The organism is Bartonella sp. AP72JLCBS, assembly GCF_042195705.1.
Classification (GTDB): Bacteria; Pseudomonadota; Alphaproteobacteria; order Rhizobiales; family Rhizobiaceae; genus Bartonella.
Genome location: NZ_JBHIOU010000003.1, coordinates 173,015 through 219,101, shown reverse-complemented (window position 1 = coordinate 219,101; position 46,087 = coordinate 173,015). Strand labels below are relative to the sequence as shown.

The window sequence follows — 46,087 nt, the reverse complement described above, 5'->3', positions numbered from 1 at the left end:
ATGTTCGGTGTCTGTCTGAAGGGATTGATGTCCCTGCTCTTGATGCCATCATGTTTTTACACCCGCGTAATAGCCAACAGGTGCAGGCGGCATCATAGGAGACGTAATAGGAGGTATTGCTGGTGCAGTTGGAGGTCTTTTTTCTGGACCGGGAGGTGTCGGTTCTGGCTTTGTCAATGGAGCAATAGGAGGTGGACTAGCAGGAGCTGGTGACGCTGTGGTAGATAAATACAATGCATGCTATACGGCACCAAGTTGTGAAACAAGCGATTATGTTGAAGCAGCTGCCATACACGGAGGCATAGGACTAGCATCTGGTGCATTATTTGGTCCGGAAGGGGCAGCAATAGGCGGATTAGGAGGAGCGGCTGACGGTTTTATAGATAAGTACAATGAATGCCATCCGAATCCAAGTTGTGAAGTAAGCGATTATGTCGAAACAGCGGCCATAAAGGGAGGCGCAGGAGCATTAATTGGTTTATTAGGTGGTCCGGAAACAGCAGTAGCAGGCGGATTAGGAGGAGCTATTAGTGGTTTTATAGATAAGTACAATCAATGTCATCCGTAAAGTGGAGGGACACTGTTTCTAATTTATTTAGAAAATAGCTAGTAAGATATTTCTGAGATCAGTGATATTGTAAACATACTTTAAAGCTACGGCTAAACTGATTTCAGGGATATTTTTGTGTGTGATAATAGATATTTTATTTTGGATTTTTTGTTATGAATACTTTTACTGGCTCCTTAGTAACAGCAATTGGATTTGGATTTTGCATGTTTTTTTACAATAGATTTAAAGGTAAGAACTGGAGTATAAAAAGGACAATATTATCAACAATTATGTTTTTTATATTATATTATGCTGGAAATTTATTAGTTAAATATATGGGAATTTTATAAAGATTGCTTATATATAAAATTATAATTATTTGAATTATAATCTATTGCTCTCTCTTAAATCATTCATAAAGTAGATGAAATTTCAGTCTGGATTTTTTGTTATGCATACTTTTACTGGCTCCTTATTGGCAACGTTTATATATGGATTTTTAATGTTTTCTTACAATAGATTTAAAGGTAAGAACTGGAGTATAAAAATGGAAATATTATCAACAATTAGGTTTTTTATACTATATTATGCTGCAAATTTATTAATTGAATATACGGGAATTTTAAAATAATATAGAATTACGTTATTATCAGCATTTTATTATTTATCATAATTTATACATTTTACAAATTATATTTGATTTTTTTGCTAAATAGCATGCATCATCAGATGATTAAAGTAGTAACTCACATCCCAAAAGTTGGCTTTTTCCAGAATAAGATGGTTGTAGCGCAGGCTCTTATGCTCAAACAGTAGGCACAGGCGGTCTCGTGGGAGCCTTATTAGGAGGGGGGGCTGGGTGCAGTAGCTGGTCTACCTAGAGTAGTAGGAGGCGGATTATTAGGAGCTGCTACAGGTTTAATAGATAAGTACAATGAATGCCATCCGTAAAGTGGAAGAACACTGTTTCTAATTTATTTAGAAAATAACAATAAAGATATTTCTGAGATCAGTGATATTATAAACATACTTTAAAGCTATGGCTAAACTGATTTCAGGAATATTTTTGTTTAAGACAATAGATATTTTATTTTGGATTTTTTTGTTATGAATAATTTTACTGGCGCCTTATTGGTAACGTTTATATATGGATTTTCAATTTTTTTTACAATAGATCTAAAGGTAAGAACTGGAGTATAAAAAGGAAAATATTATCAACAATTACGTTTTTTATATTATATTATTTTGGAATTTTATTAGTTAAATATATAGGAATTTTAAAATAATATAGAATTACGTTATTATCATTATTTTATTATTTATTATGAGTTATATATTTTTACAAATTATATTTGATTTTTTGCTAAATAGCATGCTTATCAAATGATTAAAGTAGTAACTCACATCCAAACAGTTGGCTTTTCCAGAAGAAGATGATTGTAGCGCAGGCTCTTATGCTCAACAGTAGGCACAGACGGTCTCGTGGGAGCCGTATTAGGAGGAGGGGCTGGTGCAGTAGCTGGTCTACCTAGAGCAGTAGGAGGCGGATTAGGAGGAACTGCTAACGGTTTGATAGATAAGTACAATCAATGCTATCCATAAAGTGGAAGAACACTGTTTCTAATTTATTTAGAAAATAATGATAAAGATATTTCTGAGATCAGTAATACCGTAAACACACTTTAAAGCTATGGTAATTGATTTCAGGGATATTTTTGTTTAAGACAATAGATATTTAATTTGGATTTTTTTTATGAATGAGCTTATTAGTATTATTGTAGAATTATTATTTTCTATAGGTGCTTTAGTTATATTTTTCTATACATTGTTTTCATATTATAAATCTAAAGGTTATAGTAAAAAAGAAATTTGGAAAAAAATTTTGTTAAGAATATTTTTGTTCGTTATATTATTTTTTATAACATTTTTTATTTATATACGTTATTTCTATGAACAATGATTATTCATTATTAATTTATAATTATAGATTAATTTGGAAATTTTATTTGTTATCTATATTTTTAATATATTTTATGAATTGTTTTTTGCATTTTTTTGTTTAAGTATATTTATTTAAATTGTATTATGTATATAAAGTATTTAATGAAAAAGATAATTAAATAATAATAAATTATTTTTTTATATTATTTTAATTTATTAATTTTTGTATGAATTAATATATGTTAATGTTTATTGTTTTTATATATATTTAATTTGGATTTTTTTATGAGTGATATTATTCGTATTATTGCAGAATTATTATCTTATACATGTGCTTTATTTATATTTTTCTATGCAATGTTTTTACGGTATAAATTTAAAGGTTATAGTAACAAAGAAATTGTGAAAAAAATGTTATTAAGCACATTTTTGTTCATTATATTTATTATATTACTTTCTATAACATTTTTTATTTGTATACGTTATTTATATGAAAAATGATTATTTATTATCTTTATATAATAATGTTTTTGATATTTTATTTTCAGTATTTGTTTTTATATTTTCATTTTTATTAATTTATAGATACAGTGGTGACAGTTGGAAAAATAGTATAAAGGAAGCGATTAAGACATTTGGGTGGTTCTTTTTGTTATTTTTGACGTTTTGTTTTATTTATGTTGCGTTTAAATATATTAGATATTAGCATTTATATTTAAATTATGTTTTATAAAAAATGATTTTCATTTAAATAAGTTTCTATTATTTGTAATTATAAATTTTTATGAAATTGCAATAATAATTTATTTTAAAATATAGATGAATTTAGGTGTATTTTATTGTTGATTTTTTCTGTAACTATATTACATATGCATCATATTTTATGATAAATGTATTTCATCTTTCTTGATGAGGGTGTATTTTTCTATTTTCATTGGAAAAATAAGCCTGTACGAAATGCTTAATTTCCTTATTAGAGAAAGTCTTCTTGCCTACCCTTATATAAGATTTCTGAGCATAAAAAATATGCGTAAATCAAGTATGGTATTTAAGTTTAGAATTTGAATTCAGATGTTTTATCTACGTGTAATGGCTAAAAAGAGGCTATAAGTTGCTTTTGGGTGTTTAAAGAACTTGTCAGTAATGCTTATGGCCGTCGAGAGACGATAACTGTTTTGTGCGTTTCCGCACGTCTCAAAATTTATTTTTGAAATAAGCTCATTTAGTAAATGTAACTTACTATACTTCTAACCTCTACTCATTATCTTCAGAAAGAGGAAGTGAGGCGATTTCTGTATCAAGTGCATCCATAAAATCGATAATAAAAGCAGCATTCGTTCCTAAATCTCTTGGCAAATAACGCGAAGCAGAACGCATATCAACAAAAGTTGTATCCCCTTCATCAGTTAAACGAATGACAATGTCCGAAATAAAGCCAAGGTAAAAAGTTTTTGCCATTGTTTCAATATACAATTCATTCTCTTCACCTTTAAACTTTCTTTGAGCCACAACAGGCCAATCATAGGCTGCTAAAACATTGAGAACGGATTCGCGAATACGATCAGGTGAGCCATCATAACGGCGCCCCGATATTTCTGGCCATTGTGACATCTGTAATGTTGCTTGTTCAGTCAAAACAATTTTGAGCGGTAAAGCATCGCTGGGACGTATTGTGCGAAAAAAAGCTGGCGGGCTTTGTGTGTCGGTAGAAATATCGTAAAGATCCGGTAAGGTAAACCAAAGTCCAAAAAATAACATCAATGGTGTAGCAGTTATGAGTGAATAAATGATTCCTTTTAAAGCTTTCATTCCTCCTAGGGCTCCATAGACCCATAAGCTGTAAAGTGCTTTTACAGCAAGAAAAAGAGAAATAATCACACAGCCAGTAGAGATACCTATCAAAATTATAAAATCAGTTACGTTAATGACGGAAAAACGTTGTAAAATGAATGAAAATAATAAAACAAAGAACGACAATCCACCAAATCGAGGGGACCATACTGCTGCTCTTGAAATGAACCGAACATATCTCTTCTTCATGAAGTTTTTCCCCTCAATTGTAAACTATAAGCCAAGTTTTTTCAGAGTGCATATCTTACAAAAAGCTTATGCTCATAAAACAAAAATAAAGCACTTATTTTTGAGGTCAAGGATGCATAATGTCTTATAAGTTTCCAGCGGTTATTTTAGCACTTCATTGAAGGTAATCAGTATTTCTTCTATAGTTTATCATGTTATTGATGCGAACTTTATGGGAATGTTTGTAAATAAAAAGAAGTAAACTCAAATAACAAGTTTTACAATTGTTAGCAGCATATTTTTTTAGAGCTTTACTCTTGATTTTTCTCTTCTGATTGCGGGGAGTTTTTTCTGTCAGATAATGCGTATCAAATAGGATATGATGATGTGCAATAGAGATTTCATTCTATCTCAATAAAAAATTTAGGGATCTACAATCAGATAAATCTGAATTCGAATATTTGATTAATAGAGAAAAAAGATAACCATTTTGATAGGCTTCATGTATTTTATAGAAAGGAAGGTGTTGTACAAATGAGAGTTTAGTCCGTTTTTATTCATAAAATATGCGGCAGGTTGCAGATGAAAGAAAAGCTTCACTTTCTTTTTTTGCAAGGGAAGAAGGGACAAAAATACGTAAAATAACAAACCCTTCATTCAAATTTTTAGCAACCAAAACTGAATTGGCATTTTTTTTAGGTTTTGATTTTTTGAGTTCTATGATTTGTATTGGTTTTCCAATAATAAGATCGAGTGTCGCATCAGGGGCGGTTCGGTCATTAAGGCTATAGAAAATAATTCCGTCGTGTGTGTAGGCTGCTAGTGACCAAAATTGGCGTGTTTTCAAAGCTTTTAAATGAACAGGTCCATTTTCAAGATTAAATCTGCAGACTTTAAGAAGAAAGAGTGGATCAGCAGATTGCTGAATAGGATTATTGGGCGTAAAATCAACAAATTGATAAGGGGCTCCGGATTTTTTTAGTGCTGTCCATATATTATTTTGTGCCCAATAGGGGATGAGAAAGAGAACGCAAATATGAACGATAATAGCGCCAATGATTGCAAGAAGTGCGGTATAAATAAATCTAGTCACAATTTATTTGTCCTGATGGAATTTGTTCTATTGATGGCATTGTAAGCTTTTGTAATGCCGTTGCAGAGATGATTGAGGTATCGTATAAGGTAAGAATAAGCCCGAATTCTTTTTGACTAACTGTTGCAAGCCAATTGCCGGTTTGCGCTGTGGGTGAAATATTAATGCGCAATGAGCCATCATGCTCATAAATAATAGCGTTCGTGTGGAGTTCAAAAGGTATTTCTTTGGATGAAGTATAGGGTTTTAGGGATTTGTCAGCTGTATAAAGGGTAAAAAGACGGGTTTCAGGGATGGTGCCTTTGAGTAAATAATGACAGTGGGGGTGGAGTGGACGCCCTTGGTTATCTTGCCAAATCTGGAATTGAATACCTTCAGTTCGTCCGAGTGAAACAATGCCTTGTTTAGCGGTGCGGGCGCGGGTATAAGGATCCATATTGGCTGTTCCCATTTGTGGATAAGCACTCCATTTTCCAATTCTAAAGAGTCCAAAATGAGGAAAGGAATTGAGCACATAATCGACACTCAGTGTTCCACATAAAATGGAAAAAGCGAAGATAAAAAAGAAAATGGTGATATTAAAAAACATCAGTGAATATCTTGAATTCAAAATGTTGAATCTCCAGTTGTTTTCATTTTCAAAGAAATTGCAGATGTTTTTTTCAGATCTTTGTTAATCAATCGCACGATATTTAATGTTTCAGGAGAAAGCGTAGAGGGTATTGGAGGAGGAACTTCAGAATCTGCATGGGAAGAAAGTACTGGGGGCTGATAAGGAAGGAGAGAATCTTTAACACCATAGAGCTGTTTGAGCATGATATTTTGATGTGCAGCAAGCATGATGCGATGCCATATCATGGCAGGAACGCCACCCCCAAAAGCACGATTCATCGGTGAAAAGTTATCATTTCCCATCCATACCGCTCCTGTATAATTGCCTGTAAAGCCAACAAACCAAGCATCACGATAAGATTGTGATGTTCCAGTTTTCCCAGCGACGAGAGTCATGGGTAGAGCAGCACGCTTACCAGATCCTCGTGTCGTGACACCCACCATCATTTGGTTCATATAAGCTGTTGATTGTTCACTCAGAACTCGGTGTAGTTTTTTTCCGTTATGTTCGAAATCCCATACCACATGCCCATCGATTGTTCTGATTTGCGTGAACCCATGACGATTACCAGCTATCCCGCCATTGGCAAAGACATTAAAGCCAGTTGCTTGATCCATGGGGGTCATGTTGGAAGTACCAAGAACCATTGTTTTGTGTGATAAAATATGCGCGTTAATCCCCATATTCTTGATGAGATCTATGATGGGTTGGGTATCACGGTTAAGATATTGATAGGTGAGATACACAGGGACTGTATTAATAGAAAAAGCTAAAGCTGTTGCTAAATCAATTTTTCCCAAATAACGACCAGAATTATTTTTTGGTGTCCAACCTCCCCAATTGATAGGAGCATCTAAAACGATTGTCGAGGGAGACAGTCCGTGTTCCAGTGCGGTTGCGTAAACATAAGGTTTGAATGAAGAACCAGTTTGCCGTCCGCCTTGTGTTGCTCTGTTAAATTGGCTCTTTTTATAATCTTGTCCTCCAACAATTGCGCATACGGCACCGTTATTATCGAGTATAACGGTGGCAGCTTGGGTTACGCGATATTGTTGACCATATTGATGTAAATGATATGCGATTGATTCTTCTGCTGCTTTTTGAATATTCGGATCAAGGGTCGTTTGAATAATTAAACTATGGCTTGGAAGTTGATTACGCATTTTTTTGACTTCCTCGAATGCCCAATCAAGAAAATAATCTGGCTGATTATTTTCTCTTTGGGGAAGTGCCTTAGCAGGGTGGCGATGCGCATTGATAATTTGGCTCTTCGTCATAAAGCCACTATTAACAAGATTAGAAAGGACGATATTGGCACGTGTTTGAGCTGCAAAGAGATGACTATGAGGAGCATATTTTGTTGGAGCTTTAAAGAGTCCTGCTAACATAGCAGATTCACTTAAAGAGACATGACGTATGTTTTTTCCAAAATAAAATTTTGCCGCTGCGGCAATACCAAAATTGTTTCCTCCCATATAGGCTCGGTCAAGGTAAAGTTGTAAAATCTGCTTTTTGCTAAAATTTGCTTCTAGCCAAAGAGCAAGATAAGCTTCTTTGATTTTACGTGTTATGGTTCTTTCGTTTGTTAAAAATAAATTTTTAGCCAATTGTTGTGTGAGAGTTGAACCACCTTGCACCACACCTTTAGCTTGCATATTTTGTGAAATTGCCCGTGTAAGTCCTTGAAAATCAATGCCCCAATGATCAAAAAAACGACGGTCTTCTGTAGCGAGAACCGCTTTAATGACAGTGTCAGGCATTTCTTCAACGGGGATAGAGATTGCCGGCAGTGCACCACGGTGCCCAATGGAATTTCCATAGCGATCTAGAAAAAGAATGGAAAAGTTTTTAGGAGAAGACCAATCTGTTTTGGTCAGTTCAAAAACAGAAATGCCCAAAATAGTGAAAAGAGTAAATCCCATCAACCCTAATGTCAGTATTTCATCGAGAACTTCAACGATAAAACGTTTCCATCCTTGAAGATGAAAATTTTGTGAGACGATTTTTGCCTTTTTCCAGAAAAAACTGTTAGCAGAACGAATGTGATAAAGCGCTGTGTCTAATCGTGCGTCTAATTCAATGAGAGCAGGACTATGAAATGGCTTACGGTGTTGCCCTTTCTTTTTTTTAAAAAAATCAAACATTTAAAGAGAGCCTATGGCAAAGCAATACAACCAAACAAATCTACAATAATTATATGGAGTAGAAGTATTTTTTTTCTATAGTGCTAACAGAGAAAGAATTTGTTTTAGAATTATGCATTTTTTGTAAGATAGTATATTAATATTTTATTATTTTATTATTTTATTGAATAAATTTTATTCTCATTATTAAAAATATTTTTTTGATTTTTTAAAAATTTGGAGTAATGTTAATATGTTCTTCTGTAAGATAGAGGATAAATTGTTTTCATTTGTGATTTTTTAATCGACTAAAAAAAACCATTATTTCTTTTATCCTTTATCAAGGAAGAGAAGAGATGGGTTATTGAAATATTTATGATGAAAAAAAAATTCTTGTTCGTAATAATAGCAGCTTTTTTAGAAGCAGATTCTGTTCTAGCTTCTGGGTGTGCTGAAGTAGGTAAGAAGGCTGCCGCACAAGAGAGCGGGGTTCTCGTCCGTTCAAAACCGGTTGTTCAGGATGGAAAGGACATGTGTGCAATTGTGGTTGTTGTACCAGCCCGTAATGGTGAAAAGTTACGTCGTGTTGAATTTTTTGTTCCTGCTGATTAGTTTTTGGCAGATGGTGTTGTGATGCGTATCTTAATCGTTGAAGATGATCGGAATCTTCACCATCAATTAGCAGAAGCTGTAAGACGTGCAGGATATGTTTCCGATAGTGCTTTCGATGGTGAAGAGGCTTATTTTTTAGGGAGCACAGAGTCTTACGACGCGGTGATACTTGATATAGGTTTACCGCAGATTGATGGTATTAGTGTTGTTGAAAAGTGGCGTCAAGAAGGGCTCTCCATGCCTGTTTTAATGCTAACGGCGCGAGACCGTTGGTCTGATAAGGTGCAAGGTATTGATGCTGGAGCTGACGATTATGTTGTGAAGCCATTTCATTTGGAGGAAGTGATAGCGCGCTTGCGAGCATTAATTCGTCGCACTACGGGACATGCGACAAGTGCATTATGTTGCGGAAATGTTTTGTTGGATACAAAGACGTCTCGTGTTTTTGTGGATGGTCAATTGATTAAACTAACATCTTATGAATTCAGACTGCTTTCGTATCTCATGCATCATTGTGACAGGGTCATTTCAAGAACAGAGCTTACTGAACATCTTTATGATCAGGATTTTGATAAGGATTCGAATACGGTGGAAGTCTTTGTAGGTCGGTTACGGAAAAAGCTTGGAGTGAATTTGATTGAAACTATTCGAGGAATGGGATATCGCGTGAGAACGCGAGGTGATTAATGAATGTTTTTGAAGAGAATAATTGGTATAGGAGGTTCTTTTTTGTAATTACTCGATCTCTCAGTTTACGTGTTATGATCTTATCAACATTATGGGTTGTTATTTCTCTTTTATCGATTTCTGCAGTAAGTATTTTATTTTATAAGCGTTCGACTGAACAAAGCCTAGAGCGTATCCTTTCTGCTCAACTCTACAGTCTTATTGCAACAGTGACGGTGTCATCGGAAGGTACTTTGATAGGAGGGGCTGGGATTGATGATATTCGTTATTCTGATCCAACAACAGGATGGTATTGGGAAGTTGTTGCGATATCCCATAATTTAAAAGGAAGATTGACATCTCCCTCATTGGGAACAGGCGAGATATTTACACCAAGTGATGTTGATATACCTTTTGACAATAAATTCTTTCGCTCTTATCGGATAACGGGGAACAATGGTCAAAAGCTACAAGTGATTGAGAGTGATGTTGTTCTTGATAATAAAAATCATATTGCACGTTTTCGGCTTGTTGGGAATATCGATGAAGCTCATGCCCAGGTAAAGGAATTTACGCGAACTTTGCAAATTTTTCTTTGGAGTTTCGGTATCGGGAGTGTTCTTATTAATATTGCTATTATTTTCTTTAGTTTTCAACCGTTGAAGCTTATTCGACGTGCATTGAATGATATTCGCGAAGGAAGAGTTCATTATGTGAATACGGATTTAGTAAGCGAAGTGATGCCGCTTGTACAAGAGATGAATGCTCTCATTAATAATAATCAGCGTATTATCGAGCGATTTCGCACACAGGTTGGTAATCTCGCGCATTCATTGAAGACGCCTCTATCCGTGATTATGAATGAGACAGATAAGATGCGCGGAGAAAAGGCTAGTTTGTTGAGAGAGCAAACGCAAATAATGCAAGCTCAAATCAATCATTATCTTCAGCGTGCGCGGATTGCAGCACAATGCGATAGTGTTGTCTATCATACGTCTGTTCGCAGTGTGCTTGAACGCTTGGTGCGGGTTATGAAAAAGCTTAATCCTGAAAAACAAATTCAATTTATTATGGATGTTGATGATATTGTTTTTTCTGGAGAGAAGGAAGATTTAGAAGAAATTATAGGGAATTTGATTGAAAATGCTACTCAGTGGTCTCGCGCAAAGGTTTTGATCTCTTGTTGTTTAGAAGAAAATGCTGAAGAAACAGAATATTTTAGTATCTTTGTAGAAGATGATGGTCCTGGTTTAACAGAAGACAAAATTGATGAAGCATTAAAAAGGGGGCGGCGGTTTAATGAAAGTAAACTAGGATCAGGCTTAGGGTTAGCAATTGTTTCAGATATGGTCAGTGAATATGGTGGGAATCTCTTTTTATCCCGTTCTGATTTGGGTGGGTTGTATGCAAAAGTTTTATTACCTAAGATGGGAGAATAACATATTTTCTCCTTAAGCAAGAAATGTCTATAAAGTTTGTAAAGCAGTATTTTCAGATAATACATCAAAGAGTAGGGAAACATTGTTTTTAGTTTCTTTGTTTAATTGATATATATAATAGATTTTATAATATTCTCCATGAAAAAATGAATTTTTATTGATTCACATCACTTTTCTCATGAAGAGGATAAAATGTAAGCGAGTTATTCTCTGTTCGTATTGGAAAAAAACGATATGCTCTTATTGATTTTTGCAGCATTTTTTCTGATTTTTCTGGCAAGTGTTCTTTTTCTTTCACTACGTTTTGATGATGAGATAAAAAAAGAATGGAAAGTTCAAACCGTGGATGGTTATAGAAGCCATAAGCGTATGATTGAGTTTAACAAGCTTTATATGCATTATAAAAAAAGAAATATTCTTAAGGCTTTAAGTATCTTGTTTGTTCTCCTTATGACATGGAATATTTATGGGCTGACAGGCAATCCAGAAGTGAAAAGTTATTTTTTTAGCGAATTAATGGATAAGGATCCTCAAACTCTTAGTAAGCAAGAAAAGCTTATTCGTTTACAAGTGCTTTTTTTCCGTGCACCTCATGATGGCAAGCTAGCAGATGCGTTAGCGGTAGGGTATCTCGAAGAAAGCCTTTTTCAAGAAGCAGTGAATACTTATTTAGATGCACTTCGTTTGAATGGAGAAACAGCTCCAAGGCTTGTAGGATACGGTTTAGCATTGGTTGGTTATGAAGGGGGAGTGATAACGCAAGAAGCGCAAAATGCTTTTCAAAAAGCAGCAGATTTAGCGCCAACAGATTTTTATCCACGTTTATTGTTAGCCGATGCATTGCATCAAGCAGGAAAAACTGCACAGGCAGTGCAATTTTTACAAAGCTTTCTTGATACAATGCCTGAAAATTTTTCAGGACAATCACGTGTTAAAAAAATGATGATTCAGTTACGTGATTTATCGAGTAAGCATACAAAGAAAAGAAATCTTGCACCTATGTAGAAGATGTGCAAAGCTCTTAAAAAATAAAATATTGATACTTAATTATAACGTATTTAAAATTTTTTCGCAGAGTGTCTATGAACAGTCAATCTTTAAAGAATTCTGCCTCATGGAAGGTTATTTTAGAGCAGCGAAAAAAAAAGCGCTTACTGATCATATTATTATGTTGTTTGGTTATGACAATTGCAGCAAGTCTCATAGTGTATGCAATGCGTCATGCGGTCAGTTTTTTTAGAATGCCCTCTGAAATTACAAGAGAAGATATTTTAACGGAGCGCCCTTTGCGTTTGGGTGGCTTTGTTGAAAAGGGAACTGTTCAATATGTTGGAGAGAGAGGCGTTGTTTTTTTTGTAACGGATAACAAAAAACATGAAAAAGTAGTTTTCAATGGTGCCTTACCGGATCTTTTTCGTGAAGGTCAGGGGGTGATCGTAGAAGGGCATTTCGATAAACAGGGCTTTTTTATAGGGATGCGTATTTTAGCAAAACATGATGAAACTTATATGCCTAAAGAAACAGCTGATCGTTTGAAAAAACATTACATTATGGAGAAATAATTCGATTGTGCTTGTCGAACTGGGTCATATTTTTTTAGCTGCAGCATTTTCAGTAAGCTTATTAGGGGCATTTTTACCTGCTTTAGGTTTTTGGTGGAGAGAGCGTTTGTTAATGCAAACAGTTGTTCCTCTAACATATATTACTTTTACATTACTGCTTTTATCTTTTTTAGTGATAATTTATGCTTATGTTGTATCTGATTTTTCTGTTTTGAACGTTGTTGAGAATTCTCATTCAGAAAAACCGATGCTCTATAAAATTACAGGTGTTTGGGGCAACCACGAAGGCTCTATGTTGTTATGGGTTTTAAGTCTTGCTTTTTTTAGCGCATTGATGGCTTTTTTTAGCCAACATTTGCCAGAAGATTTTAAGACGCTTGTTTTAATTTGCCAAAGTTGGATTACAACTGCTTTTCTTTTATTTATTCTTTTTGTATCCAATCCATTTTTACGCGTAAATCCACCAGCATTGCAGGGAAATGGTCTCAATCCTCTTTTACAAGATATCGCATTAGCAATTCATCCACCGCTACTTTATTTAGGTTATGTCGGTTTTTCACTTTGTTTTTCTTTTGCCATTGCGGCATTGATTATGGGACATGTTGATAGAATTTGGGCGCGTGGGATTCGTCCGTGGCTTTTACTTTCTTGGTGTTTTTTGACATTGGGTATTATGGTTGGCTCTTATTGGGCTTATTATGAGCTAGGATGGGGAGGCTATTGGTTTTGGGATCCTGTTGAAAATGTTTCGTTTATGCCGTGGCTTTCAGGAACGGCTCTTTTACATTCTGCTCTTGTTCTCGAAAAACGAGAAATATTGAAAAGTTGGACTCTGTTTTTAGCGCTGCTTACTTTTTCCCTTTCTCTGATGGGAACTTTTCTTGTGCGTTCTGGGCTTTTAGTTTCTGTTCATAGTTTTGCTGTTGATCCAGCACGCGGGCAAGCAATTCTTGCTCTTTTATTTTTTTTTACGGGAGCTGCTTTTCTTCTTTTTGCTTTGCGTACCCCTATTTTAAAAACAGAAAGATTTTTTCAACCAATTTCACGTGAAGGGTTTATTGTTTTAAATAACTTGTTACTGACAACAATAACAGCAACAGTATTGATTGGTACGCTTTATCCTTATTTTATTGAGATATTAACAGGGCAAAAAATTTCTGTAGGGGCTGCTTTTTTTAACCTTACCTGTGGACCGCTAATGGTTTTGCTGTTGTTGTTTGTTCCATTTGGGACAATGATGGCATGGAAACGCGGTGATTTTCTTGCAGTTTTTGAACGCTTGTGGTTTGTTTTTGTATTGGTTGGTATCGTCTGTTTTATAATATTCTATGCGACATCTGTGCGTGATATTTTTGCAGTTTTAGGGATTGGGCTTTCAGCGTTTGTTTTTTTAGGCAGTTTAGCGGATCTATGGGGAAAGAGTGGATATGGCAAGAGAGCTTTTTCAGTACGCGTTAAGAGATTTCTTGGATTGCCATGGTCTACTTTTGGTGCAGCAATAGCACATATGGGATTAGGCGTTACATTATTTGGTATTGTTTGCGTAGCAAGTTTTGGGCAAGAACGTATTTTAATCATGAACGTAGGGGATAGGGTGACGATAGCGGATAAAACGCTTCATTTTGATGCAGTGTATGATGGTGTTGGTTCGAATTATTCGACAATGGAGTTTTATTTTAAAATATATGAAAATAAAAACATTGTAGGTCATGTAACAGCCTCAAAGCGATTTTATTCAAGCCAAAATACATCAACAACAGAAGTTGGTCTTAAAAATCATGGCTTATCACAGCTATATATTGTACCGGGACATATTGATAATCGGGGTCTCGTTGTGCACGTATGGTGGAAGCCTTATGTAATATGTATTTGGTTAGGGGCATTCATGATGGCTATGGGGGGATGTCTTTCTCTTCTGGGGTATTGGTTTCGCATTGGCATGTACAATAAGGTAGTGCTTGCTTTAAATTTTGGGAAAAGACATTGAGATGAAAAAAATTCTTTGGATTGTATTTTTTTTAATTGCAACGTTTCCTTTTCAATTAGCAATAGCAGTAGAGCCGGATGAGATTTTAAAGGATAAGATTCTTGAAGCGCGAGCACGCCATATTTCATCGCATTTACGTTGTCCGGTTTGTCAAAATCAATCAATTGATGATTCAGATGCTGCTTTAGCACGTGATTTACGGCTTTTAATTCGGGAAAGGCTAAAAATGGGCTATAGTAATCAGCAAGTCACTGACTTTCTTGTTGAGCGATATGGTGAATTTATTCTCTTGAAACCACCATTGAATAAAATAACTTGGTTTTTATGGTTCTCGCCTTTGATCATTATTATCATTGGCATAAGTATCATATTTTTCCACTTCAAACGGGATAATCATGCGTTATGTGAATGAAAAAGAACAGTCAAAAATATCATTGCATTAAAAAAAATGTTACATAAAAGAAAAAAATCAGATCATCTGCAATGAGCAGACAATCTTATTGTAATTATATTAGGGAATACTGAAACCTTACAAAACTTTAATAATTTAGACAGAAAACGGTAAGGTCTGGTATTTTATAAGTGATCGGAATTGAAATAAAGGTATGATTGAATAGGAGCATAGAATAAATGGTTAAAAAGGCTTTCTTTAAAACATTTGTCGCAGTGAGTTTTTCTGCGATATTGGAAAGTGCACTGTTTTTTAGTGGATGTACATCAAGCTTGTGGATGACAAAGGCTCATGCAAGTTCTGTATTTACTTCGTTAATGCAACAACAGGGATTTGCCGATATTGTTGCTCAAGTGAAACCAGCCGTTGTAGCAGTACAAGTAAAGAGCAATAAAAAGAAAGAAGATAGGTTCTTTAGCAACTTTTTTAGTGGTCCAGGGCTTGATCAATTACCAGATCAGCATCCTTTAAAAAGATTTTTTAAAGAGTTTTATGATTTTGATAAACCTAAAAATAAATTTCCGCACCAATCGCAGAGACTCCGTCCTGTTGCTTTTGGATCGGGTTTTTTTATTTCATCTGATGGTTACATTGTGACCAATGATCATGTGATTTCTGATGGAACAAGTTATACTGTTGTTCTTGATGATGGTACAGAATTGAACGCAAAGCTCATTGGGAAAGACCCAAAAACCGACCTTGCCGTATTAAAAGTGAATGATAAAAGAAAATTTTCTTATGTTGATTTTGGTGATGATTCAAAGCTTCGTGTTGGGGATTGGGTTGTTGCCATTGGGAATCCATTTGGTCTTGGTGGAACTGTGACAGCAGGTATTGTTTCTGCACGTGGACGTGATATTGGCACTGGTGTGTACGATGATTTTATTCAGATTGATGCTGCTGTTAATAGAGGAAACTCTGGTGGTCCAACGTTTGATCTTAATGGAAAGGTTGTTGGGGTTAATACAGCAATTTTTTCTCCTTCTGGAGGAAATGTTGGGATTGCTTTTGCTATTCCAGCAGCGACTGTAAAACAGGTTGTACAACAACTTATTGAAAAAGGTTCAGTTCAACGTGGTTGGTTAGGTGTTCAGATTCAGCCGGTAACAAAGGAGATTTCCGATTCAATAGGATTGAAAGAAGCCAAAGGTGCTTTGGTTACTGATCCGTTAAAAGGACCGGCAGAAAAGGCTGGTATTAAAGCGGGTGATGTAATTATTTCAGTGAATAATGAAAAAGTTGCTGATGCGCGTGAGCTGGCGAAACGTATTGCAAATATTAAACCAGGAGAAATGGTAACCATAGGGATTTGGAGATCAGGTAAGGAGGAGAGTATAAAGGTTAAACTCGCTTCAATGTCTGAAGATGAAAGTAAGAAAGAGACTTCAAAATATTCAAATGGACAGAGTGATTTAGATGAAACATTGGAAGATTATGGTTTGATTGTTATGCCTTCTGATGATGGTGTAGGGGTTGTCGTAACGGATGTCGATACCGATTCAGATGCTGCAGATAAAGGGATACGCCCTGGTGATATCATTGTGACAGTAAATAATAAACCAGTTAAACGAGTCTCTGATATTATTAACACAATCAAAAATGCTCAGCAGTTAGGACGAAAGGCTATACTCTTACAAGTGCGAACAAATGATCAAAATCGTTTTGTTGCTCTTCCAATTTTCAAAAAATAAAGCTTTAGTTGTAGGACAAATATTTATTAAACATTTGTCCTACAACATAATAAAATAATGGAGATACGTTTTATGAAGATACTCGTTATTGAAGATGATCATGAGACGGGGCATTATCTCGAAAAAGCATTTTTGGAAGTAGGGCATTCTGTTGATGTTGCTTATGATGGAGATACGGGATACGCTTTAGCAACCACGGAAAATTATGACGTTATGGTTGTTGACCGAATGCTTTTGCATCGTGATGGTCTTTCTATTATTGCTGAATTGCGCGCTAAAGGCAATGAAACACCGGTTCTTATTCTGTCTGCTTTAGGGCAAGTTAATGATCGTGTAACGGGGCTGCGTGCAGGGGGAGATGATTATTTGACAAAGCCTTATGCTTTTTCTGAACTTCTTGCGCGTGTTGAAGTTTTACAACGGCGGAAAAATCCTAAAGAAGCAGAAACTGTTTACTGTGTAGGTAATCTTGAGCTTGATCGGTTAGCACATACGGTAAAACGAGGTGATAGAAACATTCTATTGCAACCACGAGAGTTTCGTTTACTTGAATATTTGATGCGTTATGCGGGGCAGGTTGTTACACGCACTATGCTTTTGGAAAACGTTTGGAATTACCATTTTGATCCACAAACGAATGTCATTGATGTCCATATCTCTCGTTTGAGAGCCAAAATTGAAAAAGATTTTGATGTTCCCCTTCTCCATACAGTGCGTGGAGCTGGATATATGCTGAAAGTACCAGATAACAAAGCATGAATCGTTTGATTAATATAATGCGCACGACGGCGCTAAGGCTTTCAGCACTTTACATTTTATTGTTTGGATTGGTGGCAACAGGACTTTCTATTTATATGACGGCATTTTCTGCTTCATTGTTAACAGAGCAAACTGAACAGGCTTTACATGAAGAATTAAAATATATTGAAAATGCTTATAATTATGGGGGATTATCCTTATTAATGCGCACTATTGATTATCGTTCAAGACAACCAGGAGCATTTCTTTATCTTGTTACAGATTCTATGGGGCGTATTTTAGCAGGAAATGTAGCACGTATTGAATTAGGTCTTTTGAATCAGAGTGGTTTTATTTCTACCTCTTTTTTGTATTCCCGTTTTGGAGAACATGGCAAAACAAGTGAACATCGCGCTTTGGCGGTTATTGTTGATTTACCTAATGCTATGAAGATTCTTATAGGACGTGATTTGGATGAGCCAGAACGTTTTGCTGTTGTTATTCGCAAAGCTGTGATCATTGCACTTGCTGCAATGGTTGGAGGCGCTTTACTCATATGGTTTTTTGTTGGCAGGAGAGCTTTACAAAGGATTGATCATGTAACGGCTGCATCACAGCGCTTGATGGATGGTGATTTCAGTGGGCGTTTACCTGTTTCTGGAGTAGGGGATGAGTTTGATCGATTGTCAACCAATCTTAATGTTATGTTAGACCGCATTGAAGAGTTAAATATTGGTTTACGTCAAGTATCAGATAATATTGCTCATGATCTGAAAACGCCGTTAACGCGTCTTAGAAATCGCGCTGAAGAAGCGCTTTCAGGAAATAAGACAAAGCTTGAATATCGTCAGGTCCTTGATAGGGTTATTGCAGAATCAGATCAACTTATTTGTACGTTCAATGCGATTTTAATGATTTCACGTATTGAGGCCAGCAGTGCAATTGAACATCTTGAAATGATGAATATGAAACTGATCATTGAGGATGCTGTTGAGCTTTACGAACCTTTTGCTGAAGAGTCAGGTGTTTTACTTCAGTTGGGAGATATATTTGATAAAGAGCTAAAATTGAATCGTGAGCTTGTTGCGCAATCAATTTTTAATCTTATAGATAATGCAATTAAATATGCGCCTAAAGGTGGAAGGCAAGCGAAGGTTTGCTTATCAATGGAATATCGTGATGAACATTTATTAGTTGTTGTGAGCGATAATGGACCAGGAATAGCAGAGGATAAACGTGAAAAAGTGACAGAACGATTTGTTCGTCTTGAAGAAAGCCGCACACAACCTGGGTTTGGGATTGGTTTAAGTATAGCAAAAGCGGTTATGAAGCTTCACGGGGGTGAATTGTTACTTGAAAATGCAAATCCAGGGCTTAGGGCTGTTTTGTTATTTCCCTAAAGATATTTTTCTTCACTTTCATACGTAACAACTATTTTAAAAGTATAAAGCAATAGAAAGGAAAGCAAAATGCTTTTCAAGGGAGCAGAGATGAAACAAGCTTTTTTAAAAACACAGCTTCTCCCTTTATGTCCTCTCGATAAAAGTGGTTCCCAATGGTTAAAAGACATGGAAGAACAAGCAAGGAAAGAAGGTTTAGAATCGCTTGTTTCCATCATTTCAGAGAGTGGAACGCAGATTGATTTTATCAGTTCGGTTATGACCTTATCTCCTTTTTTGCGTGAGGTTTTAATTGCCAACCCATCATATCTTAGTGCTTTATTAAATGTTGATATAGAAACAAGGCTGAGCGAAATTATAGATGATATTACAGCTATTGATAAAGATGAAGCTATAAATGAAACTTCATTGATGGCTGCTTTAAGGCGCAAAAAACGAGAAGCGCATGTTCTTATTGCTTTAGCTGATTTGGGTGGTGTTTTTACTTACGAAGTTTCATGTGCTTGGTTGACACGTTTGGGCGAAGCAGCATTAAGTGTAGCACTACGTTTTCTATTAAGAGAAGCGCATGATCATGGTAAGATCAATTTATTAAGCCGTGAGAATCCAGAAAAAGACTGTGGTTTAATTATTTTAGGGATGGGAAAGTTAGGAGCAGGGGAACTTAATTATTCTTCTGATATTGATCTTATTGTTTTCATTGATGAAACATCACCTCATATTGGTAATCTTTCTGAAAGTGTTGACGTATTTTCTAAAATGGTACGCCGATTAATCCGTATCATTCAAGAACGCACTGCGGAAGGATATGTTTTTCGTCTTGATTTTCGTCTTCGTCCAGATCCAGGTTCAACCCCTTTGGCCTTACCAGTAAGGACTGCATTGCGTTATTACGAAGGGCGTGGGCAAAATTGGGAACGAGCAGCCATGATTAAAGCACGTCCAGTTGCTGGTGATAAGAGGGCAGGTTTTAACTTTCTCAAAGAGCTTTTTCCCTATGTGTGGCGGAAATATTTAGATTATGCTGCTATTGCTGATATTCATTCGATCAAACGTCAAATTCATGCGCATAAAAATTACGGTCAAATTGCAGCTTATGGGCATAATATAAAGTTAGGTCGTGGTGGTATTCGTGAGATTGAGTTTTTTGTTCAGACACAGCAGCTCATTGCTGGTGGACGTTTTCCTCAATTACGTGGACGTCAGACAGTTGCAATGTTAGCAGAACTTCACACGCTTGGTTGGATCAGTGAGAAAACGAGAAATAGCCTTATAAAAAGTTATGCATTTCTTCGAAATGTGGAACATCGTATTCAAATGCTTTTCGATGAACAAACACATCTTCTTCCAAATGATACAGCTCAATTCACGAGTGTTGCCTATTTAATGGGTTATCAAGACAGGAGCAGTTTTATCCGTGATTTATTAAAAACACTTCAGGTTGTTGAAAAACATTATGCTGCACTGTTTGAGAATGAGCAAGAACTTGGTTTAGAAATTGGTAATTTAGTTTTTACCGGTGAAGAAGATGATCCGGAGACATTAATAACGTTAAGCCGTTTAGGCTTCGAAAGAGCAAGTGATATTTGTCGTATTATGCGCACGCTCCATTTTGGTCGTTATAAAGCAACGCAATCAGCCGAAGCACGCGAGAGATTAACGGAATTAACACCAGCTCTTTTGAAAGCTTTTGGTGGGACAAAACGAGCTGATGAGGCGATGTTGCGTTTTGATGGTTTTTTACAGGGCTTACCTTCAGGAATTCAGCTTTTTAGTCTTTTGCAGTCTAATCCCTCTCTTTTGGATATGCTTGTCCTTATTATGGGTGCTGCTCCACGTCTTGCAGAAATTATTACACGCAGATCCCATGTTTTTGATGGAATGTTAGATCCGAATATTCTTTCAGAATTACCGACCAAAACGTACTTAGAAAAACGGCTTGAATATTTTCTTGAAAATGTTCTTTCTTATGAGGAAATTCTTGACCATTTAAGGATTTTTGCAGATGAACAACGTTTTTTGATTGGTATTCGAATTTTAAACGGTACAATTACAGGAGAAAGAGCGGGTTTTGCTTTTACTGCGCTTGCTGATCTTATGATTACAAAAACATTTGCTACCGTTCAAGAGGAATTTTCTCGTCTTCATGGTCGTATTAAAGGGGGGCGTGTTGGCATATTGGGTATGGGGAAGCTTGGAAGTCGCGAATTAACAGCAGATTCCGATGTTGACCTCGTTTTGCTTTATGAACACGATGATGATGCAGAAATATCTGATGGAGAAAAGCCTCTTTATATCTCTCAATATTATACGCGTTTAGCACAGCGCCTCGTTTCTGCTTTATCCACTCTTACAAGCCAAGGTATTCTTTATGTCGTTGATTTAAGGTTACGGCCATTAGGCAATAAAGGACCTATTGCTGTTTCTTTTCCATTTTTTAAAAAGTATTATCGCCAAGAAGCATGGATATGGGAATATCTTGCTTTAACAAGGGCTCGAGGCATTGCAGGAGACCCTGATTTTTTACAAAAGCTAGAAAATGAAGTGTGTGCAATTATTGCTATTTCTCGTGATAAGAAGGAAGTTGCAAAAGAAGTATGTGAAATGCGTGCCTTGATTGCAAAAGAAAAGCCGCCAAAAAATCAATGGGATTTAAAAACGATGTCTGGTGGCATTATGGATTTGGAGTTTATTGCTCAATTTTCTCTTATTACGCATGTCATTGAGTTTCAAATTGGAGCGACGACAGCGGATATTTTAGATCACTTACCAAACAGTTTTCTTAATCAGTCATGTATTGCTGATTTACATTATGCCTATCGTCTTTATACAAATTTGAGTCAAATTATACGGCTTTGCTTAAATGATTCTCTTGATCCCAATGACATGCCACCTGGATTAAGTGACCTTTTGTTGAATAGTGTTGGGGAACCTGATTTGCTTCGTGTGGAAAAATTAATTGCAGAAACTGGGCAATTGGTCTGTTCAGTTTTTACAAAAATCATGAAACATTAAAATAATTCTATAAGAATAAATAAAAATTATTAATTCCATTTTTATATATTAATTTTTGTCGTTCATTTCATAGACGCTTGAGAGGGTTAGAGTGAAGTTCTCTACTGTTTTTTCAAGTGTGATGAAAAAATTCTCCATTCTAGGTATCATTCTTTATACAAAAAGCGATGAGTGATTAATTTAGTTAATCATATTTTTTATGAGCGTTATCTCATTTTTTCAAAAAATTGACATTATAATTTTTTATATAATTTCAGATAATAACGATCAATATGAAGCTATAAAAGCTACTATAGATTAATAGCTTCTGGAAATTATAAATAATATTTAAGCTTTATTTAAAACTAATTTTAATTTTTTAACTGTGTCATTTTTGCTATAGATTTTTTCAAAAAATTGTGAAACGATTTATCATTATTTATGTATCACATTAGCTTTTAGGGGAGCAATTATGATTACAAAGTATTTAGCCTCAACATCTATATTTTCTTTAATTTCAATTTCTGTAGTACAGGCGTCGGATATCGTTATTCCTGAACAACCTGTTCCTGTTATTCCAGCACCTGCTTTGTCTTGGACAGGATTTTATCTTGGAGGACAGATTGGTAACTTTTCAGGTAAAACAACTGCAAGTTATTTAAAACATGAGACAGGGATATGGAATCCAATTGGAAAGGAGAATTTACCTAAACTTTCTGGTTTTATCGGGGGAGTTTATGCAGGTTCCAATATTGATATCGATAATAGTTTTATTATAGGTATTGATACAGATATTATGTGGTTTGGTAAAAAGGATTCTAAAGATATCAATCTACCGAAAAAAAGTCCAACTGAAGAAACACCAAAACTTGTAGAAAAAACAAGTCTAACAAGAGATTTGCATGAGGAGGATTCGACAACACCTATTAAAGCTGTACGTCATACTTTAAAACAAAAATGGGCTGGTGCTACACGGGTGAGAGTTGGTTTTGCGATTGAGCGTATGATGCCTTATATTTCTGGAGGGATTGCTTATACGCAGCTTCAGAATATTTTTGCGGCAGTAGCTGATAGCAAAAATGGAGAAGTTGATTTTTCTGATTGGTTGCATGATGAAAAAAAGACCATGATTGGTTATACCCTTGGAGGTGGTATTGATTTTGCAATGACTGATAATATTATTGTACGTGCAGAATATCGTTATTCAGATTTTGGCAAAAAGAAGTTCATACAGGATAAATTTGAAATGGGCTACAAGACAAATGATTTTCGTGTGGGTGTAGCTTATAAATTTTAATTTTTTGCAGAATTAAACACTTCAAAAGTCTCATTTTCGAATGAGGCTTTTATTTTTCAGATATGTTCTAGTAAATATCCTTTACTCAAAAGAGCTACTATTTTATTCGAACAATACTTTGATTTGTAAACATAAATTACTTTTTGTCATGTTGAGTGAGAGACCCAAGTGTCATAAGATTTTCTCATTTTAAACCTATACCATATTGAACCGATCAAAACCATGTCTTTTGCACGTCAAAAAGAGGGGGCGTCGTGAGATAAAAACATTAAAGAAAGAATAAAAATGCTTCTTATGAACCATTTTAAGTGCTAAAGGCTGTCGCTACATTAGGGGGTGGCAAAGTGTGAGATTTTGATACTAGCTTGCTTTTCCATAAACGTGAAGATGGTGTTGCTAAATGGACTTAACATTACATCATTCATAGGTACCGTCGGGAAATGGGTTTGGGTGCTTTAAAAGATGCTTTTTTAAACCAACATGTGAATTGGCAAGCTAATGGCATTTTATTTTATTTGAAAGATTTTTCATACAATCAACTTTTCTGTTTTGCGGTATCGTAAAATATTTTATTTAATAACAAAAAGCTCGCAAAAAAATTCTAAAGAACGTAAAATTACATCCGCAATATAATTCAATAATAAAATAATTATAAAGAGTATTATAAAGTGATTTATAGGAAAAAATAGAGAGAAAATTAGGAATTTATTGAGACATAAAAAACATTATTACCTATGTCTGTTATCGAAATATAATCTATTATTTTTCCTATTTTTTTAATGTACGATAATAAATTTTGAGTGAAATAGTAATGGATCATTTCAAATCTATTTACGATAAATCAATCAACATCATTTGTTTATGAATCACAAGTAGGTTGGGTTATTTAAATTATATACTTTAGTTATTATTTGGCTTTTTTAGCCATTGATTTTCAGGTATAGAAGCTGAATGAGCTTCTCTATTATTCTATAAAATATCATCATTGTAATAATATAAGGATTTTACGCATTAGATGCTTTTGGAGGAGTGGATGATGAAATTCAAAGCAGGGTTTATGTGTAGAGCTTTGTGAAGTAAATCACATGCGCAATTAGCAGCTGGAACCCGTGAGACAAGAATCCGAATTATTTATAAATCAGATGTGGTAGAATTTTCGTCCTTTAGAGCGGGAAGGAAGAAAACCGATAAGTTTGTAAAAAGCTAGTCACATAAGTGGGGCAGCAGATGGAACTGTCTGAGAAAAATTGATCTATTGACAGAGAAGGTGAAACTTTATCTTTTAAGGAGAAAAAGGGAAATAAGAATTATGATTTCCAAAGGGATATGAAATAAAAATATTTTTATTTTTGGTTGTTTGGGCAACTATGAAGGTGTTTAAAGATTAATTGTTTCAGTACATGCAATCTCGTTTTTGGGGTTGATAATGCTATAACGTTTTAATTGGCAATGCCATTGATTTTGTAAGCGTTCAATGGAAAATAAATTAAAGCCTGCGGGCGGTTTTTTATCACCAAAAGCTTGTGATGCGGAAGGAACACCAACAATAGGAATTTTTTTAATTGGTCCTTCAATGTAATTCAATGTGGGTAAATGAGTATGTCCGTGAAGAATAAGCTCACAACCGTGGTATTTGATAACGTCTAGAAAACGTTTTATATCCCGTAGTTTTTTATGCCAAGACGTTGCCTTTGGAAAGGGGGGGTGGTGAATCATGACGACACGAAAAAGGTTGCGCTGTGCTGCTTCCTTTAAAAAGAGCGGTAAAGTTTGCGCTTGCATTTTACCAAAATAGCCAGAAGCTTGAAAAGGCAATGTCGCAATGGCTGAAGAAGCTGCTATGATGGCAACATCTTTGCGAATGCGCATATAAGGAAAGGCACTTTTTTGAGGGATGTCACCTGTAATCCAAGGTTTAAAGAGAGTGCATGCTTTTTGTAAAGCGCCGCGGACATAGGCATCGTGATTTCCAAATGTCAAAGAAATATCTTGAGGTTTTCCTAGGTTAAGTAGCCAACGATGAGCTTGTACAAATTCTTTATCGAGAGCAAGATTTACAAGATCACCAGAGATCACAAGGTGATCAGGTTTTGTTTTGTTCAAGGCATCTATTAAAGTTTCTAGGACATCTGTTGCCATCTGACTCTTACGTTTTTTTTGCCAGTTCAGATAACCGGTAAGACGTTTCCCAGAAAGTTCAAAAAGGGAAGGTTGCGGGAGAGGGGAAAGATGTACATCCGATATATGGGCAAGATAAAACATAAAAGCTCGTAAAGTATTAAAAACGATTTAAAGAATAAACATAAGATAAGTTAGTGCTTAAAGGCAAGAAAGATTGTAAAATGAAAATTAGCTTGCAAAAAAGAATGTCTCAAGCGGAATGTTCCAAATAGAATATCCCTAATAAAATATCATTGTGTTGTAGATTCACATATTTGTAAAAAAAACATTTCTCAATGCGTTTGAGCTAATTCCACGATGGTACTCGATATTATAATGGAAAGCTTCTGTGAACTATATAGGGCTTACTGTACACTACCATCTCTACACTTATACAAGGTGCAAATAAAAAACATCATACTATTTTCCCCCAATTTTATGAAAATCCTTGCTTTGCTTTAAGAGGATTCATAAGAGGTATTTCACTCTTTTCTTCAATGGTTTCTATCCATACAGCATCCCTTCTAATAATACGCAAGAGAATGTTTTTTATTGTTTTAATATGAGGATATTGGAAATAAGGAGAATTCCACTGTATTTTGAGTTATAAATCAATACGTTATCTAATTACAAAAGACAAGCAAATACGTAAAAAGATAAGCTGAATTTTAAAACTATTATACGAAATCTCAGACTTTTTAACGGCCTTCATAATACCACATGCTGCTCAACAGTAAAAGGCAAGCAAGCAGTGCAAAAAAACCAGAAAATATCGAAAAATAAAAGGTATTGATTAAACGGGTTTCTGTTGCTTCTTTCAGAACAATTGAATGTGCTGGGGAATAGGACGGACTTGTTTTTGATTGAATCAGCTTAAATGGAGGAAGATGAATGTTTTCTTTTCCTTCAGGGTGTAAACGTCCGATGTAGCCACCAGTGTGCTTAATAATGGGGGCTAGTTTTTCTTGTGTTGAAATCAAGTCAAACAACTCAAGATTATCGAGCATCCCTACAGAAGAAAGTATTGTTAAACCGCCATTTTTAATGTTAAAAATTCCTGTCTCATCAGTGGTCACAGTTGCAGTAAAAAGGCCTTCTTTCTCTTTGGTCAGAGTAATATTTTCTTTTTTTCCAGAGGGAAAGATTATTTCAGCGGGTTCTGGATGGTCTTTTAGAGTTTGGCGGCGAATTGTTAAATGATGATGGCTGCTGGTCGCACTTAATTTTTCTTCCTCAAGTTCTGGTTCTTTCATGAGCCAATGGGCAATACGACGATAAAGAGCAGCATAAGGACCACCGCCTTCGAAACCTCGTGCCCAAAGCCAACTTTCATCAGAAAGCAACATGCCTACACGTCCTTTATCAACATGCGAGAGAAGTAAAAGTGGTTGTTCATCCGCTCCTTTCATGAGGGCGATTCCGTTATTTATGTTTTGAATAGCAATTTGTCGCAACCATTGCCCCCATTGAGAAGCGGGAAGGTTAAGTGTTGCAAGACCCCTTGTGACAGGATGGCGCTCACCTTCTTTGGTTAATGTGGGGCGAAAAGGTTTTTCAATAATAGTTCCATTGGGCAATGCCGGTAGAATGCTTATTAAAGGTGTTTTCGCAAGTGAGTTTTTTTGGGTAAATTCAGGTCCTGTTACCATCAACAATGCACCCCCCTTTTGTACATATTGGGCGATATAATCATAATAGATTAAGGGGAGAACAGTAGAGTGCTGGTAGCCATCAAGGATGATGAGATCAAAGTTATTAATTTCTTCAACAAAGAGTTTTCTTGTGGGAAAGACCACTAAGGATAATTGGCTTGAGGGCGTATTATCTGCTTTGGTGGGGGGACGCAAAATAGTAAAGTGAACAAGATCAATATTGGAGTCACCTTTCAAAAGGTCTCGCCATGTCCGTTCTCCATTATAAGGAGCACCTGAAATAAGAAGAACGCGTAAATTTTCTCTGATTCCTTCAATAATTGTTATGGCGCGGTTGTTTTCAAAGCTTAGTTCACCTTTGTGTGGATCAGTTATAACTTGGATAATATTTTTTTCAGCATGAGGAAGGGTAATTTCAGTTTGAAAAATCACGCCAGGAGTTACAGAATAATGGCCAATGTCTTGTCCATTGACGCTTAGTGTAATATTTGCTTTCTGTGATATTGTTTTTTTGGCGGGGCCTTTATCTTCTACCAAAATGGAGAGCGTTTGTGGTTTGTTGACAAGGGCAAAGCGTGGAGGAGAAATAAACTTGATTTGGCGATCAAATTCATCTGAGTGTCCTGTAATCAGGGCATTGAGAGGTGCTTCATGATGAAGATCTGATAGGTCAGGGATGTCATGCACTTGTCCATCGGTGATAAAAATGGTTCCTGCATAACGAGAGAACGGTACATCAGATAGTGCCTGTGTTAAAGCTTCAAACAAATTCGTTGAGGGTGCATATTGATTATCAGCAAGTTTCCCAGCTTCAATAAAGCGTGGTTCAAATTGTGGATAATGCGCCAGTGTTTCGACTAATTGCCTGCGCGCTTCATCACAATCATTTGTACGTGTTCCAAATGATTGGCTTTTGCTGCGGTCAATGACAATGCCTACTGTGCTTTTCAGTGGTTCGCGCTGTTCTTTTATGATCATTGGATTGAGCAAAGCAAGGATAAGGGCGCTTAATGCCATCAGACGAAATAAAGAACCTTGCCGTTGCGTAACAAGACCAACAACGACAAAAAGAATCGATATTCCGCTTAAGAGCAGAATCCAAAAGAGTGGTAAAAAAGGCTGAAAAGTGAAAAATGATATCATTGCCTTCTTTCTCTTTTAAAGCGTTCCAAGAGTGCTGGAACATGCACTTGATCCGCTTTATAGTTTCCTGTAAGCACATAAAGGACAATATTTAAACCTGCACGAAATGCCCATAGACGTTGCATTGGATCATTGGGAACAAGGGGATATTTCCATGTCCCTTTTTCATCGAGCGCCCAAGCCCCGGCAAAGTTATTTGCGGTGATGAGAAGGGAACTTACGTTATCGCCGTTGGCAAGAGAGTTTTTATTTTTTTTGTTTGTTGATGAGGATTCAACCCATAAAGGTGAACCACGGTAGAGACCAGGAAAATCTGGCATAATATAAAAAGAACGTGCAACAACATGATCTGTTGATGCTGGCTCAATGGATGGAATATTTAACTCTTTTAAGATATCTCGTAATCTTTGCGTTTCTGGAGTAGCGTCTCCTTCAAGATTAAGATTGCTCTTTATCTGATCGCGCGTGTCAAATAAAATTGTTCCCCCATGTTTCATAAAGTTATTTATTTTTTCAAGGCTTTTGGGGGTTGGTATAGGACTCTTAACATCAATTGGCCAGTAAATAAGAGGATAAAAAGAGAGTTCATCTTTATCGAGATCAAGTGCTGTAACAGAGCCAAGGGTAAGCATCGTGCGCTCTGCGATAAATTGACTTAACGCTTCTAGACCACTTTTACTCGTTGTATCAATTTCATGATTATTGGTTATAACATAGGCAAGATGTGTTGCGCCAGCAGCTTGTACACTATCATGATGATTTTCTTTCGTTTGTGCATGAAGAGTTGGATCATATGAAAACAAGGCAATAAGACTTATAAAGGGGACGAGAAACATATTACGCCGTTTCATGAAAGAAAAAATATCTCCCATCCATAAAATGAGAAAATTGTCAAAGGCGAATAATAAGATGGCTAATCCTAAAAGTGGACCGATAAGATTTTTTTCTTTTGTATCGTAAGATAAAGGGCTTTTATTAAGAGAAGTTGGCAATGATGATTGTTTCATCAAGTGCGACGAATGAGTTAAGAGATTGAGTGCATAAAAATTGTTTTTGGTACCATAAAGTCCTGGGGGAGTATGGTAGGAAGGATGGGGTGGATTTTGAGAGTCAAAGATCAAAGGAACAACATCAGAGGGTGGTACTTGTAATTGTCCGTCAACGGCTATAGTTCGCCAAGGGTTTTGTATCACTGTTCTTTTTTCTCTGTGTGTTAGGTTTGTGTTTTCGTTAGAACCTAATGTGATTAATTTTTGCAGCATTTGTGCAAAAAAGCCAGAAAGAGGAAGGTTAGACCATGTTGGGTCAGGAGCAACATGAATGAGAATAAGGGTTCCTTTACCACGTTTTGCTGCGGTAACAAGAGGGGTTCCATCCGAAAGGCTAAGCCACGTTTTTTCAAAAAGATCTGGAGTTGGTTCTGCGAGGATTTGGCGCGAGACAGTAACATCTCCTGGAAAGGGAAGACCAAAGAAAAAGCTATTTTTTGCAAAAGGGGCAAGCTTTTGTGGTTTTGTCCAAGACATAATACTTCCAAGGGAACGTTGACCTGGGCGCAGTGGTATCGGAAGAAGGTTATCGTAATGTTCTGCGCTACTGAGTTTTTCTCCTGCAAAGCGGATGAGTGTTCCCCCTTTATTCACAAAATCAGAAAGTTTTTTTTCTGCTTTTGGGGGTATGTTAACAATGTCACCCATAATCAAAACAGATGGATTTTGTTTAAGCAAATGATCAATATCCGTTGAAAGTTCTCTTCCACCGGCTGTTATAAGCTGTGTATGACCTTGTAAGGCTTTGATAATGTAATAAAATGGAGCAAGTAAAGGCTGTGCCATTTCATTGGTATCGGGTGAGAGAAGAGCAACACGGCTTATCCTGTTATGGCTATCTACCAAGAAGGTTGCAGCAGCATGGTTTTGATTGTTTATTTTTATCCAAGCGATATCATTGCGTAGTTCAAGTGGTACATTAAAAGGAACAAGTGCTGTTGTTTCTCCTTCAGAGAAATTGTTCGTAAATTGACCGAGAAGTTGATTATTTGAATCGTAAAGGGTGAGTATAGCGGGAGTATTACTGTGTGTTGTTGAGCGGATAATACGCGCGCCCATGTTTCCATTGTTATTTTCTATGGATGTTATGCCGGTTAAATCGGAAATATCAGTCAAATACCACAAGAAGTTTCTAGGTTTTAATTCTTCAAGAAGAGCAAAAGCTTGCTCATCTTCATTTGTTTGTAATCCATCACTTAAATAAGCAATATCAAGAGGTTTTCCTTTGGTTATTTCGCTGAGTTTTTTGAAGGCATGCACACGGTTGACAGGCCAAGGACGCGGTTGCAAATGCATTAAATGCTGTTTTATAATCTTGGCTGGTTGGGGCTCTATATTGGAGATATTATTTTCAGCCGTTGCAACAAGATAAATATTTTTTTGCTGTTTTTCTGCCTGTGCAAGGAGCATTTCAGCGATAGAGATGCGCTGTTTCCATTCTTTTACAGAAACCCAACCATTATCAATAATGAGTGCAAGGGGTTGAGACCCAGAAAAGCTTATTGGTTTTTGATTCCAAGTGGGGCGTGCTAGAGCTATGATAACAAGTGCCGCTATGGTTAAACGCAACAAGAGCAACCACCAAGGTGTATGTTTTGCTGTTTCTTGTTGATGAGTTGGTTTGGGTAAGAAGCGAAAAGGGGGAAAAAGCTCTTTACGCGGAGATGGAGGAGTTATCCGCAACAGCCACCAAATGACCGGTAGGAACAAAAGCCCTAGTAACAGAAAGGGAGCAGCAAAACTCAAAGTGCCCTCCTTTTTTGCAATGGAGAGTCGCTCATTGTATTTGCAAGATGAAAAATGGTCTCTGTTAAAGGTTGATCTGTTGTACTAACGTGATAAGACCATCCTTGGCGTGCGCAAAAATTTACCAATTCTTGTCGCCTTGCGTGATATAGTTTACAATAGCTCTTACGAAGATCTTCTGCTTTAGTGGAAACATGTTTCTCTTTCGTTTCAGGATCCAAAAATTCTGTGTGACCTGTGTAGGGAAAGCTTTCTTCTGCGGGATCAGAAATTTCAATTAAATGCGCTGTCACTTGTTTTGTAGTTAAAACGGTTAAATATTGGATGATTTTTTCAGGATAGTCGAGAAAATCACTCATTATAATGACATGTGAAAAGCGTGTAATCGTTGAAAAATCCGGAAATAAATTTTCATCTGAATGATTTTCTAAAGCAAAGGCTATTCGTTCTACGACATTGGATGTCATTGTGGGGGACATTAAGTTAGGAATAGCAATATGTTCGCCACTGCGTGCAAGAAGGGATGCCAAGGTAAGGGTAAGAATAATGGCATGATTACCTTTAGAGATTTTAGAAAAGCGCGAACAGTAATGCATTGATGCGCTCTGATCAGGACAAAGCCAAACGGTTTGTGTCGTTTGCCATTCGTGTTCGCGCAGATACGTATTTTCATCACGCGCTGAGCGACGCCAATCAATGCGGGTAATGGATTCTCCTTCCATATAGGGACGAAATTGCCAAAAGTTTTCCCCATTACCGCTTTTACGTTGTCTGTGCCATCCGGTTATCAGTGTATTAGCGATATGACGCGCTTGTAAAAGGAAATATGGCATTTTGCCAGTATCCTTATGCAGTTCATTTGCCAGCGACAATGGAGGCTTTTGTAAAACTTTTTTGCCAAGTGCCATTCAAAGAGCATCTTTCACAAGGTTATTGATAATATCTTTTACGGTTATATCTTCAGCACGGGCAGAAAAATTAAGAGCCATGCGGTGTTGTAATACAGGATAGGCCAATGCTTCAACATCATCAAGTGAAGGGGCTAAGCGTCCATAATAAAGAGCACGGGCGCGAACACAAAGTGAAAGGGCTTGTGATGCCCGTGGACCAGGTCCCCAAGAAACATAAGTATTAGCAAGGCTATTGTCTTTATGAGGGCGAGATGAGCGGACAATTTTTAAAATAGCTTCGATCACACTTTCTGAAAGAGGCATTTTGCGAACGATATTTTGAATTTTTTGCAATTTTTTGCCGGATAAAATTGGTTTTGCATTTGATTTTTTTTCTTTTGTTGTTTCTAAAATAATCCGTCGCTCTGTTGTGAGGTCAGGATAGTCAATATCGATTTGCATCAAAAAGCGATCCAGTTGTGCTTCAGGAAGTGGATAGGTCCCTTCTTGTTCGAGAGGATTTTGCGTTGCAAGAACATGAAAAGGTTGTGGCAAATCATAACGGTTACCTGCAACAGTAACATGATATTCTTGCATAGCTTGTAAAAGGGCTGACTGTGTCCGTGGGGAAGCACGATTGATTTCATCGGCCATGAGAAGTTGCGTAAAAATAGGACCTTGAATGTATCGAAAAGAACGTTTACCGTCTTTATCGGAATCCATAATTTCAGAACCAATAATATCCGATGGCATTAAGTCAGGAGTGAATTGGATGCGTTTTTCATCAAGCCCTAAGACTGTTCCCAATGTTTCAACAAGACGTGTTTTTGCAAGTCCTGGAGCACCGACAAGAAGGGCGTGACCACCAGCAAAAATAGCGATTAAAGCATATTCGATTACCTGATTTTGCCCAAAAATAACTTTGTCAATTTCTTTTTGTAAAATATCCAATTCTTTGTGTGCCGTATCAATATCATCAATAATGACTTGAGCTTCATGATTGATATTGACCTTTTTTATAGAATTGGATGATGGATCATGTTGACTCATATTTCTTCCTTAAGGCGTTTGTCGCAAAAATGGTAATTTTCTCTGCATGATAATGGATATCTTATTGTTTGTAACAGAAAATGAGAAGAAATGAAGTATCATATGCCGTTTTTTTTCATATTCGTATAGAAGAGAAAAGTTTCTTTGGAAGAATAGACGTGCTTTATAAGGGATGTCTTAAAAAATTTGTTTTATGAAGAGAGTTTTTTAAAGCAATGAAGACAACTTTTTTGAAAGGTTAAAGGGTGAATATAAGACAGAACTTCAAACAGGTTGCGTGGTTACAACAAAGTGATATCCAAACACTTCTTCGTGTTTTGTCTGTGGAGGGGGAAGAGGCGCGTATTGTAGGGGGAGCAGTGCGCAATCAACTGCTAGGGCAGCCTATTAGTGATATTGATATTGCAACAACCTGTTTGCCGCAACAGGTTATTGCACGTGTAGAAGAAGCAGGATTTAAAGCTATTCCTACAGGGATTGCTTTTGGTACAATAACAGTAGTTGCTCATTCATGTTCTTATGAGGTTACAACGCTTCGCTGCGATATTGAAACAGATGGTCGTCATGCAAAAGTGGCATTTGGTCGTGATTGGAAAAAAGATGCTGAACGGCGAGATTTTACGATAAATGCGCTTTATTGTGATGCTGCTGGCAACCTTTATGATGATGTGGGAGGTTTGAGTGATATTGCTAGCCGAACAGTTCGTTTTATTGGGGTTGCAGAAGATCGTATTGGCGAAGATTATTTGCGTATTTTACGGTTTTTTCGCTTTTTTGCGTGGTATGGAGCAGGGCGACCTGATGTGCAAGGATTGAAGGCATGTGTTCGTTTAAAACACGGTTTAAAAAAACTTTCTTCTGAACGTATTTGGGCAGAAATGAAAAAGCTTCTTGCGGCGTTTGATCCAACGCGTGCTCTTTTATGGATGCGACAAAGCAGAATTTTGGCACTCATTTTTCCTGAAACAGAACGATGGGGTATTGATGCAATTCACGCATTGGTGAAGACAGAACAGGATCTTGGTTGGAAAGTTGATCCATTGTTACGGCTAGAAAGCCTTCTTCCTCCTGATCCCATGCGTCTTCATGAAATGGCACAGCGCTTGCGTTTTTCTCTTAAAGAAACAACGCGATTAAAAGAATGGGCAGAGTTAGAAATAATAAACCAAAACTGTTCTGATCATTTTGTGCAAAAACTGATTTATTTTCATGGACGACAGCCAGTTTTAGATCAATTATCGTTGTCTGTCGCTGCATCACATCTTGATCATCTGGAAAAAAGTGATGCTTTGCAAAAAGCAGAGGGTTATGTCAAGCTTTATCAATTTGCCCAAAAATGGCAAATTCCAACTTTTCCTATTAATGGTAACGATTTAATAAAGAAAGGTTTTACAAAAGGTGTACTTTTAGGAAAAAAGCTTAAAGAGCTAGAAATGATATGGATTGAAAGCGGATTTTTAATGGATCGTCATGCACTATTAGAAAAAATTGATTTATAATATTTCTGTTTATAAACTCACTGTTGTTTATATTTTTTAAGTCAACATATTAATTTATAATAATCATTATTCATGTGAAATAAGAGTTCACAATATTGTAAGGTTATTTCAAACCTGTTCATATTACATCAATCAAAGTTATTGCCTTACACGTCACAAGTGAGGAAAAATGATTACAGAGAGGAAAAATGTCTCTTATGAATCATCTCAAAGATAAGGATTCTCGAAAATGAGAACGAATAAAGAGAATAGTGGTAGCGGTTTGCACCTTGTATGACCATAAAGAGGGGGATGTTCACTGGATTTTTACTATGAGGAGTATTTAATCATTCATAGGTGGTGATATGAGGTGATATGAAATGGATGTGATGGGCACTAAGAAATGTTTATTTTACCAGCACTTAATTGTTGGAAAATGATAGGCATTATACGCTCTAACTGTTCTTTATATGTTGTATTATTGTTTTTCGTGATAATTTATGTTTTTATAGATTACAGTTTCTTTCATGATAACCAATTTGGCGTAATGCTTCTCCAGTTGTTATGGCTACGCTCATGGCGAGATTTAGAGAGCGTGCCTGTGGTTGCATGGGAATTTTTAATGTGTAATCGGCCGCTTCATGAACATAATCGGGAACGCCAGCTGTTTCACGACCAAAAAGTAAAACATCATTTCTTTGATAGCATATCTGCGTATAGCATGTTTTTGCTTTTGTACTTAAAAGCAACAGGCGGCGGTTAAAGTGTTTCATGGAGCTTATAAAATGTTGCCAATCAATGTGTCGTTCTAAGGAAGCATATTCGAGATAATCCAATCCTGCGCGTTTGAGATTACGATCCGACAGATTAAAGCCTGCAGGTTCAATAATGTGCACATGTAAACCAAAGCAAGCGCTAAGACGTAAAATCGTTCCAGTATTACCAGCAATATCAGGTTGGAAAAGAGCTATATGAAGTGTCATGTTCTCTGTAATATGATTTTTCTTTCGACTTTGTAAAGAAGCACCACAATTTATTCGAAAAATATGCTTTGAGAAATACATGTTTTTTACGGTTCATTTTTATTCCCTTTAAATTTCAGGGAAAAAGTTATGTATACAGGTCTGTTTGGGATCAGAGAGAAGCTCCCTATTAGGGACTTCCTTTTATTGAGCAATCCATGAAATGACTTGGCTCATTATGTTGAAAAGTGGGATATTTAATGAGGTTAGATCATCAATTTTAATTAAAATCAACAAAATATGCTTTTTATGCAAAAACAGAAGCGAAAAAAATACTCATGCAACCAGTTGGAATTGAGGGAGGGAGAGATGCTGTAAATGTGTTAAAGAAATAACCGATAAGCTCAACTTGTTTACTGAGATATGGTCATAACAAGACTATGTTTCTTTCTTTAGAAGTGTTTATTTACATGCTATCTCTGATTTTCACGGGCGGGGGAGTAATTTTGATTGATTAATATGAATAGGTTTGAAATGAAAAAACCTTACGGTGTTTAGGGATTTCATTCACTCTGTAAAACGATGAATTATCATTATAAAACAGTTTTTTGTATAAACCATACAAATGGCAGGAGTTTTTTACGGGGATGTTTTTATGGTTGAGGTAACGGAGTGATCAAGCATTGTACAATGGGAGAGGGTATGGTAAAAGAATGTTTTAGCAAAGTGTCTCTTTAAGTTAAGGCCATGGGTGAGCAAACGAGGCGGGATTTTCTGTTTTTGGTAACAGCTGTTGCAGGAGCAGTTGGAATGGGAGCGGTTGTGTGGCCTTTTATCCGTCAGTTGCGTCCAGATGAAGCTGTTTTGGCATCTTCCTCTGTTGAGGTTGATCTTTCTGGTATTGAAGAGGGGATGTCAGTAACGGTAAAGTGGCGAGGACAGCCTGTTGTTATTCGAAATCGTACGGCAAAAGAAATTGCTGATGCGCGCGCTACTGAATTGAGACTTCTAAAAGATCGTCAAGCGCGCAATCCTAATCTTGAAGGTGAAAAAGAAGCGACGGATTTTGCACGTTCAGCAGGTAAAGGACGTGAAAATTGGCTTATTGTTATTAATCTTTGTACGCATTTAGGCTGTATAACACTTGGGCAATCTGGGAAATTTGGAGGGTGGTTGTGTCCATGTCATGGGTCTGTTTATGATACAGCTGGAAGAGTGCGGTCGGGTCCAGCTAACTATAATTTGGCTATTCCTCCTTACCAATTTCTTTCTGATACTTTGCTCAAAATAGGATAAGGTTATGACAAGGTTTTCTCCTTATTGTCCTAAAAATGCACTTGCCCGTTGGTTTGATAAGCGTTTTCCTCTTCCTCGTTTTTTTTATAATGCATTTGTGATTTTTCCTGTTCCGCGTAATCTTAATTACTTTTATACATTTGGCGGTATTTTGACCATTATGCTTGTGTCACAGCTTTTGACTGGTATTGTCTTGGCTATGCATTATGTTCCGGATATTCATTTGGCTTTTGAAACCAGTGAACGATTTCGGCGTGAAGGGCAGTTTGGTTGGCTTTTTCGTCCATGGCATTGTGTAGGCTCTTCGTTTTTTTTTATTGCTGTTTATATCCATTTGGCACGTGGACTTTATTATGGTTCTTATAAAAATATGCGAGAAATGGTATGGGTTACAGGTATTTTTATTTATATCATCATGATGGCAATAGCATTTTTTGGTTATGTGCTTGTTTGGGGGATGATGTCTATTTCAGCGGCTTCAGTGATTGCAGGGCTTTTAAAAACGATACCTTTGGTGGGGACATGGTTGCATGAGACACTTCTGGGTGGTTATGTCGTAGGACAACCAACGTTGAATCGTTTTTATGTTTTCCATTATGTTTTATCATTTATTTTGCTTCTTTTTGTGGGGCTGCATATTTGGGCAATTCATTGTGTTGGGCAAGGCAATCCAACGGGTCTTGCTATACAATCAGATAAGGAAACAGTTCCATTTTCGCCTTATGCGCTTATCAAAGATATTTTTGCTATTACTGTTTTTCTCATCTTCTTTGCCTGGTTTTTGTTTTATATGCCCGATTATATGGGGCAGGCTGAAAATTATAGTGTGGCAGATCCTTTAAAGGCACCTCTTCGTGTGGTTCCAGAATGGTATTTTTTGCCTTTTTATGCGATGCTTCGTGCTATAACTTTTGATATCGGTATTTTCTCTTCAAACTTTGTTGGCTTTGTTTTATTCGTCAGTTCGATTTGCATTTTAATTTTTGTGCCATGGTTAGACCGCTCTAAAATATGTTCAGCAAGATATCGACCTGTTTATAAAATTTTCTTTTGGGCGTTGGTTATTGATGTCGTTTTTCTTGGTTGGTTGGGGTCAAGAGAAATAAGTGACAAAATTCTTTTATGGACACAATTGGCTACGGTTTATTATTTTATATTTTTTTTGGTTATTTTGCCGATTTTGCCAGCGTTTGAAAAAAATTGTTCTCTTCCTTCTTCAATTATGCAAGATTTAAAACAGAAAAAAAAGAGACTATGGTAAATGTTTTTGTCGGGCTGGTTGTTATTGTTGCTATGAGTTTTTCTGCTCAGAGTTTAGCGAGTGATGCCTCTGATCAGGAAGAAGGATTTATTTCTTTTCCTTTACAGGTTCCTAAAAAACAAGAATGGAGTTTTTCAGGTCCATTTGGGCTTTATGATAAGGCGCAATTGAGGCGCGGATTAAAGGTTTATAGACAAGTTTGTTCCAGCTGCCATGGGCTAAAATATGTGGCTTTTCGCAATTTAAAAGATCTTGGGTATGATCAAGAACAGATCAAAGCTTTGGCGGGGCAATATGAAGTGCGCGATGGTCCTAATCGAGAAGGAAAATTTTTTAAACGTGCTGGGGTTGCAACGGATTATTTTCCTTCTCCCTTTTCACATGAAGAAGAAGCAAGATTTATTTTGAATAGTGCTTATCCTCCAGATTTGACATTGATAGCACGTGCACGTGGGGTATCTTTGCCGTTTCCTGCTTTAATTACTGATGCATTGACTCATTATGATACAGCTGGTCCAGATTATATTACAGCTCTTTTAACAGGATATCAGAAGGCACCGAAGGAGATAAAAATTGCGAATGGTTATTGGTATAATCCTTATTTTATTGCCGGTAATTCTTTAACTATGGCTCCTCCTTTGAGTGATGGTATGGTTGCTTATGAAGATGGAACCCCAGAAATCATTGAACATTATGCGCGCGATGTTTCTGCTTTTTTGATGTGGGCTGCCGATCCTCATATGGAAATTCGTAAAAAAACCGGTTTTCGTGTTATTTTATTTTTAATCATTTTTGCAGGGTTTGTTTATATTTTAAAAAATCGTATTTGGTGTGGTTTAGAAGAAGAATTAGAGAAAGAAATAAAAGACGAAATAAAGAGAAAAGGGTAAAGCGATAAGGCTCAAAAGAGTATAGAGTATAAAGAGCATAAGGAACAAATCTTTTTATGATGCATTGAGGTTTTATAAAGTAAAAGCAAAGTAAAAATGGAGATGTTAAAATGAAAAAAATTGCATGTACTACTCTTATGTCAATTTTGATGGTTTCTAGTACTTATGCTCAGTCTTTTGAAGTGCCTTCAAAACCTGAAATGATCTCTTCGACGGGTATTGTACAGGTGGGGATAGATAAGTCTGTGCGTTATGTGACACCTTTAGCAACGGATTTTGTTGCTTCCAGTCTTATAGGCGCCAATGTATATAATATAGAAGATGAAAATATTGGTGAAGTAAAAGATATTATTTTACGTGAAAATAATATTGCAGGATTTGTTATTGCTGTTGGTGGTTTTCTTGGCATAGGCGAGAGTTATGTGGTCGTTTCTCCAGAAACAATCCAGATGACAAATGATTATGGTAAATGGAAACTTATTACAAATGCGACAAAAGATTCTTTAAAGAACGCTCCAACATTTAAATACGAAGGGCGTTGGACACGCTAATTTTATATTTCTATTCTTTAATGGACCAAGCTGTTGCTATCACAATCATATGCTAGCAACAGTTTTTTTGTTCTAAAAACTCTTGAGAATTTTTGCGACAAGATTCCAAGGAGCTATTACCAAAGTTTTCAAGATAAACTATTAAGACAGAGTGAAGATTTAAGTATTATGTTTAAATAACATGATATCGCCATCTTGCACAATGTATTCCTTTCCTTCATCGCGGGCTTTTCCTGCTTCCTTTGCACCGCTTTCTCCACCCAGAGCAATATAGTCATTATAGCTGATGGTTTGGGCACGAATGAAACCGCGCTCAAAATCTGAATGAATAATACCAGCTGCTTGGGGAGCTTTTGTACCACGCGTAATTGTCCATGCTCGTGTTTCCTTAGGCCCACAGGTGAAGTAAGTAATGAGATCAAGTAAATGGTAACCAGCGCGAATGAGGCGATTGAGACTCGGTTCAAAGAGTCCTAGCGCATTGAGATATTCTGATGCTTCAGCATCACTCAGTTGTGTAATTTCCGCTTCGATAGAAGCAGAAATGATAATGCTTTGCGCATTTTGCTCTGTTGCCATTTTTTCAACTGTTTGGGTAAAGCTATTTCCACGAGCGGCGTCATTTTCGCTTACATTACAAACATAAAGTACAGGCTTGGAGGTTAAAAGATTCAAACTCTTAAGAATGTGGTGTTCATCGGAAGAAATATCTTTGAGTAATAACCGGACAGGGGTTCCCTGTTGCAGTATGTTTAATGCTTTTTCCATAATAGGTAAAATTGTGAGAGCTTCTTTGTCTTTTCCGGTTGCTCGTTTACGGATTTGTATGATTCGTCTCTCAAGACTTTCAAGATCCGCAAGCATGAGTTCGGTTTCAACCGTTGTCGCATCACAAACAGGATCAATACGTCCCTCTACATGGGTAATATCTTCATTTTGAAAACAGCGTAAAACGTGGACAATAGCATCGACTTCGCGAATATTGGCTAAAAACTTGTTTCCTAAACCTTCGCCTTTTGAAGCTCCTCGCACAAGTCCCGCAATATCGACGAAGTTAATGCGTGTAGGAATCATTTCTTTTGAACCAGCGATTGATGCAATTTTTTCCATTCGTAAATCTGGAACAGCAACTTCTCCGGTATTGGGTTCAATGGTACAAAAAGGATAATTGGCAGCCTGTGCAGTGGCTGTTTTTGTTAATGCATTAAAAAGAGTTGATTTCCCGACATTAGGTAATCCGACAATACCGCATTTAAAGCCCATGAGAGTCTTTCTTTTCTATTAATTTTATGGTCAAGATAAAGCTTCCTTTTTATAGCATATTTTCAGAAGAGTTATAGTCCTGGTCTTGCGATAAGTGAGAAAAAAGTCTAAAGTAATAGGTGTCTACTTTTTTACCTTAGTTCTTCTTACCTTATTGTTCTCCTTAGTTACAAGGATAAGAAAACTTCGAATTAATGTTAATATTGTGCTAAGTTTTTCATGGTATGCAAATCTGCATAAATAATTAATCGGAGAAAATAGAAGAGTGTTATCTCGTTGTGCCTTTTTAATTGCAGCACTTTTGGCTTTGGCTGGATGTGCTACACGTCAGTCAGATATGTCATCGGTACCTTTTCAACAAGTTCGATACATTCCACCAGAAATACAGGCTTTGTATGGTCCTGTAACGAATGAGACCTATTCGTTACCTGCTGTTGATCTTGCGACAATTGATCCAAAATATTGGCGACAAGAGGTGATTTATTATACATCTTATGCGCCTGGAACATTGGTTATAGATACGCAAGAGTGTTTTCTTTACCTTATTGGTGAAAATGGAAAAGCTTTGCGTTATGGGATTGGTGTCGGTAAAGAAGGCCTAGCATTTGAAGGTGAGGGGGTTATACAGCGCAAGCGTCGGTGGCCAAATTGGGCTCCTACTGCAGCTATGATGGCTCGAGAACCAGAACGTTATGGTCATCTTGGGAAAGGAATGCCACCAGGGCCCGATAATCCATTAGGTGCGCGGGCACTTTATTTGTTCAAAAATGGGAAAGATACACTTTTCCGTATTCATGGCTCACACGAATCGTGGTCAATTGGGCGTGCTATTTCAAGTGGGTGTATCCGTTTGCTTAATCAAGATATTATCGATCTTTATGATCGTGTTCCCATTGGTTCGCGTGTTGTGGTATTGCAAAACAATAGGAGTATTCCTACAGTTTATAGTCAACAATCAAATGGTTACGATCCGCTACAGTCGACCATTCAGCCAAATGATTTTTTTTAATTTAGGGGAGAAGATTGGAGAGAGCTGTGTTTGCTGTTCAATCTTCTCTTTCTCTCAAAAGAGAATATAAGCCTTTCTTTTTCAAAGATGTATACAAGCTTGTATTCTGTTCTATTTTCTAGCTTCTCACGTTGCCAACAGATTTTGCCTTTGAGAAAGTTTATAAGAGGATTTTTTTAAGAGTTCTTATCCATATTCTTCACGCGACTGGGACACGCAAGCCAATGGTTCTGATTGTGTTTTATCGTTTGTGAAACTTCATTCATAAAGAGGGATTTATCATCTTTTATAAGGAGAGCGATATTTTTTGCAATTGTCTCTAAGAGAGGGGATAACCATTCTTGATCAGATTTGGTAAAATTTCCCAGGACATGCTGATGAACAAGTTCTTTGCTTCCAGGATGACCAATTCCTATGCGTATACGACAATAGTCAGTACCACAATGGGCATCAATAGACTTAATGCCATTATGCCCATTATGTCCTCCACCAATTTTTATACGAACTTTCCCCGGTGACAGGTCTAGTTCATCATAAATGATGATCAAATTCTTTAAATCTAATTTATAAAATCGCAAAGCTTCACCGATAGCTTGACCAGAAAGATTCATGAAAGTTTGTGGTTTTATAAGAAAAATTTTCTCATTATTTATGAAACCATTGGAGATTTCTGCTTGAAACTTCTTTGACCATGGAGAAAAAGAGAAGGACTGATAAATGGCATCAACAGCCATAAAACCGATATTATGGCGGTTATTTTGATATTGTAAACCAGGATTGCCAAGACCAGCAATAAGCCACATGTGTATCTTCAGTCAAAGTATGAGTAAGGGTAATGTCTCATAGATTAAGGCGGAAAAATTCCCGCCTTTTGAGTTTTATGAAGTTTGTGTGTCTTCTTCATCATTTTCTTGTTCAGAAGTTTCATCGCTGACATCCATGCCAGCAGGAGCTGCAATGGTTGCAATGGTAAAGTCTCGATCTTGGATGATGGGAGTCACATCTTTTGGCAGTTGCACTGCTGAAATGTGAATAGAATCACCAATAGAGTAGCTGGAGAGATCAATTTCAATAGCTTCAGGAATAGCACTTGCTGGAGCTGTACATTCAATTTCGTGCCGAACAATATTGAGGACACCACCCTTTTTAAGTCCAGGTGCCGTATCTTCATTGAGGAAGTGGACAGGAATATTCACTTCTACAACCGATTTTGCTGAAATGCGCAAAAAGTCTACATGGAGGGGAAAGTCACGCACGGGATCTAATTGATAATCTTTTGGCAAAACCATAATTTTTTGCTTGTCAAGAATAATCGTTGCAATGGTGGTGCGAAAACCACCAGCATGAATTTTGTAGAAAATTTCTTTATAGGGAACTGTTATTGCCAAAGGTGGTTGTTTTTCACCATAAATGACAGCAGGAATAAGACCGTTGCGGCGAAGTTCACGGGAGGACCCCTTACCAACCCGCTCGCGTTTTTCGGCCTTAAGAGTGTAGCTTTTGCTCATAATTTAAGTCCTTTTTACATGATTGGAGATCCTTCAAAAACAGTAATAGTTTTTGCATGGATATGAAGATATGCGCTAACCAACAGCGATCACTCCATTCTACGTTGCCTCCAAGGGTGTCTACGCAGAAGTTTGTTCTATAGTTCAAACTATTCATAGATGCAAGAGTTGTGGGAAAAATCGATGATTTCTACCGTTAAAAAGGAGGAAATGTTACAAATTACGGTGTGGATGGAGAATCAACCAATATGTGCTGGCACTGATATGTTCAAAATCAAACACTGGAGATGTTATGAAGGTTGAGATTGCCTTGGGTGAGATGTCAGAAAGTCGTGCTTTGCATAAATCGATGCCAGCACTTCTTGATTTGGAAGAATTATTGGCGACACGTCTTCTTGTACAAGGTAATTCTGGTTCAGGGAAATCACATCTTTTACGCCGTCTTCTGGAGCAAAGTGCTAAGTGGGTGCAGCATTGTGTAATTGATCCAGAAGGCGATTTTGTAACTTTGGCAGATAAATTTGGTCATGTTATTGTAGAGGCTCAACGGAGCGAACTAGAATTGACACGTATTGCGCATCGCATTCGACAACATCGGGTTTCGGTGGTATTTAATCTTGAAGGTTTGGACACTGAACAACAGATGCGTGCTGTAGGGGCTTTCCTTGGGGCACTGTTTGATGTGGAACGTGATTATTGGTATCCTATGCTTGTCGTTGTCGATGAAGCACAATTGTTTGCTCCAACTGCAGCAGGAGAAGTTTCTGATGAAGCGCGTAAAATTTCTTTGAGCGCTATGACCAATCTGATGTGTCGAGGACGTAAACGTGGTCTTGCTGGTGTTATTGCGACACAACGTTTGGCTAAGCTTGCCAAAAATGTTGCGGCTGAAGCTTCAAACTTTTTAATAGGGCGGACTTTTTTAGATATTGATATGGTGCGCGCCGCTGATCTTTTGGGGATGGAGCGTCGCCAAGCGGAAATGTTTAGAGATCTTGAACGGGGAAATTTTATAGCTTTAGGCCCTGCTTTATCACGACGTCCCTTACCAATCATTATCGGTTCTGTTGAAACTTTGGCACGCTCTTCTAGCCCTAAATTAATGCCACTTCCAACAGAGCGGGATGATGTGCAAGAGCTCGTTTTTACTGCTTCACCAGAGGAAATTTTAACGCCATTTAAACAAACACGAGAACCGATGAGGGAAAAATCAATGCACGAGATGTTAGAGGAGGTCGTGCATAAAAAACAAGAGTTGTTAGAAGAAAACCCAAGTTTATTTCCTGAACTTTCTGATGTTGAGCGTGACGGGCAAGCAGAACATATTATTCGGGAAATTCTTGAGGATTCTGAAGCTTTTTATCGTTCAACAGCGGTGCTTTATCAAGATTTTTCAGTTCGTTGCCGTATCCATGGGATGTCAAAGGTTCCTTTTAATCTTTCACAATTTCGGCGTAAATTGGCTATTGCTCAGGCTTTTGTTGATGAACAAACGGCTGTCAGTGAACATTGGAAACATATTTTGCAGATATCAGAAAGTTTGGAAGAAGATGTTCAAGGAGTCTTCTTGAACGTGGCACAGGCCGCATTAGGGGGAAAGCCATGTCCATCTGATGCATTTTTAGCACGTCTTTATGGGACTCATTCTTTAAGCCGTGCACGCCGACTTTTAACCTACTTTGAAGAGCGTGGACTTATTGTTATTCACACGCATTTTAGTGGTCAACGTATTGTTGCCTTTCCTGATCTTGGTGTTGAAACAGCACCGGGAGACCCCAAGGAACCACTTTAACCAAATAAGCTGGAAACCGATTGTTCTGCTGCTGTCCTTGCTATTGCTTCTCCCATAAGGTCGGCAATGGGCAAAACACGAATATTATGGGTTTTCTCAATAGCTTGTGTTGGCATAATTGAATCTGTAATAACCAATTCTTTCATCTCTGAATTAGCAATTCGCTCGATTGCATTACCAGAAAGAACACCGTGCGTGATATAAGCTGTGACACTATTGGCACCATGTTTAAGCAGAGCACTTGCTGCATTGCATAAAGTTCCACCTGAATCAACAATATCATCAAGCAAAAGGCAATCTTTTCCCGATACATCTCCAATGATATTCATAACTTCTGATTCACCGGGGCTTTCGCGACGTTTATCCACAATAGCGAGCAAACTGTTCAAGCGCTTGGCGAGCGCGCGCGCGCGCACCACACCACCCACATCAGGTGAAACAACGATAACATTTTCAAGAGAATAATGCACTTTGACATCGCGAGAAATGACAGGAACAGCATAGAGATTATCCGTAGGGATATCAAAAAAACCTTGAATTTGTCCTGCATGAAGGTCCAATGTTAAAACACGATGGGCCCCTGCTTCAGTAATGAGGTTGGCAACAAGTTTTGCAGAAATAGGAGTTCGTGGTCCTGGTTTTCTATCTTGGCGGGCATAGCCAAAATAGGGGATAACAGCTGTAATACGACGCGCAGAAGAACGACGAAGGGCATCAATCATGATGAGTAATTCCATCAAATGATCATTTGCGGGATAGGATGTAGATTGCAAAACAAAAACATCTTGTCCACGTACATTTTCATGCAGTTCTACGAAAATTTCTTGATCAGCAAAGCGCTTTACAGTTGCTTTGCCTAAGGGGATGTTCAAATAATTTGCAACATCTTCAGCTAGGCGTGGATTAGAATTTCCGCAGAAAAGTTTCATAGTAGAACCTCTAAATCATCATGGTGGGAATGCGACACGGTTTTTAATTTCTTTTTATTAAATTGCAAGAGAACAATTACAAAAGCCTTACAATTTTATCGATTATTATTAAAGAGCTATGCAGTATGTTTTCTCTTTTTCCAAAAGTTTATTACTTTTAGAGCAAAGTTTTTCTCCATGCGGCAAAGAAATACATATTGATTAAGCTTTTTGGTTATTACTTTATAAAAATACTTTCAATATGGGGAATGCTTCATATTTAAGATGAATGAAGGGGAGTAA

The 46,087-nt window shown here is 36.9% G+C and carries 34 protein-coding genes; 20 read left to right on the top strand and 14 right to left on the bottom strand.

Features of this window, described 5'->3' with window-relative positions; genetic code table 11:
• The first annotated feature begins 217 nt into the window (after window positions 1-217).
• Entirely contained in the window at window positions 218-568 is a 351-nt protein-coding gene (locus ACFILO_RS03180; RefSeq protein ID WP_375677809.1) for a hypothetical protein, read from the top strand.
• A gap of 3,177 nt (window positions 569-3,745) precedes the next feature.
• Here ACFILO_RS03180 and ACFILO_RS03175 read toward each other — a convergent pair.
• The 4 genes from ACFILO_RS03175 to ACFILO_RS03160 all read right to left on the bottom strand — a co-directional run bounded on the left by ACFILO_RS03175 (window position 3,746) and on the right by ACFILO_RS03160 (window position 8,360).
• Window positions 3,746-4,531 carry a DUF1499 domain-containing protein gene (locus ACFILO_RS03175; protein ID WP_375631618.1) on the bottom strand — a complete coding sequence of 262 codons (786 nt, stop codon included), beginning with the start codon at window positions 4,529-4,531 and terminating at the stop codon, window positions 3,746-3,748.
• Window positions 4,532-5,063: 532 nt separating this feature from the next.
• A complete protein-coding gene (locus tag ACFILO_RS03170; RefSeq protein WP_375628219.1) occupies window positions 5,064-5,603 on the bottom strand; it encodes a hypothetical protein in 540 nt (179 codons plus the stop codon).
• Entirely contained in the window at window positions 5,596-6,192 is a 597-nt protein-coding gene (locus tag ACFILO_RS03165) for a DUF1214 domain-containing protein (protein ID WP_375677808.1), read from the bottom strand. Before ACFILO_RS03165 ends, ACFILO_RS03170 begins: the two co-directional genes overlap by 8 nt.
• A gap of 17 nt (window positions 6,193-6,209) precedes the next feature.
• Window positions 6,210-8,360 (bottom strand): transglycosylase domain-containing protein, encoded by a 2,151-nt coding sequence (locus tag ACFILO_RS03160; protein WP_375677807.1) that lies wholly within the window; start codon window positions 8,358-8,360, stop codon window positions 6,210-6,212.
• A gap of 354 nt (window positions 8,361-8,714) precedes the next feature.
• Between ACFILO_RS03160 and ACFILO_RS03155 the strand changes: the two genes are divergently transcribed.
• The 12 genes from ACFILO_RS03155 (at window position 8,715) to ACFILO_RS03100 (ending at window position 23,176) form a co-directional block, all read left to right on the top strand.
• Complete coding sequence (locus ACFILO_RS03155; RefSeq protein WP_375622279.1) at window positions 8,715-8,951, top strand: hypothetical protein; 237 nt, start codon at window positions 8,715-8,717, stop codon at window positions 8,949-8,951.
• A gap of 21 nt (window positions 8,952-8,972) precedes the next feature.
• A complete protein-coding gene (locus ACFILO_RS03150) occupies window positions 8,973-9,638 on the top strand; it encodes a response regulator transcription factor (RefSeq protein WP_375652310.1) in 666 nt (221 codons plus the stop codon).
• Window positions 9,638-11,056 carry an ATP-binding protein gene (locus tag ACFILO_RS03145; RefSeq protein WP_375677806.1) on the top strand — a complete coding sequence of 473 codons (1,419 nt, stop codon included), beginning with the start codon at window positions 9,638-9,640 and terminating at the stop codon, window positions 11,054-11,056. The genes ACFILO_RS03150 and ACFILO_RS03145 overlap by 1 nt, the downstream gene beginning before the upstream one ends.
• A gap of 234 nt (window positions 11,057-11,290) precedes the next feature.
• On the top strand, window positions 11,291-12,061 hold the full coding sequence (locus ACFILO_RS03140) for a tetratricopeptide repeat protein (RefSeq protein ID WP_375652309.1): 771 nt from the start codon (window positions 11,291-11,293) through the stop codon (window positions 12,059-12,061).
• Window positions 12,062-12,138: 77 nt separating this feature from the next.
• On the top strand, window positions 12,139-12,618 hold the full coding sequence (ccmE, locus tag ACFILO_RS03135; protein WP_375611160.1) for a cytochrome c maturation protein CcmE: 480 nt from the start codon (window positions 12,139-12,141) through the stop codon (window positions 12,616-12,618).
• A 7-nt stretch (window positions 12,619-12,625) separates the two neighbouring features.
• Entirely contained in the window at window positions 12,626-14,605 is a 1,980-nt protein-coding gene (locus ACFILO_RS03130) for a heme lyase CcmF/NrfE family subunit (protein ID WP_375652308.1), read from the top strand.
• A 1-nt stretch (window position 14,606) separates the two neighbouring features.
• On the top strand, window positions 14,607-15,017 hold the full coding sequence (locus tag ACFILO_RS03125; protein WP_375652307.1) for a cytochrome c-type biogenesis protein CcmH: 411 nt from the start codon (window positions 14,607-14,609) through the stop codon (window positions 15,015-15,017).
• Window positions 15,018-15,235: 218 nt separating this feature from the next.
• A complete protein-coding gene (locus ACFILO_RS03120) occupies window positions 15,236-16,747 on the top strand; it encodes a Do family serine endopeptidase (RefSeq protein WP_375611163.1) in 1,512 nt (503 codons plus the stop codon).
• Window positions 16,748-16,819: 72 nt separating this feature from the next.
• The gene (locus ACFILO_RS03115) at window positions 16,820-17,506 is read left to right on the top strand and encodes a response regulator transcription factor (RefSeq protein ID WP_273791552.1); all 687 of its coding nucleotides are present in this window, start codon (window positions 16,820-16,822) and stop codon (window positions 17,504-17,506) included.
• On the top strand, window positions 17,503-18,885 hold the full coding sequence (locus ACFILO_RS03110; protein ID WP_375610111.1) for an ATP-binding protein: 1,383 nt from the start codon (window positions 17,503-17,505) through the stop codon (window positions 18,883-18,885). Before ACFILO_RS03115 ends, ACFILO_RS03110 begins: the two co-directional genes overlap by 4 nt.
• A gap of 90 nt (window positions 18,886-18,975) precedes the next feature.
• On the top strand, window positions 18,976-21,900 hold the full coding sequence (locus ACFILO_RS03105) for a bifunctional [glutamine synthetase] adenylyltransferase/[glutamine synthetase]-adenylyl-L-tyrosine phosphorylase (RefSeq protein WP_375677805.1): 2,925 nt from the start codon (window positions 18,976-18,978) through the stop codon (window positions 21,898-21,900).
• 451 nt (window positions 21,901-22,351) lie between these two features.
• Window positions 22,352-23,176: an outer membrane protein gene (locus ACFILO_RS03100; protein ID WP_375677804.1), complete on the top strand. Its 825-nt coding sequence runs from the start codon at window positions 22,352-22,354 to the stop codon at window positions 23,174-23,176.
• Between the two features lie 1,377 nt (window positions 23,177-24,553).
• Here the strand turns inward: ACFILO_RS03100 and ACFILO_RS03095 are convergent.
• From ACFILO_RS03095 to ACFILO_RS03075, 5 genes are all read right to left on the bottom strand, one after another.
• Window positions 24,554-25,438 (bottom strand): metallophosphoesterase family protein, encoded by an 885-nt coding sequence (locus tag ACFILO_RS03095; protein ID WP_375628204.1) that lies wholly within the window; start codon window positions 25,436-25,438, stop codon window positions 24,554-24,556.
• A gap of 596 nt (window positions 25,439-26,034) precedes the next feature.
• On the bottom strand, window positions 26,035-28,131 hold the full coding sequence (locus ACFILO_RS03090; RefSeq protein ID WP_375631630.1) for a glutamine amidotransferase: 2,097 nt from the start codon (window positions 28,129-28,131) through the stop codon (window positions 26,035-26,037).
• On the bottom strand, window positions 28,128-30,926 hold the full coding sequence (locus ACFILO_RS03085; RefSeq protein ID WP_375677803.1) for a DUF4159 domain-containing protein: 2,799 nt from the start codon (window positions 30,924-30,926) through the stop codon (window positions 28,128-28,130). The genes ACFILO_RS03090 and ACFILO_RS03085 overlap by 4 nt, the downstream gene beginning before the upstream one ends.
• Window positions 30,923-31,834, bottom strand: coding sequence for a DUF58 domain-containing protein (locus ACFILO_RS03080; protein ID WP_375612989.1), 912 nt, complete (start codon window positions 31,832-31,834; stop codon window positions 30,923-30,925). The genes ACFILO_RS03085 and ACFILO_RS03080 overlap by 4 nt, the downstream gene beginning before the upstream one ends.
• Window positions 31,835-32,866 (bottom strand): AAA family ATPase, encoded by a 1,032-nt coding sequence (locus tag ACFILO_RS03075; protein ID WP_375612988.1) that lies wholly within the window; start codon window positions 32,864-32,866, stop codon window positions 31,835-31,837.
• Window positions 32,867-33,111: 245 nt separating this feature from the next.
• Between ACFILO_RS03075 and ACFILO_RS03070 the strand changes: the two genes are divergently transcribed.
• Window positions 33,112-34,365 carry a CCA tRNA nucleotidyltransferase gene (locus ACFILO_RS03070; RefSeq protein WP_375612987.1) on the top strand — a complete coding sequence of 418 codons (1,254 nt, stop codon included), beginning with the start codon at window positions 33,112-33,114 and terminating at the stop codon, window positions 34,363-34,365.
• A 485-nt stretch (window positions 34,366-34,850) separates the two neighbouring features.
• Here ACFILO_RS03070 and ACFILO_RS03065 read toward each other — a convergent pair whose 3' ends face one another.
• The gene (locus tag ACFILO_RS03065; protein WP_375612986.1) at window positions 34,851-35,327 is read right to left on the bottom strand and encodes a tRNA (cytidine(34)-2'-O)-methyltransferase; all 477 of its coding nucleotides are present in this window, start codon (window positions 35,325-35,327) and stop codon (window positions 34,851-34,853) included.
• Between the two features lie 726 nt (window positions 35,328-36,053).
• On the opposite strand from ACFILO_RS03065, the gene petA reads away from it, so the two are divergent.
• The 4 genes from petA (at window position 36,054) to ACFILO_RS03045 (ending at window position 39,304) form a co-directional block, all read left to right on the top strand.
• Window positions 36,054-36,602: a ubiquinol-cytochrome c reductase iron-sulfur subunit gene (gene petA / locus ACFILO_RS03060; RefSeq protein ID WP_375611173.1), complete on the top strand. Its 549-nt coding sequence runs from the start codon at window positions 36,054-36,056 to the stop codon at window positions 36,600-36,602.
• A gap of 4 nt (window positions 36,603-36,606) precedes the next feature.
• Window positions 36,607-37,863 (top strand): cytochrome bc complex cytochrome b subunit, encoded by a 1,257-nt coding sequence (locus tag ACFILO_RS03055; RefSeq protein ID WP_375612985.1) that lies wholly within the window; start codon window positions 36,607-36,609, stop codon window positions 37,861-37,863.
• Window positions 37,857-38,753 (top strand): cytochrome c1, encoded by an 897-nt coding sequence (locus ACFILO_RS03050; protein ID WP_375631636.1) that lies wholly within the window; start codon window positions 37,857-37,859, stop codon window positions 38,751-38,753. Before ACFILO_RS03055 ends, ACFILO_RS03050 begins: the two co-directional genes overlap by 7 nt.
• A 110-nt stretch (window positions 38,754-38,863) precedes the next feature.
• Window positions 38,864-39,304, top strand: coding sequence for a PRC-barrel domain-containing protein (locus ACFILO_RS03045; protein WP_375611176.1), 441 nt, complete (start codon window positions 38,864-38,866; stop codon window positions 39,302-39,304).
• A gap of 159 nt (window positions 39,305-39,463) precedes the next feature.
• Here the strand turns inward: ACFILO_RS03045 and ychF are convergent, their stop codons facing one another.
• On the bottom strand, window positions 39,464-40,567 hold the full coding sequence (gene ychF / locus ACFILO_RS03040) for a redox-regulated ATPase YchF (RefSeq protein WP_375631638.1): 1,104 nt from the start codon (window positions 40,565-40,567) through the stop codon (window positions 39,464-39,466).
• 265 nt (window positions 40,568-40,832) lie between these two features.
• On the opposite strand from ychF, the gene ACFILO_RS03035 reads away from it, so the two are divergent.
• Window positions 40,833-41,576 carry a L,D-transpeptidase gene (locus ACFILO_RS03035; RefSeq protein WP_375611178.1) on the top strand — a complete coding sequence of 248 codons (744 nt, stop codon included), beginning with the start codon at window positions 40,833-40,835 and terminating at the stop codon, window positions 41,574-41,576.
• Between the two features lie 176 nt (window positions 41,577-41,752).
• Here ACFILO_RS03035 and pth read toward each other — a convergent pair whose 3' ends face one another.
• Window positions 41,753-42,379, bottom strand: coding sequence for an aminoacyl-tRNA hydrolase (gene pth / locus ACFILO_RS03030; RefSeq protein WP_375620694.1), 627 nt, complete (start codon window positions 42,377-42,379; stop codon window positions 41,753-41,755).
• A 75-nt stretch (window positions 42,380-42,454) separates the two neighbouring features.
• Entirely contained in the window at window positions 42,455-43,084 is a 630-nt protein-coding gene (locus ACFILO_RS03025; protein ID WP_375611180.1) for a 50S ribosomal protein L25/general stress protein Ctc, read from the bottom strand.
• 292 nt (window positions 43,085-43,376) lie between these two features.
• Between ACFILO_RS03025 and ACFILO_RS03020 the strand changes: the two genes are divergently transcribed.
• A complete protein-coding gene (locus tag ACFILO_RS03020) occupies window positions 43,377-44,876 on the top strand; it encodes a helicase HerA domain-containing protein (protein WP_375611181.1) in 1,500 nt (499 codons plus the stop codon).
• Here ACFILO_RS03020 and ACFILO_RS03015 read toward each other — a convergent pair.
• Complete coding sequence (locus ACFILO_RS03015; protein WP_375606345.1) at window positions 44,873-45,805, bottom strand: ribose-phosphate pyrophosphokinase; 933 nt, start codon at window positions 45,803-45,805, stop codon at window positions 44,873-44,875. The two genes, ACFILO_RS03020 and ACFILO_RS03015, sit on opposite strands and share 4 nt — an antisense overlap.
• Window positions 45,806-46,087 lie beyond the last annotated feature (282 nt).

Excerpts from the sequence above, each read along its gene's own strand:
- ACFILO_RS03175 (WP_375631618.1), bottom strand. The coding sequence starts at position 4,531 with ATGAAGAAGAGATATGTTCGGTTCATTTCAAGAGCAGCAGTATGGTCC.
- ACFILO_RS03165 (WP_375677808.1), bottom strand. The coding sequence starts at position 6,192 with ATGTTTTTTAATATCACCATTTTCTTTTTTATCTTCGCTTTTTCCATT.
- ACFILO_RS03160 (WP_375677807.1), bottom strand. The coding sequence starts at position 8,360 with ATGTTTGATTTTTTTAAAAAAAAGAAAGGGCAACACCGTAAGCCATTT.
- ACFILO_RS03155 (WP_375622279.1), top strand. The coding sequence starts at position 8,715 with ATGATGAAAAAAAAATTCTTGTTCGTAATAATAGCAGCTTTTTTAGAA.
- ACFILO_RS03150 (WP_375652310.1), top strand. The coding sequence starts at position 8,973 with ATGCGTATCTTAATCGTTGAAGATGATCGGAATCTTCACCATCAATTA.
- ACFILO_RS03145 (WP_375677806.1), top strand. The coding sequence starts at position 9,638 with ATGAATGTTTTTGAAGAGAATAATTGGTATAGGAGGTTCTTTTTTGTA.
- ACFILO_RS03140 (WP_375652309.1), top strand. The coding sequence starts at position 11,291 with ATGCTCTTATTGATTTTTGCAGCATTTTTTCTGATTTTTCTGGCAAGT.
- ccmE (WP_375611160.1), top strand. The coding sequence starts at position 12,139 with ATGAACAGTCAATCTTTAAAGAATTCTGCCTCATGGAAGGTTATTTTA.
- ACFILO_RS03125 (WP_375652307.1), top strand. The coding sequence starts at position 14,607 with ATGAAAAAAATTCTTTGGATTGTATTTTTTTTAATTGCAACGTTTCCT.
- ACFILO_RS03120 (WP_375611163.1), top strand. The coding sequence starts at position 15,236 with ATGGTTAAAAAGGCTTTCTTTAAAACATTTGTCGCAGTGAGTTTTTCT.
- ACFILO_RS03115 (WP_273791552.1), top strand. The coding sequence starts at position 16,820 with ATGAAGATACTCGTTATTGAAGATGATCATGAGACGGGGCATTATCTC.
- ACFILO_RS03110 (WP_375610111.1), top strand. The coding sequence starts at position 17,503 with ATGAATCGTTTGATTAATATAATGCGCACGACGGCGCTAAGGCTTTCA.
- ACFILO_RS03105 (WP_375677805.1), top strand. The coding sequence starts at position 18,976 with ATGAAACAAGCTTTTTTAAAAACACAGCTTCTCCCTTTATGTCCTCTC.
- ACFILO_RS03100 (WP_375677804.1), top strand. The coding sequence starts at position 22,352 with ATGATTACAAAGTATTTAGCCTCAACATCTATATTTTCTTTAATTTCA.
- ACFILO_RS03095 (WP_375628204.1), bottom strand. The coding sequence starts at position 25,438 with ATGTTTTATCTTGCCCATATATCGGATGTACATCTTTCCCCTCTCCCG.
- ACFILO_RS03090 (WP_375631630.1), bottom strand. The coding sequence starts at position 28,131 with ATGATATCATTTTTCACTTTTCAGCCTTTTTTACCACTCTTTTGGATT.
- ACFILO_RS03080 (WP_375612989.1), bottom strand. The coding sequence starts at position 31,834 with ATGGCACTTGGCAAAAAAGTTTTACAAAAGCCTCCATTGTCGCTGGCA.
- ACFILO_RS03075 (WP_375612988.1), bottom strand. The coding sequence starts at position 32,866 with ATGAGTCAACATGATCCATCATCCAATTCTATAAAAAAGGTCAATATC.
- ACFILO_RS03065 (WP_375612986.1), bottom strand. The coding sequence starts at position 35,327 with ATGACACTTCATATAGCTCTTTTCCAACCTGATATTGCTGGTAATACT.
- petA (WP_375611173.1), top strand. The coding sequence starts at position 36,054 with ATGGGTGAGCAAACGAGGCGGGATTTTCTGTTTTTGGTAACAGCTGTT.
- ACFILO_RS03055 (WP_375612985.1), top strand. The coding sequence starts at position 36,607 with ATGACAAGGTTTTCTCCTTATTGTCCTAAAAATGCACTTGCCCGTTGG.
- ACFILO_RS03050 (WP_375631636.1), top strand. The coding sequence starts at position 37,857 with ATGGTAAATGTTTTTGTCGGGCTGGTTGTTATTGTTGCTATGAGTTTT.
- ACFILO_RS03045 (WP_375611176.1), top strand. The coding sequence starts at position 38,864 with ATGAAAAAAATTGCATGTACTACTCTTATGTCAATTTTGATGGTTTCT.
- ychF (WP_375631638.1), bottom strand. The coding sequence starts at position 40,567 with ATGGGCTTTAAATGCGGTATTGTCGGATTACCTAATGTCGGGAAATCA.
- pth (WP_375620694.1), bottom strand. The coding sequence starts at position 42,379 with ATGTGGCTTATTGCTGGTCTTGGCAATCCTGGTTTACAATATCAAAAT.
- ACFILO_RS03025 (WP_375611180.1), bottom strand. The coding sequence starts at position 43,084 with ATGAGCAAAAGCTACACTCTTAAGGCCGAAAAACGCGAGCGGGTTGGT.
- ACFILO_RS03020 (WP_375611181.1), top strand. The coding sequence starts at position 43,377 with ATGAAGGTTGAGATTGCCTTGGGTGAGATGTCAGAAAGTCGTGCTTTG.
- ACFILO_RS03015 (WP_375606345.1), bottom strand. The coding sequence starts at position 45,805 with ATGAAACTTTTCTGCGGAAATTCTAATCCACGCCTAGCTGAAGATGTT.